We start from the raw sequence: 57,251 nt of genomic DNA, 5'->3' as shown, positions 1-57,251 counted from the left end.
TCGGTCCGGTCGTGATCGGCGCGGTCGCGCAGGCCGCGAACCTGACGATCGGCCTGTCGGTCGTCGCACTATGCGCGGCGCTCGTCGCGCTCGTCGCACCCAGGGTGCTCGCGCACCTGAAAATCTGACGGCGCGGCGGCGCACGCCGGCCCAAAAAGAAAGCGCGCATGCGTGGCCGCATGCGCGCTTTCACCCCTGCTGTTGACCGCTGGTCGCGTTACATCTTCACTTCGTCGAGCAGCGACTTCTTGCCGCTCTTGTAGTTGTACAGCGAAATCACGCCGTGCTGCAGGTCGCCCTTCGAATCGAAGGTCGTCGTGCCGATCACGCCCGTGTATTTCGTCGCCGGCATCGCCGCGAGGATCTTAGCCGGGTCAACCGAGTTCGCGCGCTTCATCGCGTCGGCGATGATGTACACGGCGTCATACGTGAACGGCGCGTAGATCTGGATCGGCTGGCCGAAGCGCTTCTCGTACTTCGCCTTGAACGCGCTGCCGCCGGGCATCTTCTCGAGCGAAGCACCGGCTTCCGAGCACACGACGTTGTCGGTCGCGTCGCCGGCCAGGTCGGCCAGCTTCTCCGTGCACACGCCGTCGCCCGCGAAGATCTTCGCGCGCAGGCCGAGCTGCTTCGCCTGCTTCGCGAACGGGCCGCCGGTAGCGTCCATGCCGCCGTACATGATCGCGTCCGGGTTCTCGCCCTTGATCTTGGTCAGAATCGCGCGGAAGTCGACCGCCTTGTCGTTCGTCGCGTCATGCGACATCACCTTCAGGCCGAGCGCCTTCGCCTTCTTCTCGAACTCGTTCGCGAGACCCTGGCCGTACGCGGTCGAATCGTCGACCACCGCCACGCTCTTGATGCCCTTCGAGTGCGCGTAGTTCGCCAGTGCCGGGCCCTGCTGCGCATCGGTCGCCACCACGCGGTACGTGGTCTTGAAACCTTGCTGCGTGTACACCGGGTTGGTCGCCGACGGCGAAATCTGCACGATGCCCGCATCGCTGTAGATCTTCGAGGCCGGGATCGACGTGCCCGAGTTCAGGTGGCCGACCACCGCGACGACCTTGTCGTCGACGAGCTTCTGCGCAACCTGCGTCGCCTGCCGCGGGTCGGCGGCGTCATCCTGCGGGTCGAGTTGCAGCGTGATCTTCTGGCCGCCGATCGTGAGACCCTTCGCGTTGATCTCCTCGACTGCGAGACGCGCGCCGTTTTCGTTGTCCTTGCCCAGGTGTGCAATGCCGCCCGTCAACGGCGCGACGTGGCCGATCTTGACGACTTGATCGGCGCACGCGTTGCTTGCAGCTGCAGCACACAGCATCGCCGCTGCGGTGATCGGCAACAGCTTTTGCATCTTGATATTCATGTAAGTCTCCAGTTCGGTCCCAAAAAACGCCATCGCCCGGTGCCCCGCTGCCATCCCCGTGTTTGCAATCACTGGACGATTCGCCGGTTGCATCGTTCATGCACTTGGCCTCAAGCACGTGAAAACCGCCGCTTTTAGCGGCCGCCCGCCCGTACTTGCGCGCAAGTGTAGGTGATCAAATTAATTTGTGGGACTTTTTTGGGGTAGTGGTAACACTACCGATATGTGCGCTTTGGAAGGAGGACTCGAATAGCGCTGCAAGCCCCGACGGATAAGGGTTTCCGCTAATTCGCGACATACTTTCGAAAGGTCGTTTCGACCCATTCGCGAGGGCATTTCGATTCGGTATTTTGTGCCCGCGATCGTTGAATGAAACGCGCGTGACACCACGCGCGTTTCGTCGTCCGGTATCGATCGTTCTGGCGGATGAAGCAGCGTTCAGGCGGCCGCCGCACGCCATTCCGCGTCGAGCGCGGCGACCAGTTGCGACGTCGTCAGCGCATCGCCGCGCCGCCGCGCGAGCGGCGCGCCCTGCCCGGCCCACAGCGACAGGTAGTCGCCGTCGTTCGCGCGCGCGGCGGCCTGGCGCAGCGGCTGGGTCAGCGCGTTCTGGATCGGATACGGTGCGGCGTCCGCGACGTGCTCGCCGAGCCGCGCCATCAACGCGTTGCGCAGCCCGCGTGCATGACGGCCGGTGATCGCGCGCGTGACCTGCGTCGACGTATCGGCGCTCGCGAGCAGCCGCGCCTTCCAGTCCGCCGCGATCGCGCTTTCCGCGCAGGTGAGGAACGCGGTGCCGAGTTGCGCGCCCTGCGCGCCGAGCGCGAGCACGGCCGCGATGCCGCGGCCGTCCATGATCCCGCCCGCGGCGAGCACGGGCAGGCCCGTCGCGTCGACGAGCTGCGGCACGAGCGCGAGCGTGCCGATCAGCGCATCGTCGGCGGAACCGATGAAGGTGCCGCGATGGCCGCCCGCCTCGGCGCCTTGCGCGGAAATCGCGTCGGCGCCGGCCGCCTGCCACGCGAGCCCTTCGGCCACGTGCGTCGCGGTGCCGATCACATACGTGCCGGCGGCTTTCAGGCGTGCGACGTCGGCCGCGTCGAGCACGCCGAACGTGAAGCTCGCGACCGGCACGCGCAGCGCAACGAGCGCATCGAGCTGCGCGCGGAAATCCGGCGCGTAGCGCGCAGGCGCCGTGCCCGGCGGCAAGCCGAGCGTTGCGTTCAGCGGATCGATTGCGGCCAGCGCGCGCGCGACGGTCGCCGCGTCGGGCGCGGCTTCATCGGGCAGCACGAACAGGTTGATCGCGAACGGGCGATCGGTCGCCGCGCGGATCGCGGCGACTTCGGCTTCGATACGTTCGGGCGCGAGCGCGCCGGCGCCGAGGCTGCCGAGCGCACCGGCATTCGACGCGGCCGCGACCATCGCGGTCGTGGTCGCGCCGACCATCGGCGCCTGCACGAGCGGCAAGCGCAGGCCGAAGCGTTCGGAAAAGGGCGTGGAAAACGAGCGGGCAGACATGGCGAATCCTTGGATGACGATGCGCGAAAGCGCTTTGTAAAGGCCGACAACATCGACTCTATCGAAGCGGCGCGGCGCCGAAAAATGAATAATCGAGATCGAAACGATCGCTGCGCGAGAAGCGGCCGCGCGCGCTGCAGCACCGGACGATCGGTGGCACACTAGGCCGCCCTCTACTTGTTCCCCGGGGCGCCTCGCGCACCCCGTACGCCAGGAGTTCAAAACGTGACTGCCCAATGGATCGACATCCCGACCGGTAACGACAGCTTCGGCGGCTATCTTGCACTGCCCAAGCGCGGCAAGGGCCCTGCCGTCATCATCATCCAGGAAATCTTCGGCGTGAACGCACACATCCGTTCGGTCGCCGACCAGTACGCGGCCGACGGCTTCGTCGCGCTCGCGCCGGACGTGTTCTGGCGCACGCAGCCGCGCGTCGAGCTGACCTACGACGGCGCGGATCGCGACAAGGGCATCGAGCTGATGAAGAAGACCGACGTGGGTCTCGCGGTCGCGGACATCGGCGCGGCGGCCGACGCGTTGCGCGCGCGCCCCGAAGTGGGCGGCAAGCTCGCCGCGATCGGCTACTGCTTCGGCGGCCAGCTCGCGTACCGCGCGGCGGCGACCGGCAAGCTCGACGCGGCGGTGTCCTATTACGGCGGCGGCATCCACAACGCGCTCGATCTCGCCGGCCAGGTCAAGCAGCCGATCCTGTTCCACTACGCGGAAAACGACCACGGCATTCCGCTCACCGCCGTCGACCAGGTGAAGGCCGCGTTCGCCGGCCACAGCGATGCGTCGTTCCACGTGTACCCGGGCGCCGAGCACGGCTTCAACTGCTCGGACCGCGCATCGTACAACCAGCGCGCGGCGGCGCTCGCGCACGGCCGCACGTTGACCTTCCTCGCCGAGCACCTTTAAAAAAGGCACGACCGCGGGCCCGCCACGCCGGGCCCGCGTTATGCTCGCATCATCGCCACGCGTGACAACGGGGGTGACGCGATGCACTCGGACTATCTCGCGCATGATGCAATCGGCCTCGCCGCGCTCGTGCGCGAGCGCCGCGCAAGCCCGCGCGAACTGCTCGACGCCGCGATCGGCCAGGCCGAAGCGGTCAACGGCGCGATCAACGCGATCGTGCTGCAGGACTACGAAGCCGCGCGCCAGCGTGCGGCGGCAGCGCCCGCGCCGGGCGCCGACGCGCCGTTCGCGGGCGTACCGTATCTCGTCAAGGATCTCGGCGCGGCGGTCGCCGGGCTGCCGCTGTCGATGGGCAGCCGGCACTACCGTTACTTCGTGCCGGCCGACGATTCGCCGGTGATCGCGCGCAGCCGCGCGGCGGGCCTCAACGTATTCGGCAAAACCAACACGTCCGAGATCGGCCAGATGCCGTACACGGAACCGGAACTGTTCGGTGCGTGCCGCAACCCGTGGAACCTCGATCACACGCCCGGCGGTTCGAGCGGCGGCGCGGCGGCGGCCGTTGCGGCCGGCATCGTGCCGCTCGCGCATGCGTCCGACGGCGGCGGCTCGATCCGCATTCCGGCGTCGTGCTGCGGGCTGTTCGGCCTGAAGCCGAGCCGCAACCCGGTGCTCGTCGACCTGCCGTCGAACGGCGAACTCGTCGTCCAGCACGCGGTGTCGCGCAGCGTGCGCGACAGTGCGCTGCTGCTCGACGTGACGACCGGCCAGACACTGCCGCCCGGCGCGCCCGGCACCTTCCTCGGCGCGCTCGATACGCCGCCCGGCCCGCTGCGGATCGGCCTCGTCGTCGATCCGATGCTCGCGCCGGCGCTCGCCGACGACACGCGCGCGGCGCTCGACGATGCGGCCGCGCTGCTCGAATCGCTCGGTCATCACGTCGAGCCGGCGACGCTGCAACTCGACTACGCGCGCGCGGCCGAAACCTTCCTGACGCTGTGGGCGACGATCGCCGAGGAAATGGTGCTCGGCGCGCGCGAACTGACCGGCCGCACGCCGCGGCGCGGCGAATTCGAGGCCGCGACCTGGGCGATGGCAGTGGTCGGCCGCCGCCTCGCGCGCACGCGGCTGCCCGACGTGCTCGAATGGCAGCGCCAGCTCACCGTGCAGGTCGCCGGCCTCGTGTCGCGCTACGACGCGATCCTGTGCGCGTCGCTCGCCGGGCCGCCGGTGAAGATCGGCGAATTGCAGCCGACGCCGTTCGAATCCGCGCAGATGAAGCTTCTCGCCGCGCTGCCGGTGAAACCGCTGCTGAAGGAAATGCTCGCGAAGTCGTCGGAGAAGGCGTTCGCGTGGGCCGGCTGCACCGAGCTGTTCAACCTGACCGGCCAGCCGGCGATGTCGGTGCCGCTGTACTGGAATGCGCGCGGACTGCCGATCGGCGTGCAGTTCGCCGCGCGCCACGCCGACGACGCGTTGCTGCTCCGGCTCGCGCGGCAGCTCGAACAGGCGCGGCCGTGGTTCGACCGCCGCCCGCCGCTGATGCAGGCACAACGCTGACGCGCGCACGTTTGCGCCACGCGTCCCGCGTCGCCCGTCACGATAAAAAAAGCCCCGCCGGCACGAACCGGCGGGGCCGTTGCGCATGCAACCGCGTGACGGCGCTTACACCGCGAGTCGTTCGCAGATCGTCCGCGTCGCGGCCGCTGCGTTCAGCGTGTAGAAGTGCAGCCCCGGCACGCCCGCGTCGATCAGGCGCTGGCACAGGCTCGTGACGACGTCCGCGCCGAACGCACGGATCGACTCGCGATCGTCGCCGAAGCTCTCGAGCCGGCGCGCGACCCAGCGCGGCACTTCGGCGCCGCACATCTCGGAGAAGCGCATCAGCTGCGAGAAGTTCGTGATCGGCATGATGCCCGGCACGATCGGCACGTCCACGCCCAGCTTGCGCGCATCGTCGACGAAGCGGAAATACGCATCCGCGTTGAAGAAATACTGCGTGATCGCGGAATTCGCGCCGGCTTTCACCTTGCGCGCGAAGTTCTCGAGATCGGCCTTCGGCGACCGCGATTGCGGGTGGTACTCCGGGTAGCCCGCGACCTCGATGTGGAACCAGTCGCCATGCTCGGCGCGGATGAAGCTGACGAGCTCGGACGCATAGCGCAGCTCGCCGACCGCGCCCATCCCCGACGGCAGGTCGCCGCGCAGCGCGACGATGTGCCGGATGCCGTGCGAGCGGTACTGGTCGAGAATCGCGCGCAGGCTGTCGCGCGACGAGCCGATGCACGACAGGTGCGGCGCGGCCTCGAGGCCGTCCTTCTGCATGTCGAGCACGGTATCGAGCGTGCCCTGCTGCGTCGATCCGCCGGCGCCGAACGTCACGGAGACGAATTTCGGCTTCAGCGGCAGCAGCTGCGCGCGCGTGGCGCGCAGCTTTTCGACGCCGTCCGCCGTCTTCGGCGGGAAGAATTCAAACGAGAGTTCGATCGGTTTCATGATTCGATGGGGTTGGGCCCATGCCCGCCCCTCAGCCGATGTCGCGCTGGCCGAAGATCAGGGCGGACAGCAGCCACGACACGATGCTGTACAGGATCGAACCGAAGAACGCGGACCAGAACCCCGACACCTCGAAGCCCTTCAGCAGCGACGACGCGAACCAGAAGCACAGCGCGTTCACGACGAGGATGAACACCCCGAGCGTGACGATCGTGACGGGCAGCGTCAGCAGGATCAACACCGGGCGGATCACCGTGTTGATCAGCCCGAGCACGACCGCGATGATCAGCGCGGTGCCGAAGCTCTTGATGTGGATCGACGGCACGAGGTACGTGATGATCAGCAACGCGAGCGCGTTGATGACCCAGGTGAGGATGACGCTCATGGAGTGCTCCGGTTCGGTTGTCGATCGGTACGATCGGTGAGCGCCGCCGCGCCGTGCGCCCCGCGGCGGGTACGCACGGCACGGCGGCGGACGCGCATCAGTAGCGGTAGTGGTTCGGCTTGAACGGGCCGTCCTTCTGCACGCCGATGTACGCAGCCTGCTCGTCCGACAGCACCGACAGGTTCGCGCCGATGCGCGCGAGGTGCAGGCGCGCGACCTTTTCGTCGAGGTGCTTCGGCAGCACGTACACCTTGTTCTCGTATTGATCGCCGCGCGTGAACAGTTCGATCTGCGCGAGCGTCTGGTTCGCGAACGAGTTCGACATCACGAACGACGGGTGGCCCGTCGCGCAGCCGAGGTTCACGAGGCGGCCTTCGGCCAGCAGGATCACGCGCTTGCCGTCCGGGAAGATGATGTGGTCGACCTGCGGCTTGATGTTTTCCCACTGGTACTGGCGCGTCGACGCGACGTCGATTTCCGAGTCGAAGTGGCCGATGTTGCAGACGATCGCGTTGTGACGCATCGCCTTCATGTGATCGTGGTTGATCACGTGGTAGTTACCGGTCGCCGTCACGAAGATGTCGGCCTTGTCGGCCGCGTATTCCATCGTCACGACGCGGTAGCCTTCCATCGCCGCCTGCAGCGCGCAGATCGGATCGATTTCGGTGACCCACACGGTCGCGCCCAGGCCGCGCAGCGATTGCGCGCAACCCTTGCCCACGTCGCCGTATCCCGCGACGACCGCGACCTTGCCCGCGATCATCACGTCGGTCGCGCGCTTGATGCCATCGACGAGCGACTCGCGGCAGCCGTACAGGTTGTCGAACTTCGACTTCGTGACCGAATCGTTCACGTTGAACGCCGGGAACGGCAGGCGGCCGTCCTTTTCCATCTGGTACAGGCGATGCACGCCGGTCGTGGTTTCCTCCGTCACGCCCTTGATGTGCGCGAGGCGCTTCGAGTACCAGTTCGCGTCGACGTCGAGGTGCGCCGCGATCGACTTGTACAGCGCGACTTCTTCCTCGTTGGTCGGCTTCGCGATCACCGAACGGTCCTTCTCGGCCTTCGAGCCGAGAATCAGCAGCAGCGTGGCATCGCCGCCGTCGTCCAGGATCATGTTCGCGAATTCGCCGTTCGGCCATTCGAAGATGCGGTGCGAGAACTCCCAGTATTCGTCGAGCGATTCGCCCTTGAACGCGAACACCGGCGTGCCGGCTTCGACGATCGCGGCAGCAGCGTGGTCCTGTGTCGAGAAGATGTTGCACGATGCCCAGCGCACGTCCGCGCCGAGCGCCTTCAGCGTCTCGATCAGCACGCCCGTCTGGATCGTCATGTGCAGCGAACCGGCAATGCGCGCGCCCTTCAGCGGCTGCTGCGCCTTGTATTCGTCGCGGATCTGCACGAGGCCCGGCATTTCGGTCTCGGCGATGTTCAGTTCCTTGCGGCCCCAGCCGGCCAGCGCCATGTCGGCGACGACGTAATCGTGGGAAGCCTTGGAATCGATAATGGCGTTCATCACGCCCTCCTTTCTAAAAAGTTTCTAGATTGGTGACGTGAGCGCCGTTCAGGAAGCGGGGCCGGCGCGGAAAAATCGCTGCACGGCTGCTTGGTGAAGCCTTCCGAGCCTGGCGGACGCTGGATGGTCCGTCGCAACGCTCCTCGGAAAACGGAGGGGATTGTAGCAAATCGGCGCGCGAAATGCGCAAGCGCCGGGCAACCGCGGCACGGGCGCGCGGCGTCGGCGCGCGCGGCCGCCCCAAAGGGTCAGGATTCGGCGCCGACCCACGCCTGTTCGCGCAGCCGCGCACGCAGGCGCGCGACGGCCTGGCTGTGCAACTGGCACACGCGCGATTCGCTCACCTCGAGCACCGCGCCGATCTCGCGCAGATTCAGACCCCGTTCGTAGTACAGCGACATCAGCAGCTTCTCGCGCTCCGGCAGCCGCTCGATCGCGTCGACCAGCGCCTCGCGCAGGTGCTCGTCGAGCAGCGCCGACAGCGGATCGGCGTGATCGACGCGATAGCGGTCGAGAAACGGCTCGTCGTCGGCCGCGCGGTCGAAATCCTCGTAGTAGATGAGCTGGCTGCCGTGCAGGTCCTGCAGCATCCCCTGGTATTCGTCAAGCGGCATGTTCAGGTGCTGCGCGATCTCGGTCTCGCTCGCCGAGCGGCCGAGGTGCTGCTCGACCTGGTGCACCGCGTGCTCGACCTCGCGCGACGTCTTGCGCAGGCTGCGCGGCAGCCAGTCGTTGCTGCGCAGCTCGTCGAGCATCGCGCCGCGGATGCGCTGCGTCGCGTAGGTTTCGAATTGCGCGCCCTGGTCTTCCTTGTAGCGGCCGGCCGCATCCATCAGGCCGATCATGCCGGCCTGGATCAGGTCGTCGAGATCGACGCTCGCCGGCATCTTCGCGACGAGCTGCAGCCCGAGGCGGCGCACGAGCGGCGCGTATTGCGCGAGCACGTCGGCCTGGGACATCTTTCCTTGAGCGTTGTACATCATGGCTCCCTCCTTCGGGTGGCGCTCACGCGGCGTGTGCCGCGCCCGCCTCGTACGACGGCTTGCCGCCGGCGTGGACCGCGCGGCCCGCGCCCGAACGCGGGCGCATCGGCCAGTACAACAGGTCGGCGGCAATCTGCCGGTAGTCGCGCGCAGCAGCCGACGACGGGAACGCGTCGACCACCGCATGCATCAGTTCGCGGGCGTGCTCGACGAGCGGATCGGCGCTCACGCAGCCGGCGTCGGCGATCGATACGGTCAGGTAGCGGCTCGCGACGCCCGCGAGGTTATCGAAGGCCGTCTTCGCGTCCGCGTGGCTGCCGACCTGATTCGTCAGCACGCGGAACTGCGCGAACGCGTGTGCGAAATGCAGCCGCTTCATGCACGCGTACGCCTCGGTGATCGCCTGCGCGGCGACCCGCGTGACGACCAGCACGTCGTGTGCTTCGCGCGCGAGCGCCGAGAACGACCCGTCGGCGCCGAGCTGCGCGTCGACGAGGATGATGTCGGCCGGGCCGTCGATGAAGTCGCTCAGTTGCGCGTCGCTGTAGCCGGCGCGCGCGAGCCGCGCGGCGCCGCACAGGCCGAAGCCGGCCGCCACCCGCGTGCGTTCGCCGTCGCGCAGCCACGCGCCGGCGAGCGTCGCGCTGGCCGAATGCACGTCGGCGCGCTCGTCGACGACGAGCACGTCCTTGCCGAGCGACGCGAGCGCCGCCGCGAGGTTCACCACGGTGGACGTGCAGCCGACGCCCGCCGGGCCGCCCGTCACCGCGACGATGCGCGACGCGCGCCCGGCCAGCAGGCGCCGCAGCCCTTCTGCCTGATCGATGATCCGTTTATCCAAATCGCACCTCGTGCAGCTCGGCGGTGGAACGTGCGGTCAGTGCGGAAAGCAGCGTCGGCATGTCCTCGTCTTGCGGCACGAAGGGCGAGCCGTCGCGCGGCACACAGAACGCGCTCTTCAGCAGGAATCGTGTCGACGCGACGTACAGGTTCTCCGGCACCTTCTGGCCGGTCGACACGTAGTGGACCGGCAGCTTGTAGCGGATCACCGTGTCGAGCACGCCGCCGAGGTGGGTCGCCTCGTCGAGCTTCGTGAGAATGCAGCCGGCCAGGTCAGGCCCGGCCAGGTCGGGGTGCTCGCCCGCGCTGCGGTACGCCTGCACGACTTCGTTCAGCGTGTCGCCGTGGCTCGTCGCGTTCAGCAGCAGCAGGCGCTGCACCGGCGCGTTCGCGCCGTGCAGCATCGCGATCTGATCGGACACCGCGCGGTCGCGCTGGCTCATGCCGATCGTGTCGATCAGCACGATGTGCTTGTTGCGCAGCTCGGACAGCGCGAGCGCGAGGTCGCCCGCATCCTTCACCGCGTGAACCGGCACGCCGAGAATCTTGCCGAAGATGCGCAGTTGCTCGTGGCCGCCGATCCGGTAGCTGTCGGTGGTCAGCAGCGCGACCTTGCTCGCGCCGAAGCGCATCACGCAGCGCGCGGCCAGCTTCGCGGTGGTGGTCGTCTTGCCGACGCCCGTCGGCCCCATCAGCGCGAACACGCCGCCGCGCTCCATCAGCGCGTCCTCGCTGTCGAGCACCGGCAGGTTCGACGCGAGCACCGACCGCGCCCATTCGGCGGCCTGCTCGAAAGTCTGCGCGCCGTCGCCGGACGGCAGGTTGTCGACCAGCATCCGCACGAGCTGCGCGGAGAAACCGGCCGCGAACAGGTGCTTCGTCAGCGCGCCGTGGACGGCGCTGCGACGCTGGCGGTCGTGCCACATCAGGCTGTCGAACTGCTCCGTCATCATCCCGCGCAGCTCGCCGAGCTCCTGCATCACGGTGTCGTTGACGATCCGCTCGATGCGCGACTTCACCGCATCGGCTACCGCGGCGGCCGTGTCCGCGGACAGGCGCGTGGGCTCCGTCGCCTTGGCGGCGTATGCGCCCATGTCGGAGGCGCGCTTCGTGCCGGCCGGCGATCCGGCGGCCGGCGCTCCGGCGGCCGGCATCCGGCGTTCCGCGTCGCGCACGATGTCGCGCGCCCAGTCGTGCGGCGTCGCGCCGGCCGCGGCTTGCGGCGCGGGCGCGCCCGCCCGCGGCTCGGCCGGCGCCTGCGCGCGGGCCATCAGCGCGTCGCGCTGCTGCGTCAGGCGCTTCGCGTGCTCGACCAGCCACGGCGCGGGTTCGGAAGTGGCGGCCGGCGTACCGGCGGCCGACGTACCGGCGACGGGCGTACCGGCAGCGGGCGCACCGGCCGTCGCTGCCGCGATCGAAGACGCTGCCGCCGGCTCGTCGGCATCGATCGACGAAGCGTGCACGTCGGCCTCTTGCGCGTCGGCGCTCGCGCCGAACACGGACGAGAACACGTCCGGCAGCCCGCCTGCGCCCGCCGCATACGGATTGACGGCCGGGCGCGGCGCCATGCCCGGGCGCGATACGATGCCCGGCACGGCGGCGGCCGGCACGGATTCCGGCTGGCGCGACGTCGCGAGACGCGGACGCGCGGCCGGCGGCGCCACCGCGGCGAGATCCGAATCGGCGAGTGCAACGATTTCGACGCTGCCGTCATCGAGCGTGCGGTTCGACAGCACGACCGCGTCGGCGCCGAGCGCCTCGCGCACGAGACGAAGTGCGTCGCGGCTCGTTGCGCCGGTGAATTTGCGAATGTTCAAGCGGAACCCCCGATGACGTTAACGACTTTGATCGTGCGCGTGTCCGGCACTTCGGCATACGACAGCACTTTCAATTGCGGCAGGCTGCGGCGCAGGAAACGCGCGAGCATCGCGCGCAGCGCGTGCTGCACGAGCAGCACGGGCGGCAGCCCGAGATTCTGTTGACGCAGCATCGCCTGCTGCGTGCCGGTCAGTAGGTTGTGCGCGAGGCCGGGTTCGAGGCCCGGGTTCGCGCCGGTGGCGAGCGCCTGCGACAGCACGCGCTCCAGATTCGCGTCGAGGCCCATCACCTGCATTTCGCCGTTGCCCGGATACCACTGCTGCGTGATCGCGCGGCCGAGCGAGAGCCGCACCGCGGCCGTGATCTCGTACGCGTCGCCGCGGCCCGCATGCTCGGACACGGCCTCGAGGATCGTGCGCATGTCGCGGATCGGTACGCCTTCCTCGAGCAGGTTCTGCAGCACCTTCTGCAGCGTGGTGAGCGAGATCGTCTTCGGCACGAGGTCCTCGACGAGCGACGGCGCGTCCTTGCCGGTGCGCTCGACGAGCGCCTGCACTTCCTGGCGGCCGAGCAGCTCGGCCGCATGCTGGACGACGAGATGGTTCAGGTGCGTCGCGACGACCGTGCTCGCGTCGACCACCGTGTAGCCGTACACCTGCGCCTGCTCGCGCAGCGCGACGTCGATCCACACGGCCGGCAGCCCGAACGCGGGATCCTGCGTGACGGCGCCCGGCAGCGCGGCCGTCACCTGGCCCGGGTTGATCGCGAGCCACTGGCCCGGGAACACTTCGCCGACGCCGATCTCGACGCCCTTCAGCGCGATCCGGTACGCGTTCGGCCGCAGTTCGAGGTTGTCGCGGATATGGATCACCGGCGGCAGGAAGCCGATTTCCTGCGCGAATTTCTTGCGGATGCTCTTGATGCGCTTGAGCAGCTCGCCGTCGCTGTTCTTGTCGACGAGCGGAATCAGCCGGTAGCCGACTTCGAGACCGAGCGGGTCGATCAGCTGCACGTCGTCCCACGTCGCTTCGTGGCTGTCGGCCGGCAGCACGGCGGGCGGCGCGATGTCGGTCACGTCGCCGGCCGCCTTGCGGGCCGCCGCGCGCCTCGTCTGCGTGCGCGCCAGCCAGATCGCGCCGCCGCCGAGCGCGAGGAACGCGAAGTGCGGCATCCCGGGAATGAGCCCCATCAGCGCGATGATCGCGCCGGTGATGTTCAGCACGCGCGGGTTCGTGAACAACTGGCCGGTGATCTGCGTGCCGATGTCCTCGTCGGTCGCGACGCGCGACACGATCACGCCGGCCGCGGTCGAGATCACGAGCGACGGGATCTGCGCGACGAGGCCGTCGCCGATCGTCAGCAGCGTGTAGTTGGTGCCGGCCGCGGCGAACGACATGTCGTGCTGGACCATCCCGACGATCAGCCCGCCGATCACGTTGATCGCCATGATGATCAGGCCGGCGATCGCGTCGCCGCGCACGAACTTCGACGCGCCGTCCATCGACCCGTAGAACTCGGCTTCCTGCGATACCGCGAGGCGCCGCTTACGCGCCTGTTCCTCGTTGATGAGGCCCGCGTTCAGGTCGGCGTCGATCGCCATCTGCTTGCCGGGCATCGCGTCGAGCGTGAAACGTGCGGACACTTCGGCGATCCGCCCCGCGCCCTTCGTGATCACCATGAAGTTGATGATCATCAGGATCACGAACACGACGATGCCGACCGCGAAGTTGCCGCCGACGAGGAAGTGGCCGAACGCCTCGATCACCTGGCCGGCCGCGTCCGGCCCGGTGTGCCCTTCGAGCAGCACGACGCGCGTCGACGCGACGTTCAGCGACAGGCGCAGGAGCGTCGAGAACAGCAGCACGCTCGGGAACGCCGCGAAGTCGAGCGGCTTCATCGTGTACATGCTGACGAGCAGCACCATCACGGACAGCGCGATGTTGAACGTGAACAGCAGATCCAGCAGCATCGGCGGCAGCGGCAGGATCATCATCCCCAGGATCATGCAGATGAGGATCGGGCCCGCGAGCGCGCGCAGGTTCGTGCCCGCGAACGGGTTCGCGCGCTTCGCGAACAGGCCGGTGGTCGGGGTGCTCATGCTGCGCTCCCTTGCTTGCCGAGCGTGTCTTCGGCTTCTTCGCGCTCGTCGTCGGCGGACACCGACGCGCCCTTGTCGAGTTCGGCCGGCACGTCGAGATCGACCGGCACCGCCGGGAACGCGCCGCCTTCCGAACGGAAGCGCTTGAGCTGGTACACCCATGCGAGCACTTCGGCGACCGCCGAGTACAGCGAACCGGGGATCTCGCGCTCGAGTTCGACGTTGTGATACAGCGCACGCGCGAGCGGCGGCGCTTCGAGCAGCGGCACGTTGTGTTCGGCCGCGAGCTCGCGGATGCGCGCGGCGACGAGGTTCACGCCCTTCGCGACGACCTTCGGCGCGCGCATCTCGCCGTCCGTGTATTGCAGCGCGACCGCGAAGTGCGTCGGGTTCGTGACCACCACGTCGGCCTTCGGCACGGCCGCCATCATCCGGCGGCGCGCGATCGCGCGCTGCTGCTGGCGGATTCGCCCCTTCACGTGCGGATCGCCTTCGTTCTCGCGATGCTCGCGCTTCACTTCTTCCTTCGTCATGCGCAACTTCTTGTTGTACTGCCAGAGTTGGTAAGGCACGTCGAGCCCGGCGACCACCAGCATCCCGGCGACCGTCGTGCCGCAGCACACGGCGACCAGATGCAGCGCATCGGGCAGTGCGGCGCCGAGCGGCTGCGTCGCGAGACCGAGCAGTTCGTCCTTGCTGCGCCAGATCGCGATGCCGCCGATCCCGCCGACGACGAGCGTCTTCGCGACCGACATCCCGAGCTGGATCGGGCCCTGGATCGAGAAGATCCGGCCGAGGCCCGAGATCGGGTTCAGGCGGTCGAACTTCAGCTCGAACGTCTTTGGCGAAATCAGCCAGCCGCCTAGCGCCATCGGCGCGAGCAGCGCGGCGACGCCGGTGAGCGCGAGCAGCGGCAGCAGCGCGGCGAAGCCTTCGAGGCTCGCGCTGCCGGCCGCCGACAGCATCCGGTTGGTGTCGAACGCGGTCGCGCGATCGAACGTGAACGCGCCGCGCAGCATCGCCTGCAGGTGCCCGCCCGACGGACCCGCGAGCAGCCATGCGCCGTAGAACCCCGCCGCGAGCAGCGCGAACGAAGCCAGTTCGCGCGAACGCGCGACCTGCCCCTCCTCGCGCGCCTTCTCGCGGCGCCGGGGAGTGGCGGCTTCGGTCTTGTCGAGATCGCTCTCGTCTGCCACGGGGCCTCCGGTCGGGTACGGCGGAATGCCGCTTTCCAGTGACACCGATTATTCATGGAGGCGTCAAACGCCGATCGGTCGAGCAAAGCCGGGAAAGGGGGGTATTTCGGGCAATCGGGCGAGCCGCCGCAAACGCTGTCGGATCGGGGCGGAACGATGCGACGCGGGGCGGAAAACGGTCCGGTCGGTGCGTGGGCGAAGCGGCGGTCGCAACCGGGACGGCCGCGGCGTAATGCGAGGGGGAACGGTGAAACGACGGGGGAAGATCGGGGGAAACGGGGCCAGACGCAAGGGAGTCGGGCGTCAGGACAGGCCGGCGGCCGCCGGCCCGAACGACCTGAGCGGCCTAAGCGGATTCGCCTGCCGCCGCCCGCTGCAGCGCGCCGAGATCGAGCTTCTTCATCGTCATCACCTGCGCCATCACGCGCTCGGCGCGGGCCGGGTCGCCCGTCATCAGTTCGGCCATCTGCACGGGCACGACCTGCCACGACACGCCGAAGCGGTCGCGCAGCCAGCCGCATTGCTGCGCGCGCTCGTCGCCGCCTTCGGACAGGCGCGCCCAGTAATGGTCGATCTCGTCCTGGTCGCGGCAGTTGACGACGAACGACACGGCCGGCGTCATCTGGAACACGGGGCCGCCGTTCAACGCGACGAACGCCTGCCCGTCGAGCTCGAACGCAACGGTCATCACCGCGCCTTCGGCGTTGCCGGACGCGTGCGCGCCGGCCTTGCCGTAGCGCGCGACGTGCACGATACGCGCGTTGTCGAACACCGATACGTAGAAATCGGCCGCCGCCTCGGCGTCGCGGTCGAACCACAGGAACGGCGTGATGCGCTGGATACGCGGGTTCATGGCGTTGTCTCCTCGATGTCGTGCCGGCACCGGTGCCGGTCTTACATCGTAGGCGCTATGCCGGCGTCTGGCAGCGATCCGGTCCGTAGCGCACGCCCGGCGCATCGGAATAAAAAAGGGGGCGATCGCTCGCCCCCTCGTTGCTGCGTCCGGCCGTGCCGCGTCAGAACGCGACGAACGGCTGCGCGCCGCCGCTTGCGGTCTTGTCCATCCCGAAGTAGATCGTCTTGCCGTAGAAGTGCGGCATGCCGATGTCGAGCCAGCTGGACGAGCCGAACGGGCCCGCGATGTCGTTGAACGCGAACGTCGACGGGTTCGCGAACAGCGCATCCGCGTTCGCGACCGTCATCGACACGGTGCCCGACGCGCCGTTCTGGCCGCTCAGCGTGGCCGAGTAGGGCGTCGTGGCCGACGGGCAGTAGAACTGCGTATTCCTCGAACAGACCGTCTGCGAATCGTTGAAGAAATACGCGTTCGAGCCCGTATCGAAGAACGCGGTCACGTTGCGCCCCTGGAACGTCGCGCTGACGTCGCCGGTCGTGGTCGACGTCATCACCGTCTTGCCGCTCAGGCTCGGCAGGCCGAACGTCAGCGTGCCGGTTGCGCTCGCCTGCCCGCTGGACGAGATGTCGGGCATCTGCACGCTCACGCCGTCGTTGTTCGCGAACCGATGCACCGGGTTGGCCACCTGCTGCGCGAGCGGCACGAGCGCGACCGTGCAGCTCGCGTTGTCGCCGTTCGGGCACGCGTAGTAGTTGTTGCTGGTCGACGTCGACGTCGCGCAGGTCGTGCCGCAGTCGTACGGCGCCGGCCCGATGCCGAGGATCCCGTTCGCGCCGAGCGCGCCGGTCGAGTTGGCCGACGCGCCGCCGTTCGTGCACGAGCTCGGCACGTTCGTCGTGCCGAGGTCGCCGATGATCTGCACGGGCAGCGAGCTCGCCTGCTCGGCGCCGATCGACAGGTCGACGGTGCGCACCGACCCCCACGTGTAGCTCGACACGAACTTGCCGCATTCGGCGACCGGCGCGCCGCCGCTCGTCACCTGCGGCAGGCTGTCGTGCACGCCCGCCACCGCGCTGCCGACGAGCCGCAGCCCGTAGGACGCGGTATCGACGAGCACGTTGTTGACGATCTGGCAGTTCGACGTGCCCGGCACGCAGACCTTCACGCTGATGGTCGGGATGTTGATCACGTTCGCGGCGCCCGCGCCGACCGTGATGACGGCCGTGTTGCCGCTGTTGCCGTCGGATCCGCCCGAGCCGTTGCCGCCCGTGTTGCCGTTGTTGGCCGAACCGCCACCGCCGCCGTCGCCGCCGCCGCATGCCGTCACGAGCACGGCCGTTGCGGCCAGGAGGCCCAGCACGCCGAGCCAGCGCTTGAATGTACGAGGAATGCTCAAGATCGCTCTCCCGCTGTCACTGGATATCGGTGCCGGCCACGCCGGCCGGCAGCGCCGACGGCAGCCATGCCTGGCCGGAGAAGGCGCCCATGTGGCCGCCCGTCCGGATCACGAGGCCGCTCGTCTCGACGGCCACCGGTGCGCGCCAGCCGCGCGCCCGGTGCGCCGCCTGGACGCCGGCGGTGTACTGCGGGAAATAGCTGCCGAGCAGCGACGCGAGATCCGGCATCGTCGGCCCGCGCCACGCGAGGCCGAACACGCTGCCGGCGGCCGACGTGTATTCGTGGATGACGGTGCCCGATCCGAGCGTGATCTCGCGGACGGTATAGGCGGCCGTGCTCGTCTGCACGCCGTCCGCCGAGCGCATCGCGCGCTGCAGCGCACGCACGGTGGCGGCCTGATCGTCCGCCGGCGGCGACATCGGCGCGCCGCCCAGTTCCGCGTGTGCGTGGACGGCCCACAGCACACCCATTGCAGCCGTCGCATGCGCGACGGTCCAGCCCAAGCGTTTCAGCTTCACGTTCCCCCCCACGGGACTGGCTTCGTTGCCGACGGCACCGCCATCGGCCCACGCCGCCTGCCAACTTATCAATCTTACGGATGACGCTACATTGCTGCTGACGCGTAGTATGCCTGCGGAGTGTGGTGAAGTGTCAATTCGACGCAGGATCGCGCCGCGCCGCGCAGGGGCGGCGCGCACGGTAGAACGAGGCGGGGACGGGGAATGCGCGCATCGGACGGCCCGCGGAACGGGGCGCGCGGATGCGCCGCGGCAGGATCAGAAGCCGAGGCTCGCGAGCAAGTCGTCGACCTGCCCCTGATCCTGGACGACGTCGGATTTGCCTTCCGGCGCGATCTGCGGGCCGTTCAGCAGCGATTCGGGGCTGCCGGTCGCGCTCATTTGCTCGGCCGCGAGCGCGGCCGCGGTGGCCGCGAACTGCTCGCGCCGCTCCGGCGCGATGTTCTCGACGAGCACGGTGAGCAGCTGCTGCTCGATCAGGTAGACCATGTCCATGATCTTCTTGATCACCTGCCCGGTCAGATCCTGGAAATCCTGCGCGAGCATGATCTCGAGGAGTTGCGCGCGGGTCGCCGACGTCGACTCGGGCAACGTGCGCAGGAACGCGCGCGTATCGTCCATCAGCTCGCGCACTTCCGCGTGCTCGATCGGTGCGGCGTACCACTGCGCCCAGCGTGCGTCAAGCGCCTCGGCCTCGTTCTGGATGCGCTCCTGCATCGGCTTCGCGACCTCGATCGCATTCAGCACGCGCACCGCGGCCTGCTCGGTCATCGTCGCGACGTAGCGCAGCCGATCGCGCGCATCGGGCACAGCCTCCGCCGCACGCTCGACGTGCTTGTCGAGCCCGAGCTCGCGCATCGAATCGCGCAGCGTGCGCGTGACGTGGCCGATGCGCGCGAGAATGCGGTCGCTCGGGAAGTCGGCGCCTTCTGGATGGCTGTCGGCGCTGAACCCCGCGCCGGCGAGCGCCGCATGGATCGGCTCGTTCACGTCAGCTCCCGGCTTTCGCCATCTTGTCGATGATCTTGTTCAGCTTCTCGTCGAGCGTCGCGGCCGTGAACGGTTTCACGACGTAGCCGCTCGCGCCGGCCTGCGCGGCCGCGATGATGTTCTCCTTCTTCGACTCGGCCGTGACCATCAGCACCGGCAGGTGCGTGAGCGTCGCGTCGGCGCGGATTTCCTTCAGCATCGCGAGGCCGTCGAGGTTCGGCATGTTCCAGTCGGAGATCACGAAGTCGAAGCCGCCGCCGCGCAGCCGCGCGAGGCCGGCTGCGCCGTCCTCGGCTTCGTCGACGTTCGTGTAGCCCAGTTCCTTGAGCAGGTTGCGGACGATCCGGCGCATCGTCGGGAAATCGTCCACCACCAGGATTTTCATGCTCTTGTCCATCGTCGTTCCTTTCCAGATTCGTTTCCGTCGAGACGCGTATCGTGGCACGCGCCCCGTGACATTCCCTTCACACGCGCTGCACGCGGTCGCCCATCGTCGCCAGGCGCGCCATCACGCGGCGGCTCATGTCGGCGAGCGGCGCGATCTCGTCCGCGCCGCCGAGCGCGATCGCCTCGCGCGGCATCCCGAACACGATGCAGCTCGCTTCGTCCTGCGCGAACGTGTGAGCGCCCGCGCGTTTCATTTCCAGCAGACCGGCCGCGCCGTCACGGCCCATCCCGGTGAGGATCACGCCGATCGCGTTCTTGCCCGCGTGCGTCGCCGCCGAGCGGAACAGCACGTCGACCGACGGGCGGTGCCGGTTCACCGGCGGCTCGTCCGACAGTTGCGCAATATAGTTCGCGCCGCTTCTCGCGAGCAACAGGTGCGCGTGGCCCGGCGCGATGTACGCATGGCCCGGCAGCACGCGCTCGCCGTGCTCGGCTTCCTTCACCGCGATCCGGCACAGGCCGTTCAGCCGCTGCGCGAACGACTTCGTGAAGCCCGGCGGCATGTGCTGCGCGATCAGCACGGCCGGCGCATCGGGCGGCAGCGGCGTCAGCACTTCGCGAATCGCCTCGGTGCCTCCCGTCGACGCGCCGATGATAATCAGCTTCTCGGTACTGACGAGCGGGTTGTTGATCATCGGCGCAGCCGCGGCGCTGTCCGCCGTGCGGGCGGCGGCCTGCGGCTGCGGCGCCTGGCGCACGCGCGCGCGCGACGCCGCGCGGATTTTGTCGGCGAGCTTTTCCGCGTAGTCGAGCATCCCGTCGCGAATCCCGACGCGCGGCTTCGTGACGAAATCCACCGCGCCGAGTTCGAGCGCGCGCAGCGTGATTTCCGAACCGCGCTCGGTCAGCGACGACACCATCACGACCGGCATCGGCCGCAGGCGCATCAGCTTCTCGAGGAAGTCGAGCCCGTCCATGCGCGGCATTTCGACGTCGAGCGTGAGCACGTCGGGGTTGTGCTGCTTGATGAGCTCGCGCGCGACGAGCGGGTCGGGCGCGGTCGCGCACACCGTCATGTCGGGCTGGCTGTTGATGATCTCGGTCATCAGGCTGCGGATCAGCGCCGAATCGTCGACGCACAACACTTTGATCTTCTGCACTGCGGTCATGCCTCCTGCTTTCTTGATAGGGTCGCCGCGTACGGGGCGCCCGGGCTCCCGGCATGCGGGTTCGCCGTCCGGGCGCCGCCGCCACTGCCGGCCGGTGCGGCACCGCGCGCGCCGAACAGCTCGATGCGCGGGCGCGCCGGTTGCGGCGCCGCCGGCCGCTTCGCGGCGGCGAACAGCTCGACGTGCGCGCGCGTGCGCGCGGCGCGGGCGCGATCGGCCTCGCGCGCGAGCGCGGCTTCGCGCTCGGTCACGCCCGGCACCTGCAGCCGTAGCTTCTTCACCATCGCGCGCCCGCTGTGCGGCATGAACGCGACCTTGCGCGGATGCACGCCCTGCAGGTCTTCCGCGGTGATGCGGATGCGCTCGAGCGCGAGATAGCGGCGCACGAAATCCGCGTTGCGATCGCCGATGTTGATCGTCGTCATCCCGGCCAGCACGGCCGCGCCGCCGAACACCTTCGCCTCGATGCGCTCGCGGCGCCCGCCGGCCTTGATCAGCTCGTTGATCAGCACTTCCATCGCATACGCGCCGTAGCGCATCGATTCCGACGCGGCCGCGCCCGGATCGGCGCCGTCGTCCGGCAGCATGAAGTGGTTCATCCCGCCGATGCCCGCGTACGGGTCGTGCAGGCACGCGGCGACGCACGAGCCGAGCACGGTCATCAGCACCATGTCCTCGGACGTCGTGTAGAACTCGTTCGGCAACAGCTTCACGCCGGGGCGCTCGAAGTGGTTGTCGAAGTAGCGATTGGTCGCGATCGGCAGTGCGCTCATCCGCGCTCTCCATAGGCGAGCGCACCGCCCGCGGCCCGCGCGCGCGACGGCATCGCGCTCGCCTGCGCGCCGCGCGGCCGTGCGTTCTGCGCGGCGTCGCGCGTCAGTTCGTACACCGTCTGCCCGCGCAGCCGGAACGCCTGCGTCACATACGTGAAGTTCTCCGAATGGCCGGCGAACAGCAGCCCGCCCGGCTTCACGAGCGGCTCGAAGCGCGACAGCACCTGCCCCTGCGTCGGCTTGTCGAAATAGATCATCACGTTGCGGCAGAAGATCGCGTCGAACGGCTTCGCGATCCCGTAATCCGCATCGGTCAGGTTCAACTGTTCGAAGCGGATCATCGCGCGCAGTTCGGGGCGCACCTTCACGCGGCCGGCCTGCGCGCCCGTGCCCTTCAGGAAGAAACGCTTCAGCCGCTCCGGCGACAGGTGCTTGACCTGGTCGTACGTGTAGATGCCGGCTTCGGCCTTCGCGAGCACCTGCGTGTCGAGATCGGTCGCGAGGATCGACGCGCTGCGCGCAGCCGTTTCGCCGAGCGCCTCGATCAGCGTGATCGCGATCGAGTACGGCTCCTCGCCGGTCGACGCCGCCGAGCACCAGACCGATACCGGCGCCGGCCGCGATTTCACGAACTCGGACAGGATCGGGAAATGGTGCGACTCGCGGAAAAACGCGGTCAGGTTGGTCGTCAGCGCGTTGGTGAACGCTTCCCACTCGAGCGGATCGTCTTCCTGCTCGAGCAGGTCGAGGTAGTCGCGAAACGTGTCGAGGCCGCGCGCGCGCAGCCGTCGCGCGAGACGGCTGTAGGCCATGTCGCGCTTGTGCTCGGACAGCGAGATGCCCGCGCGTTGGTGGATCAGCGCGCGGATGCGGGCGAAATCCGCGCCGGTGAACGCGAAGTCGCGCCCCGGCTCGCCCGCGCGAGGCGAGGCATCCGGTGCATCGGGTCGAAACGGCGCGCGCGCGTGCGACATGGTTTAGAAGGTCTCCCAGTCGTCGTCGGACGCGCCGGCGGCCGCCAGCGACGGCTTCTCGCCGTTCAGCGCCGGGCGCACGAGCGCGGGTTTCGCGGCCGGCTTGTCCGCCGGTGCGGCCGTCTTCGCGAGACGCGGGCCGTAACCGCCCGCCGCGGCGCCGCCACGTGAAGCCGCTGCGTCCTTCTGCGTACGCGCGGCGGCATCGGCCTCGCGCTTCGGTTCGGGGGCGGCGCCCGCGGCTGCCGCGCGCGACGCCGGCGCGGCGCGGCGTGCCGCCGCTTGGGCCGCAGCCTGCGGCGCCGGCAGCGCGGCGACCGGCGCACGGTCGCGCGATTCCGACGGCAGCGCGGCCGGTTCGTGCGCGATCGGCCGCGCGACGCCGCGCGCCGGCGCGAGCGCGATACCGCCCGCGACACGCCAGCCCGACACGATCGCCTTCATCTGGCGCGTCTGCTCCTCGAGCGATGCGGCCGCGGCGGCCGCCTGCTCGACGAGCGCTGCATTCTGCTGCGTGACCGCATCCATCTGGCCGACCGCGCGATTGACCTGCTCGATGCCGGTCGACTGCTCGTCGGACGCGGCGCTGATCTCGCCCATGATGTCGGTCACGCGGCGCACGGCCTGCACGATCTCGTCCATCGTCGAGCCGGCGCGCGCGACGAGCGCCGAGCCGCTGTCGACCTTCTCGGCCGAATCGCCGATCAACTGCTTGATTTCCTTCGCGGCGCTCGCGCTGCGCTGCGCGAGCGAGCGCACCTCGCCCGCGACCACCGCGAAGCCGCGGCCCTGCTCGCCGGCCCGCGCCGCTTCGACGGCCGCGTTCAGCGCGAGGATGTTGGTCTGGAACGCGATGCCTTCGATCGTGCCGATGATGTCGACGACCTTGCCCGAACTCGCCGCGATGTCCTGCATCGTCGACACGACCTGGCCGACCACTTCGCCGCCCTGCGTCGCGATGTCCGATGCATTCACCGCGAGCTGGCTCGCCTGCCGCGCGTTTTCCGCGTTCTGCCGCACGGTGCCCGTCAGTTGCTCCATGCTCGACGCGGTTTCCTGCAGCGATGCGGCCTGCTCCTCGGTGCGCTGCGACAGGTCGGTGTTGCCGGTCGCGATCTCGCGCGCGCCGACGTCGATCGACTCGGCGCCGCGATGCACCGCCTGCACCATCGTCGTGACGGCGTCCTGCATCCGCTTGATGCCGCCGAACAGGCGGCCGATCTCGTTGGTGCTGAACACGCTCACCGGCTGCGTGAGATCGCCGCCGGCGATGCGCTCGAAGTGCGCGATCGCGTCTTCCAGCGGCTTGACGATCAGCCCGCGCAGCGCGAAGCGGATCGCGATCACGACGACGAACGCGATCGCGATGCCGGCCGCGATCAGCGCGATCATCATCGAGATCTGCGACTGCGTCTCGGTCTGACGTTCTTCCGCGCGCTTCTGCAGCGCCGCGATCACGGCCGCCGCCGTCTGGTCGAACGCGACGAACATCGGGCTGATCTTCGTGTCGGCGATCGCGTGGTACGCCGCCATGTCGCCGGCGCGCGCCGCGGCGAATTCGGGCTCGACGCCTTCCTTCACGATCGTCGTATACCGTGCGGTGAGCTCGTCGACGAGCGCCTGCTCGATACCGGGTTTCGGCGTCGACTGGAACGCCTGCCAGTTCTGGTTCGACTTTGCATACAGCGCCTGCGCGCGCTCGAGCACCTTCGCGGCCTCGGCCGCATTGCCGGCTTCGGTCAGCGTACGGAAGCGGTCGAGCGCCACGCGCGAGCGCAGCAGGTGCGCGGCCGTGTCGTCGAGCGTGTGGATCGCCGGCAGGTCGACGTGTGCGATCTCGTCGAGCGAGCGGCTCGCGTGATTCAGCGCGTAGAGGCCGAGCCCGCCGACCGCGGCGGTCAGGCACACGAGGATGAGTCCGACCGCCGTGAGCGTCGTGCGGATCGACCAGTTATGCAACATTGCAGATTCTCCCGAAATTGCTGCGCGCGCGGCGCGCTTACCCGCCGAGCGTCTCGATCAGCGCCATTTCACGGCTCGACATCAGCTTCTCGATGTCCATCAGGATCAGCATCCGGCCGTCGACCGTGCCGAGGCCCGTCAGGTACTCGGTCGTCAGCGTCGCGCCGAATTCCGGCGCCGGCATGATCTGGTCGGTCTGCAGCGTCAGCACGTCCGACACGCCGTCGACCACCATCCCGACCACGCGGTTCGACACGTTCAGGATGATCACGACGGTCTGGTGGTCGTACTCGACGCGGCCGAGATGGAACTTGATCCGCATGTCGACGATCGGCACGATGATCCCGCGCAGGTTGATCACGCCCTTGATGAACTCGGGCGCGTTCGCGATGCGCGTGACGCTGTCGTAGCCGCGGATTTCCTGCACTTTCAGGATGTCGATCCCGTATTCCTCGTCACCGAGCGTGAACACGAGGAATTCCTGGCCCGTCGCGTCGCCGTGTTCCGCGTCGCGGCGGCTCGTTACCGCGTTCGCCGCGGCCGGATTGATCATTTGGACTTCAGCAGACACGTTTGCCCCCAATCGGTTGATGGCGAGAGTCAGAACATCGCGAGCTCGGCGCCGGCACGGGCGCCGTGCGTCGCACGGGTTTCGCGGTTCAGCGCCGCGACGTCGACGATCAGTGCGACGCTGCCGTCGCCGAGAATGGTCGCCGCCGAGATGCCGTGCACCTTGCGGTAGTTGGTTTCGAGGTTCTTCACGACCACCTGCTGCTGGCCGACCAGCTCGTCGATCAGCATCGCGAAGCGGCGCCCCTCGGTTTCCATGATCGTGACGATCCCCTGCGTCGGGTCGGTGCGCGCGTCGTCGACCGAGAACACCTCGTGCAGCGCGACCAGCGGCAGGTATTCGCCGCGCACGCGCACCACGCGCTCGCCGTTGCCGACCGTGTAGATGTCGTCGTTCGACGGCTGCAGCGACTCCATCACGAAGTTCAGCGGCAGGATGAAGATCTCGCTGCCGACCTTCACCGACATCCCGTCGAGGATCGCCAGCGTGAGCGGCAGCACGATCCGCGTGGTCGTGCCGCGGCCGGCCTGAGACGAGATCTCGACGTGGCCGCCCATCGACTGGATGTTGCGCTTCACCACGTCCATCCCGACGCCACGGCCCGACACGTCGGTCACAGTCTCGGCGGTCGAGAAGCCCGGCGCGAAGATCAGTTGCCACACTTCGTCGTCGCTGATGTTTTCGGAGATCTGCATGCCTTGCTTCGCGGCCTTCGCGAGGATCCGCTCGCGGTTCAGGCCCGCGCCGTCGTCGCTCACCTCGATCACGATGTTGCCGCCGTGATGCGCGGCCGACAGCACGAGCTGGCCGACCGCGTCCTTGCCGGCGGCGACGCGCCTGTCGACGGTTTCGATGCCGTGGTCGAGGCTGTTGCGCACCAGATGCGTGAGCGGATCGATGATCCGTTCGATCAGGCTCTTGTCGAGCTCGGTCGCCTGGCCGAACGTGACCAGCTCGACCTGCTTGCCGAGCTTGCCGGCGAGGTCGCGCACGAGCCGCGGGAAGCGGCTGAACACGTAGTCCATCGGCATCATGCGGATCGACATCACCGCTTCCTGCAGGTCGCGCGCGTTGCGCTCGAGCTGCGCCATCCCGTTGAACAGGCGGTCATGCAGCGCCGGATCGAACGCACTCGCCGTCTCGGCCAGCATCGCCTGCGTGATCACCAGTTCACCGACGAGGTTGATCAGTTGATCGACCTTCTCGACGCCGACGCGGATCGAGCTGCCTTCGGCGCCGCCCGCGGCCGCGGCGGCCGGGCGGGCGCGCTTGTCGTCGTGATGCGCGGCGGCCGGCGCCGCGTGTTCGGCCGGTTGCGGTTGAGCGTGCTGTTGCGGCTGCGGCTGCGCTGCAGCCGCAGGCGGCTCGGCCGGCGCCGGTGCCGGAGCGGCCGGCTGCGGCGCGGCGGCCTGCGGCGCGAACACCTCGACGCGCGCGGGCTGCGCGGCGGCGGCCGCTTCGGCAGCCACGGCGGTGTCCTGCGCGACGGCCGGTGCCGCCTGCGCGGCCGGCGCCGTGCCGTGCGCGACGCGGATCTGGCTTTCGTCGATCACGAAGCAGCACACCGCGACGATATCGTCGGACGGCACGTCCGATTCGACCCACAGCGACAGGTCGGCGCCCGCTTCCTCGCGCCCGACGATCCGGCCGAGGTTGCCGAGTTCCTCGGTGAGCAGCGCCTGGTCCTTCGCATCGACGCCGACCAGCGTGATCTTCAGGTGCGGGCCGCCGGCGCCGGCGTCGGCCGCCGGATGCGCGGCCGCGACGGCCTGCTCGACCACATGGTCGGGCGCACGGTCGCCGCCGGCGGCGGGCGCGGCGGGCGGCGCCACGGCTGCGGCAACCGGGGCAACCGGGGCAACCGGGGCGGCCGGCGCGGGCTCGGCTGCGGCAGCGGATGCACCCGCCCCGCTTTCGGCCTTCAGCCGCTCGAGCTTTGCGCAGATCGCCGCGGCGGCCGCCGCGTCCGGTTCGGCGCTCGCGCGGTAGTCGACGAGCTGGTCGGACAGCACGTCCTTGGTCTCGAGGAACGCGTCGACCATGTCCTTGGTCAGCGTCAGCTCATGGTTGCGTGCGCGGTCGAGCAGCGATTCGAGGATGTGCGTCGTATCGGTCAGCGCGGAAAAGCCGAACGTCGCCGCGCCGCCCTTGATCGAATGCGCGGCGCGGAAGATCGCCGCTAGATCCTCGGGATCGGGCGAATCGACGTCGAGATTCAACAGCAGCTGCTCCATCTGCGCGAGCAGCTCGTCCGCTTCGTCGAAAAAGGTCTGGTAGAACTGAGTGATGTCGAGAGTCATGCCCGGTCACCGGTTGAATTCGTCGCGTTCATGTCAGGAGGCAGCCGGCTCGGACAGCGTGGCGACCAGGTCGACCAGCACGCCCGGGTCGATCGGCTTTTCGATCCAGCCGGTCGCACCCGCGTCGCGTGCGGCGTCCTTGAACGCGTCGCTGCCCTCGGTCGTCAGCACGAGGATCGGCGTGTCCGCGTACGCGCTCAGCTTGCGCAGCGCGGCGATCACCTCGAGCCCGCTCTTGCGCGGCATGTTCTGGTCGGTCAGAACCAGGTCGTACGGCGCCGTCGCCGCCATGTCGAAGCCGGCTTCGCCGTCCGGCGCCACCGTCACGTCGTAGCCGGCCTGCGCAAGCGTGGCCTGCAGCAGCGCACGCATGGTCGCGGAGTCGTCGATGGCGAGAATGGTTCGGATCATGTCTGTCTCGGAAACGTCAGGGTTTCGGCGCCACGGCAACGGCGCTCGCCACGACCGGACGCACCGCCGGCGCCGGGCCGCCGAGCTGCTGCGCGAGCAGCTTCGAACCGGCCGCGTCGGCGGACAGCGTCGTCGTCGTCGCGTCGTCGCGCATCAGCGCTTCTTCGGATTTGCGATTCAGCACGATCACGCTGATCCGGCGGTTTTCCGGATCGAGCGGATCGGCCTTGTTCAGGTTCTGCGTCGATGCGAGGCCCAGCACGCGCAGCACTTTCGCCTCGTCCATGCCGCCGGAGATCAGCTCGCGGCGCGACGCGTTCGCGCGATCGGCCGACAGCTCCCAGTTGCTGTAGCCGCCCTCGCCGCCCGCGTACGGCACGGCGTCGGTGTGCCCCTGGACGATGATCCGGTTCGGCACGTCGTTCAGCGTCTTGCCGATCTCGCGCAGGATGTCGCGCATGTACGGCTCGACGTGGTCGCTCGACATCGCGAACATCGGCCGCTTCTGCGTATCGACGATCTCGATGCGCAGCCCCATCAGCGTCGAATCGATGCGGATCTGCTGCTTGAACTGGCGCAGCGTCGGATTGGCCTCGATCGCGGCCATCAGCTTGATCTGCAGGTCGTGCAGGCGCGCCTGCTCGAGCCGTTCGAGCGCGCCCTGCGCCTGCGCTTGCGCATGCTCGTCGACCGGCTTCGCGACGCGCTCGGCGAGCGACGTCGTGCCGTCGGTGCGGCGCAGCGTGCCGGCGTCGACGCTCGACAGGTCGCGGCCGCCGCCGTTGATGATGCTCGCGTCCTGCGAGCTGCGATCGCCGCTGCCGAGAATCGCGGCCTTCAGCGGCATGTTGAAGTATTCGGCGATCCCCTTCAGTTGCACCGGCGTGACCGAACTCAGCAGCCACATCAGCAGGAAGAACGCCATCATCGCGGTCATGAAGTCCGCGTACGCGAGCTTCCATGCGCCGCCGTGGTGGCCCTTCTTCGCCGGGGCCACCCGCTTGACGACGATCGCGCGATCCTTGCTCTTGCTCATCGGTCGCTCCGCGTCACTTCGCCTTCACGCGGCGCACATGTTCTTCGAGCTCGGAGAACGACGGGCGCTCGGTGGAGAACAGCACCTTGCGGCCGAACTCGACCGCGATCGCCGGCGCATAGCCGTTCAGCGTCGCGAGGATCGTCACCTTGATGCACTGGAACATCTTGGTCGACTCGGCGACGCGCTGCTCCGCGAGGCTCGCGAGCGGCCCGATCAGCCCGTACGACAGCAGGATCCCGAGGAACGTGCCGACCAGCGCCTGCGCGATCATCGCGCCCAGCACCGCGGGCGGCTTGTCGGCCGACGCCATCGTGTGCACGACGCCCATCACGGCCGCGACGATGCCGAACGCCGGCATCGCGTCGCCGACGCGCATCAGCGCGTGCGCCGGGCCTTCGCCTTCCGCGTGGTGCGTCTCGATCTCCTCGTCCATCAGGCTTTCGATCTCGAACGCGTTCATGTTGCCGCCCACCATCAGGCGCAGGTAGTCGGTCAGGAATTCGACGATGTGGCGATCGGCGAGGATCTTCGGGTATTGCGTGAAGATCGGGCTCTTTTGCGGATCGTCGATGTCGGCCTCGAGCGTCAGCGTGCCTTCCTTGCGTGCCTTCGCGAGCAGCACGTAAAGAAGCGCCATCAGCTCCATATAGACGTCCTTCGTGTATTTCGAGCCCTTGAAAAGCGTCGGCAGCACGCGCAGCGTGGCCTTGATGGTCTTGCCGCCGTTGCCGAGAATGAACGCGCCGACGCCGGCGCCCACGATCATCAGGATCTCGACCGGCTGGATCAAGGCGCCCAGATGCCCGCCTGCCAGCGCATAACCGCCGAAGACGGACAACAGCGTCACGATTGTTCCCACGATAATCAGCACTGCCTGTCCCTCACGAAAGACCGGCGGGGAGACCGCCGTTAAACAGGTTTACGGCAGTCGGCAGGAAAACTTTCGCGGCCGCCCGGCGGCGGCCCGACGGTGTTTACCAGAGCAATGCGCGGACGATTCGCGCGGCCCGCGGGCGTCGCCCGTGCGCCGCGCGCGCCCCGTCCTGCCTTGCCCGGCCTGGCGCTCAGGCCGCGGCGGCGGCCAGTTCGGCGCGCGCGGCGGCGGCCTTGCGGGTCTTGCCGGCCCGCGACGGCGGCTGGCACAGCCCGCACACGAAACCTTGATGCGGATCATGCGCGTGCGCGACGAAGTGGCCGCCGCAGCGCGTGCACGGCGTCATCTGCAGCATCCCCGAATCGAAGAAGCGCACCAGCGTCCATGCCCGCGTGAGGCTCAGCGCGGCCTCGTCGCCGGACAGGTTCACGTGCTCCAGATAGAGCCGGTACGCCTTCACGATCGACTGGATCGGCTCGCAGCGGCCGTGGTCCTGCATGAACCGGTAGATGTTGTAGAACAGCGACGAGTGGATGTTCGGCTGCCACGTCATGAACCAGTCGGTCGAGAACGGCAGCATCCCCTTCGGCGGCGACACGCCCTTCAGTTCCTTGTACAGCTTGATCAGACGGTCCCGCGACAGGCTCGTCTCCGCCTCCAGCAGCTGCAGCCGGGCGCCCAGTTCGATCAGTTCGATGGCGAGGGTGATTTCCTTCACCTCGATCACGACGCTTTTGCTTGCCATGGTGATAACCGTCCGCTTGACGTTGTTCGAATGAATGGCCGATACGCTGCCGGCCGGCGCGGCACGCCGGGACAGACGCAAGGCGGGATGGATCAGCGGACGCCTTCGACCTGCTGCCCGGCCATCAGGATGGCCGAGTGGGCGTGCGTGACGACGTCGCTGCGGCCCTTGTCGGCGAGCGACGACAGCAGCGCGTGATCATCGAAGCGGAAGCGGCACAGCATCTGGTTCGACGCAGCCAGCTTCACGGTCTGGGCGAGCGTGAGGTTGGCGAGCACGTCGGCGAGTTCCTGGGAAATGCCCATGCGGAACATGCCCATCGCCTTGTCTTCCCGCAGCAGGCGCTGCGCGAGGAGGAGGTACGACAGGTTGACCTCTTTGATCTCACTGAGCATTTCGCTGGTGGCGCTCATGATTCCCCCGTTAAAAAACTTTGCTTTGGCCGTTCATGTTATGAAAACGTTTGCTCGATCAGTGCGCACCGGGCGCTCAGTCGGCTCGTTTATAGTCTTACAGGGCGAATTTTGGCCAAACGGGATTTATGTCGGTATCAGCGAAGTGGCGTATGCCATGCAGGATTTGTCTGTAAACCGTGTAGGAATTTTTCCGACAAGGCGAATTGAAAGGGACAGTCGGAAAACGGGTTGCAACGCGGATTCGGTTGCGAGGGGTCTAGTGTCCGCCGCGCGCGTGGCGCAAGGCTTGCCGGCAGGGCTGCCGACAATCGTATCGGTAAAAATTATAGTGGTTTTTCACGATAGCGCAACAATAGTTATGGCTGTGGCAATTCACGATTCCGCGCCCTTTTTCTCGGGGTTTTCGCGTATTTCATCGTGTAACAAGCCTTAAGTGTTTGAAAAAACACTCGAACCCCTCAGGGCGATATCGATAATGGACTCGAATGGGCGGCGGCGCGAGCCGTGCCGGCCCGCCCCGCAGCTTGCCGACCGGCGCCCCGCGCACTCCGCCCAAGGCCCGGCCACGTACCGCCAACCGCGTGCGTCGGCAAGTTCCGCAACCTTGTACGGATCCGCACCGGCGCCGTCGCGCCGTCGGATCGACACAGGAGAACACCCATGCGAATTGCCCAGATCGCGCCGCTTTACGAAGCCGTCCCGCCGAAACTCTACGGCGGCACCGAGCGTGTCGTGTCCTACCTCACCGAGGCGCTCGTCGAGCTCGGCCACGACGTGACGCTGTTCGCCAGCGGCGACTCCGTCACGTCGGCCCGCCTCGAGGCGGCGTGGCCGCGCGCGCTGCGGCTCGACCCGTCGGTCCGCGATTCGATGGCGCCCCATATGCGGCTCCTCGAGCAGGTCGCCCGGGTCGCGCACGAATTCGACGTGCTGCACTTCCACCTCGACTACCTGCCGTTCCCGCTGATGTCGCGCCTCGACACGCCGTACGTGACGACGCTGCACGGCCGCCTCGACCTGCCGGAGCTGCAGCCGGTGTTCGACGCGTTCCCGGATTCGCCGGTCGTGTCGATCTCGAACAACCAGCGCAAGCCGCTGCCGCAGGCCGCGTGGGCCGGCACCGTGTACCACGGGCTGCCCGACACGCTGCTCACCCCGCAGGACGTGAAGCCCGAATATCTCGCGTTCCTCGGCCGGATCTGCCCCGAAAAGCGTGTCGACACCGCGATCCGGATCGCCGCGCAAAGCGGGCTGCCGCTGAAGATTGCCGCGAAGGTCGACAAGGCCGACGCGGACTACTTCAAGGAAGTGATCGAGCCGCTGCTCGACCAGGCGCATGTCGAATTCATCGGCGAGATCAACGAAGCGCAAAAGCCGGCGTTCCTGTCCGGCGCGAAGGCGCTGCTGTTCCCGATCGACTGGCCGGAACCGTTCGGCCTGGTGATGATCGAGGCGATGGCCTGCGGCACGCCGGTCGTCGCGTTCAACCGCGGCTCGGTGCCGGAAGTGATCGAGGACGGCGTGACCGGCTTCATCGTCGAAGACGTGCAGGGCGCGGTCGGCGCGCTGCACCGGATCGACAGCCTGTCGCGCAGCGCGATCCGCGCGCGTTTCGACACGCGTTTCAGCTCGAAGGCAATGGCGCAGCGTTACGTCGAAACTTACGAATCGCTTTGCGCGGCAACCAAGCAACCGGCATTGCGCCGGGTCGCGGGCGCCTGACACGGAAATCCGCGCGGAAAATATTCCGGAAAATCCGCACCGAAATCGGCGCGCAAAACAAAAGAGCCGCATCGTCGATGCGGCTCTTTCTATTTGGCGGGCGCTCACTCGATCAGGAAACGATCGCGGTTTTTGCCGGCGATCCAATTCGGCGGCTTGCCGCGCCCGCTCCAGGTTGCACCCGACTTCGGATCGCGGTATTTCGGCGGCAGCGGCGCCTTCTTCGGCGGTCGCCCGCGCCGCGCCCGCTCCGCGAAGCCCAGGTCCTGGGCCGTCAGGCCATACTCGGCAATCATTCGCTGGACATCGGCAATCACCGCTGCCACTTCCTGGCGGCGCACGTCGTCCGCCTGGGCTTGCAGATCGGCGATCTGCGCCTTGAGTTTCGCGTATTGAGACATTTTTCGACTCCCCTTTTCGATGATGCGGCCCCGGCGAATCCGGCCGGGACACCAACATCCGTTACGTCGTCCGCACTGCCGCCCTGCCCTTCGAAATAAATGCTGCCATCTTTAACCGAATCGCCTATATCGAGAATGCGGACTTATTCTAATAAAAGGCATTCGTCAGCCATTCAAATTTAACAATCGTTTACCCTCTTGGACCCGATTCATTTCCTATAATCCAGACCAATTCCAGACGACGAAATAAATTCGTTGCGTCGTCCGGGGTCTTCAACCCACTTGAACGAGGTCCTTAGATGAATCTTTCTCAGCGTCTCGCTGCAGAGGTATTCGGCACGTTCTGGCTGGTGCTCGGCGGGTGCGGAAGCGCCGTGCTGGCCGCCGCCTTTCCGGGCCTCGGCATCGGTTTTGCCGGCGTCGCACTCGCCTTCGGCCTGACCGTACTGACGATGGCATTCGCAATCGGCCACATCTCGGGTTGCCACCTGAATCCGGCGGTGAGCGTCGGCCTGACGGTCGCCGGCCGCTTCCCGGCACGCGATCTCGCGCCGTACATCGTCGCGCAGGTCGTCGGCGCCACGCTCGGCGCGTTCGTGCTGTACCTGATCGCAACCGGCAAGCCGGGTTTCGATGTCGTCGGCAGCGGCTTTGCGACGAACGGCTTCGGCGATCGCTCGCCCGGCCACTACTCGCTCGCCGCATCGTTCATCTGCGAAGTCGTGATGACGGGCTTCTTCCTGTTCGTGATCCTCGGCGCGACCGACAAGCGCGCGCCGGCCGGCTTCGCGCCGATCGCGATCGGACTGTGCCTGACGCTGATTCACCTGATCTCGATCCCGGTCACCAACACGTCGGTGAACCCGGCGCGCTCGACCGGCCCGGCGCTGTTCGTGGGCGGCGACGCGATCGGCCAGCTCTGGCTGTTCTGGGTCGCGCCGCTGATCGGCGCGGTACTCGCGGGGATCATCTACCCGCTGGTCGCCGGGCGTGACGACGCCGTCGACCTGCTGCCCGCATCAGCTCGCACAAGCGAATAAAACACTACGGGGTCAAGCGAGCAGAGCAGCGAGCCTCACGCTGTCGAAGAACATCGAGGCAGGCAATTTCGACGGGCGCCCCTGGCGCCCGTTTTTCATTTCCGCGCGGAAAACGCGCCCGGCGCGGGCGCTCAGGACGCGACGACGTCGCCTTCGAGCGAGAACAGCGTGCGCAGGTGGCGCGCGACGCCCGCGTCGAAGTTGTTGCCGATCCGCGGGATGTGCGGCAGTCGCGCCACCAGGTCGGGGTTCGCGTTGTTCATCATGAATGCGTGACCGGCGGTTTCGAGCAGATCGATGTCGTTCATGTTGTCGCCGAACGCGATGCAGTGGCCGGCGTCGATGCCGAGCCGCGCGAGCACCGTGCGCAGCGCGCGCCCCTTCGACACGTTCGCGGTCATCACTTCGAGGCAGTCGGGCAACGAGTACGTGACGTACAGCGTATCGCCGAACTGCACGCGCATCTGCTCGGCGACGACCGCCAGATCGGCCGGTTCGCCGATATACAGCACCTTCGCGATAGCCGCGCCGTCGTGCGCGGCCATGTCGATCACTTCGTACCGGAAGCCAGAATCCTGGTGGAATTCGAGCAGGTGCGGCGCTTCGCGGTCGATCAGCCAGCCGTCGTTGGTGAACAGGTTGACGATCACGCGGCCGTGCGCGCCGACGACTTCCGGCTGCACGAGGCTGCGCACGACCGCTGCGTCGATGTCCTGCGCGTGGATCGTCGTGTCGTCCGGCGCATGCACGCGCGCGCCGTTCGACGTGATCAGGTACGGCCGGATGCCGAGGACATCGCGAATGCCGGCGACGTCCGCGTAATGGCGCCCCGTGGCGATCACGAACTGCACGCCGTCGCGGTCGAGTCGGCGGACGGTGTCGATCGTGTACGGGTCGAGCTGGTGGTCGCTGTTCAGCAGCGTACCGTCGAGATCGGTGGCGATGACTTTGTACATGGGACGGGGGAGTGGCGCTCGCGGCACGGAGGAAGCGTCATTTTAACGTCGTGCCCGACAGCGCGCCGGACGGTTGCCGGCTCCGCGCCGCCCGAGGCGCTGCTGCGGCGCGGCATCTGCCGCACGCGCCGCTCACCTTGGCCGCCCTCCGCGGCCCTAGCCGACCTAGCCGACCTAGCCGACCTAGCTCACCTAGCTCACCTAGCTCACCTAGCCCACCTAGCCGCCCTCCGCGGCCCGCAACGCCTGCAGCGCGAGCCGCAGCGCACCATGCGCAGAATCGTCGAGCGGCGCGCGCAGCCGCGCGGCATGCCGCACCGGCACGGCCGGCGCGAGCGCGTCCGCCAGCCCGCCGCACAGTGCGACCGGCAGCGCCTGCTGCGGATCGAGCGCGTCGATCATCTTGCCGATCTCGTCGCCGGCTTGCGCGATCAGCGCGCTCGCGACCGGGTGCGCGCGGTGCGCGAACACGATCGGCGCGAGACGCGCGTAGACCGTCTGGTTCGCGTCGCACGACCACTGGACGAGCGCGTCGCGATTCTGCGCGCCCGTTTCCGCAAGGAGTGCGGTGGCGAACGCGTCGCGCGGCACGCGACCGTCGAGTGCCTGTTGCGCATAGGCGAGCGCGCGCAGGCCGAGCCACGCGCCGCTCGCCTCGTCCCCGGACGGAAAACCGAAACCGCCCGCGATCCGGCACGCGCCGGCCGCATCGAGCGCCGCGGCGATGCTGCCGGTGCCGAGCGCGACGATGAGCCCCGGCGCGCCGCCGTGCGCGCCGACGACGGTCGTGTACGCATCGCTCTCGATCGCGAGCGCGCCGAGCGGTGCCCGTGCGCGGAACGCGGCGAGCCACGCCGCGTTGTTGACGCCGGCGAGCCCGCAGCCGAGCGCGCACTGCGACCACTCGAACGCGAGACCGGCCTGCGTGAACGCGTCCGCGCAGGCCGCGCCGATCGACGCCCATGCGCGCTCGATACCGAGGCCGAGCCCCGACGGACCACCACGCCCCTGCGCCAGCTCGCGCCCGTGCCGGTCTGCCAGCACCGCGCGCGTGCCCGTGCCGCCGCCGTCGATGCCGATCGCAAAAAGTAATGCCGCCATGCCTTCATCCCGCTGATTCGAACAGGCGCCAAGCTTAACCGGATCGGCGCCGCGCGCCCATCTGCCGTTCGGCCGGCTATCCCGCCCAAAGGGCTTCCGCTATGCTGGCGCGATCGAATCGACACTGAAGACGAGGCAGACGATGTCGCAGCGGTGCAACTGGGTGAAGACAGAAGCGGACGCTCACTATCACGACACCGAGTGGGGCGTGCCGTCGCACGACGATCGCCACTTGTTCGAAATGCTGATCCTGGAAGGCGCGCAGGCCGGGCTGTCGTGGTCGACGATCCTGAACAAGCGCGCAGGCTATCGCGAAGCATTCGCCGATTTCGACGTCGACGCCGTCGCGCGCTTCACGCCCAAGCGCATCGAGAAATTGCTGGAGAACCCGGGCATCGTTCGCAACCGCGCGAAGGTCGAATCGGCGGTGACCAACGCGCGCGCGGTGCAGCGCATCCGGGAAGAGCACGGGTCGCTCGCCGCGTTCCTGTGGTCGTTCGTCGGCGACACGCCGGTTCAGAATGCGTGGCAGTCGTACCGCGACGCGCCCGCGTCCACCGAACAGTCCGACGCGCTCAGCAAGGCGCTGAAGGCGTACGGCTGCAAGTTCGTCGGCTCGACGATCTGCTATGCGCTGATGCAGGCGACCGGCATGGTCAACGATCACGAAGCCGGCTGCCCTTGCCACGCACGATGCGCGGCGCTCGGCGGCAAGCAGCCGGCACGCCGGCGCAAGGCGGGTTGACCGCGCCGATGCAAACTCGGTCGGACGCCGCGCCGCCACCCTGCGGCGGTGGCACCGTCCGCCTGCCGCAGGTTACTTGCCGCTCGGCCTTTATCGCGCCGCGCGCGACGACGCCGATACGACCGCCCGCGCGCTTCGCGTAGCTCGCACGCGTGCGCTGCGCTTCTTCACCCAGATGCAGACGCCCGTCACGCTCAGCATCGCGATCACGATGCCGAGCATGCTCACGGCGACACGTCCGGCGACACCGGCGATCCGCCCCGAGTGCAGCGGAAACTGTGCTTGCATGAACAGGTCGCCGGCCGAACCGCGGCCCGGCACCTGCGCCGCGACGGGCTTGCCGGTCACCGCATTCCAGTACAGCCACGCGTTGCCGAGCCCGACGTCGCCATGGTCGTTGCCGGGCGTGAAGAACCCGACCGCATAGGCGTTCATCGCCGGCGCGAACAGCAGCGCGCCAGGCGGCGCGGCGATCCCCGCGTCGCGGCCGGCCGAGCGCGCGATCTCGACGATCCGCTCGCGCGGCAGCACCGGGCTGCCCGGCGGGGCCGGCGGGAAATGTTCGGGATTCGTGTACGGCGTTTCGGCGAGCGGCGACACCAGCGAGACCAGCGGGCGCACGACGGGCACGGCAAGGTTCATCGAAATCGACGTGACCGCGACGACGAGCAGCAGCCCCCACACCCACACGCCGCCCGAGCGGTGCAGGTCGAACACGAGCGGATAGCCGCCGCGCCGCACGCGGAACGCGAACGACTTGCGCCAGCTTTTCAGGTTCGGAAACGCGAGCACGAGCGCGATCAGGCTGTCGATCGCCCACACGATGCCGACGACGCCCATCACCCAGAACCCGAAATTGATTCCGCCGTACACGGGCAGGAACAGCGAGTAGTGCAGCCGGTAGATGAACGGCATCAGGTCGAGCCGCGCGAGCGACGGCGCGCCCCATTCGCGGCGGCCCTGCACCGTGCCGGTCGCGGGATCGACGGCGATCTGGCTGAAACCGAGTGCGTACGGCTGGCCGGTCGCCGGATCGGTACGCGGCATCACGCCCGCCTGCAGCGTGTGCCCCGGTTCGATCGCGAGCGGCAGGTAGGTCACCTGCACGCGCGGATCGGCGGCCTCGATGCGCGCCGCGAGCTCGAGCGGCGCAAGCGGCGCCGCGCCGCTGCGCGCGGTATAGAAATCCGGGTTCAGCGCCGCATCGAGTTCATGGTCCCACGCGATCAGCGCGCCGGTGAGCCCCGCGACGAACAGGAACAGCGCGATGGCGAGCCCGAACCAGCGGTGCAGGCGCACGAGAAACGGTCGCAGGAACGCGTTCATCGCGTGCGCGGCGCAAGAAAAGCGGGCCGGCACGAGCGGCGGCCCCGATTCGACGGGATGCAGTTCATTTCATGGCGAGCGCCGCGCAACGGTCATCCGGTCGGGCCCGGCGAGGCCGGATGCCCTTGTACGCGGCATGGAATTGTTGCGCGGTTGGCGGGTTTTGATACGATGCGCGACATTTTAACGCAATGCGAATGATTCTTACTCGCATTTTTACTCGCTCGCCATGACCGTCTGCCTCGCCCGCCCGCCTGTCCGTCCACGCCGCGTGGCCGCCGCCCTCGCCTGCCTTGCCGCGTCGCTCGCGCACGCGGACGATTCGCCCGGCGACGCCGCGGTACTGCCCGCCCTCAACATCACGGCCGCGCATGATTCGCCGCAACACTTGACCGACACGATCTCGACGGGTGCGCTCGGCACCCGCCGCCAGCTCGACACGCCGTTCTCGACGACCATCGTCACGTCGGAAGAGCTCGAGGCCCGCCAGCCGTACAAGCTCGGCGACGTGTTCGCGAACGACGCTTCGGTGTCGGACAACAGCGGCGCCTACAGCGCCTGGGCCAGCTACATGACGGTGCGCGGCATGCAGCTCGACTGGCAGAACGGCTACAAGATCGACGGACTGCCGTTCGTCACGTACGGCATCACGATGCCGTACGAGCAGCTCGATCGCGTCGAACTGCTGAAGGGGCTCGGCGGCTTCCTGTATGGCTTCGTGACGCCGGGCGGCGTCGTCAACTACGTAACGAAGCAGCCGGGCGCCGAACCGGTGCGCAGCGTCGACATCGGTTACCGGAGCACCAACGTGTGGACCGAGCATGTCGATCTCGGCCAGCGCTTCGGGCCCGACCACATGTTCGGCGCGCGGCTGAATGCGACCCACGAGGAAGGCAAGACCTACAACGACGGCAACATCCGCCGCGACAGCGTGTCGCTCGCGCTGCAGGCGAACCTGACGCGCGACCTGTCCGTGTCGTTCGGCGCGCTGTACCAGGACCGCCGCACGACGGGCCAGACGCCGTCGATCTTCACCGGCAGCTATCCGGGCGGCGCGCTGCCCGCGACGATCAGCGGCGGATCGACGAACCTGGGCGGCAAGGACCAGTACCTGAACACGAACCTGCAGCTCTATACGACCGGGCTGCAATACCAGCTCGCGCCCGACTGGCAGCTCGACGTCACGTACAGCTACAGCAAGGCGACGCGCCGGCGTAACGAAAGCACGCTCTACCTGCAGGACGCGGCCGGCAACTACACCGACAGCCGCTACGTCGGCATGGAGGATCACCGCTTCAGCCAGTGGCGCGCGATGGTCGAGGGCAAGGTACGCACGGGCCCGTTCAGCCACCAGATCGTGCTCGGCGCGTCGTGGCAGAAGCAGGCGAACGACTATTCGGCGAACAGCGTGTTCGTGCCGCTCGGCGCCGGCAACCTCTATGCGCCGAATCCGTACCGCTACGAGAGTCCGCACGGTTTCATCCAGTACCGCACGAGCGAGATCGTGCAGAAATCGCTGTTCGCGAGCGACACCGTGCAGTTGACCGAGCGCTGGTCGGTGCTGGCCGGCGTGCGCTACATGAACTACGCGCAGCGCGCGTTCCAGGCGAGCGGCGCCGAGGCCCCCGGCTATCGCCAGAACGGCGTAGCGACGCCGACCTTCGCGGTGATGTTCAAGCTCGCGCCGACGACCACCGCGTACGCGAGCTACGCCGAGTCGCTCGAGCCCGGCAGCCGCGTGAACGACGTCTACGCGAACGCGGGCCAGGTGCTCAAGCCGTTGCGCAGCAAGCAGTACGAGCTGGGGATCAAGAGCGAGCACGCGCGCTGGAGCGCGACGGCCGCGCTGTTCCGCATCGAGCGCAGCGCCGAATACGCGAACGCCGCGAACGTCTACGTGCAGGACGGCGAATCGATCATTCAGGGGATCGAGGTCGGCGCGCGCGCGAAATTCGGCGCGCACTGGAACGCGGGCGTCGACGCGATGCTGCTCGACGCGTGGTACGCGAACGGGATCGGCAACAATGGCAACCGCGTGGCCGGCGCGCCGCGCTTCGTGCTCGCCGGCGACCTCGGCTATGCGGTGCCGGGCGTGCCGGGGCTGACGCTCGGCGTCGACGCGAAATTCACCGGCGCGACGCCGCTGCGCGCGGCCGGCGGTCTCGACGCACCGGGCTTTCTCGTCGTCAACGCGGGCGCGCGTTACCTGACGCGGGTCGGACGGCACGACGTGACGCTGCGCGCATCGATCGACAACGTGTTGAACCGCCGTTACTGGGAATACCAGTACGCGGACTACGTGAAGCCGGGCGACCCGCGCACGGTGAGCCTGAGCGCGAAGATCGATTTCTGAACGCCGCGGCCGGCGGCCGCAACCCGCTGGCCGCAGGGTCTCGCCAGCCGACGGGAACACCCACGCCGCAATGGCCTCGGGATTTTCCCGGCCCGCCAAAGCAAAACGGCGGAGCGGCCTCTTTCGAGGCACACTCCGCCGTTTTGCGGCGAACCGGCAGACGCTCTTAGTGGAGCTTCTTCGGCAGCATCTGGCTGCGCAGACGCTTGTGCAGGCGCTTGACGGCTGCTGCCTTCTTGCGCTTGCGGACTGCGGTCGGCTTTTCGTAAGACTGGCGCTCACGCAGTTCAGCGATCAGGCCATTTTTTTCGATAGCGCGACGAAAGCGGCGAATCGCCACTTCGAACGGCTCGTTTTCTTTCAGAAGAATCGTCGTCATGTCGTTCCTAAATTGCTTAAACGGTCAAAAACGTAGCGGCCAAGCGCCACGCACCGGCCATCCGAGCGTCCCCACAACAGGCGAAACGAGCGGAAATACGGCCTCGGAGGCCGGAAAAGAGAGGCGGAAAGCACCGCGAGTACGCTTCACAACCGCGTGCAGCGCCGCGTTTGACTGCCAGCAGACATGCCGAAACCGGCAAAGGCGTGACAGAAAATCTCAATTCAGCCCGCCATGATAGCAGGGAATCACAGACAAAACCACCCTTTTGTCGGTCGTGTGTGCACAGCGTCGCGACTGCGTCTCCGCGCCGGTTTCTGCCCCGTTTAACTCGGCGCCGCGCTGCGCCGGTCCGAATTGACAAAGAAGGATAAAAAATCGGGCCGAATCTGCAAGCGCCCCTCAAGTTTTGTTTTGGTACGCCGAAATCCTGCTCTGAGGCGGCCAGCAATGAACGAGTGCTTCCGCCGACGCCAAAACGGCTTTCCAGGGCTTTCGGCTTACACAGGAGATTTTTCCATGCTCGGAATTAACAGCAACATCAACTCGCTGGTTGCACAGCAGAACCTCAACGGCTCGCAAAACGCCCTGTCCCAGGCCATCACGCGCCTGTCGTCGGGCAAGCGCATCAACAGCGCAGCGGACGACGCAGCAGGCCTCGCGATCTCGACCCGGATGCAGACCCAGATCAACGGTCTGAACCAGGGCGTGTCGAACGCCAACGACGGCGTGTCGATGATTCAAACGGCATCGAGCGCACTGTCGTCGCTGACGAACAGCCTGCAGCGTATCCGCCAGCTGGCCGTCCAGGCGTCGACGGGCACGATGTCCACGACCGACCAGGCAGCACTGCAGCAGGAAGTCGCGCAGCAGATCCAGGAAGTGAACCGTATCGCGTCGCAAACGACGTACAACGGCACGAACATCCTGAACGGTAACGCAGGCATCGTGTCGTTCCAGGTTGGCGCGAACGTCGGCCAGACGATCTCGCTGGACCTGAGCCAGAGCATGTCGGCCGCCCAGATCGGCGGCGGCCTGGTGCAGAAGGGTCAGACGGTCGGCACGGTTACGGGTCTGAGCCTCGACGCCAACGGCGCGTACACGTCGGCGGCGGCGTCCGTAACGGTTACCGCAATCAACGTGCTGTCGGACGGTAAGGGTGGCTACACGTTCACCGACCAGAACGGCGGCGCTATCTCGCAAACCTATGCTCAGTCCGTGTTCGGTACAAACGCAACGGGCGGCACGGGCGCGGCAGTCGGCGCTCTGACGCTCCAAACGAGCGCAACCAGCGCTGGCGGCAGCAGCATGTCGGCAGCGGCGCTCACCGCGGCCACGAACGCCGTTGCACAGATCAACGCCGTCAACAAACCGGCTACCGTGTCGGGCCTCGACATCAGCACCGTCAGCGGGGCGAACGTCGCGATGGTGTCGATCGACAACGCGCTGCAGACGGTGAACAACGTGCAGGCGGCACTCGGCGCGGCACAAAACCGTTTCACGGCAATCGCCACGGCGCAGCAGGCAGAATCGACCGACCTGTCCTCGGCACAGTCGCAGATCACCGACGCGAACTTCGCGCAGGAAACCGCGAACATGTCGAAGAACCAGGTGCTGCAGCAAGCAGGCATCTCGGTGCTCGCACAGGCGAACTCGCTGCCGCAGCAGGTCCTGAAGCTCCTGCAGTAATCGCGTAGCAACCCACGGCCGGGCCCCGCGTAACGCGCGGCCCGGCCGCAGTCACTTGGCGCGCGGGGCCTCGCTCCGCCGCCAGGTCTTCATCCAGAATTTCCCGGATCACCCGCCGCACGGAGCAACACGATGTCGACGATCAATTCCGCCGTCACTGCCGCCAACAACTCGGCCAACAGCCAGCTGCAACAGGCTGCCCAATCGATCATCAGCGGTTCGACCGGCAACTCGTCGATGGACGTCAACTCGCTCGTGACGGCACTCGTCAATGCGAAAACCGCCGGTCAGGCCGCCGCGCTCAACGCGCAGCAAAGCAGCGACAACACCCAGATTTCCGCGTATGGCGCGCTGTCGGCCGCGCTGAGCGCACTGCAGGCCAGCCTCACGACGCTGTCGAACGGCTCGCTGCAGAACACCTTCACCGCGACCGCGAGCGGCACCGGCCTCACCGCGACCGCGGGCGCCGGCGCGGTGGCCGGCAGCTACTCGGTCGGCGTCACGCAGATCGCGACGTCGCAGTCGCTGTCGTCGGCCGCGTTCGGCGCGTCGACCGCGCTCGGCACCGGCACGATGACGCTGTCGCTCGGCAGCCAGTCGTTCACCGTCGACGTGAACAACACCAACAACACGCTGTCCGGCATCGCCGCCGCGATCAACTCCGCAACCGGCAACCCTGGCATCGTCGCGTCGGTCGTCAACGGCAGCGACGGCGCGCACCTCGTGCTCAGCTCGACGCCGACCGGCGCGGCGAGCACGATCGGCGTCGCGCTCAGCAACGTCGCCGGCGACAACGGCCTGTCCAGCCTCGGCGTCACGTCGACGGCCAGCACGACGGGCGGCCAGTCGACGATCACGTCCGCGAACGGCAGCGCCGCGTGGAAGCAGAGCACGGCCGCGCAGGACGCCGCGTTCACGATCAACGGGATCGCCGGCACGAGCGCGAGCAACACCGTGACGAGCGCGATCACCGGCGTCACGCTGAACCTGACCAGCGCCGCCGTCAGCACCACGCAGCCGCAAACGTTGACGGTCGCGACCGACACGAAATCCCAGGCCGCCGCGATCAACAACTTCGCGACGCTCTACAACACGCTCGTCACGACGATGGGCTCGCTGTCGAGCTTCACGTCCGGCGCGTCGTCGCAAGGCCCGCTGCTCGGCGACTCGACGCTCAACACGATCAAGAACGCGCTCGCGTCGATCGTCGCGAGCGGCGTGAACACCAACGGCTCGACGGTCAACCTCGCGTCGATCGGCGTCACGCTGCAGGCCGACGGCACGCTGAAGGTCGACAGTACCGCGCTCAACGGCGCGCTGCAGAACAATCCGACGGGCGTCGCGTCCCTGTTCAACTCGACGAACGGGATCGGCGAGCAGTTGACGACGAATATCACGAACTACACGAAGACGAACGGATTGATCGCCGCGCGCACGACCGCGCTCAGCAACGATCTGAAGAACGTCGCCCAGCAGCAGACGACGCTGACGAACTACGCAGCACAGCTGACCACCCAGTACCAGGCGCAGTTCACCGCGCTCAACACGCTGATGGCGACGATGAACACCAACTCGCAATACCTGACCCAGCTGTTCGGCGGCGCGAACAGCGGCGGCGCGCTGGCGAACAACAAGAGCTGACCGCTAGCCGGACAGGAGAGCCCCGATGGAACAGACCGAACTGATCGCCCGGATCGACGCGCTGACCGACTCGATCGAACACGCGGCCACGATGGCCGACTGGGCCGAGGCCGTGCGCCTCGCCGATGCGCGCTGGCAGCTCGTCGCGCTGCTCTCGACCGACCAGCCGCCCGTCGGCATCGCCGCGATCCGCCGCATGCAGGTCAGCAACGACCGCATCTTCGCCGACGCGCAACGCGCGCAGCAGGAGCTGACCGACGAATACCAGGCGGCGATGAGCCGTGTGCAGGCCGTCGGCCAGTACCAGAGCATCGCGAGCCGTTAAGACGCGCCGCGCGGCGTGCTCGACATGCGCGCCGCCCACCCGACAACAAGAACTACGCGCTGATGTGAGGGCGTGCTCGTTCGCCTCCCCGCCCGCCTCGTGCGGGCGTTTTTTTGGGTAATGCCGGCAGCACCGTCCGGCTTGAGCCGACCGGTCAATCGGCCAAACTGACCGGGCTTTTCCCGTCACCTCGCGGCATCGGCGCAACGGCGCGCTACCGATAATGATATCGACCGACTTTCCGCAGATTTCATCATGTTCTCGACCGAACCGCCCGCCTCCGCCGCGCTCACGCCTGAACAGCAGCTTGCGCAGGACATTGCGCTCGTCATGGAGAACGCGCTCGAGCGCCAGCGCAGCGGCGCGTTCGACGACGCCCGGGCGCTGTACGAGGCCATCCTCGACGCGGTGCCCGCGCATGGCGATGCACATTACAACCTCGCGGTGTTGATGGTCGACACGGGTCAACCGGCCGACGCGGTGCCGCATTTCGAAGCCGCAATCGGCGCGAACCCGGACAACGGCTACTACTGGGTCAGCTACATTCATGCGCTGCATCGCACCGGGCAAACGGCCGCCGCATGGATCGCGGTCGAAATCGCGCAGCAGCGCGGCGTACGAGGCCCGGCGCTCGACGGGCTGATCGCGCAACTGGCGTCGCCCGACTTCGTGCTCGCGACGGCAGCGGTCGCAGCCCCGACCGACATCGACACGGCGATCGTCCTGGAAATCGCGGCCGGCGCGACAGCCGAACAGCGCGACGCCGGCAAGCCGGCCCGTCGCCCCAATCAGACGCTGCTGCAAAAGCATGCGGCGCTGTTCGAGAGGAACAAGCACGCGGAAGCCACCGCGCTTGCGCGGCAATTGGTCGCCGACTACCCGAAAGACGGCGCCTGCTGGCGCGCGCTGTCCGCATCGCTTCACCGGGAAGGCCGCTTCGCGGAGATGATCGATGCGGGCTTTCGCACGATCGAATTGCTGCCGGATGAAGTCCTCGTGCGCATTCTGCTCGCCGATACGCTGCGGATGATGAACCGTCTCGCGGAAGCCAACGAGCAATGCGAGCGCCTGCTCGAGCTCCAGCCCGATCACGCGGAGGCCATGCGGATTCGCGGTCTCGTGCTGTTCGCGCTGCGCCGCATGGATGAAGCGATCGCGGCCTGCCGACGGGCGGTCGAGCTTGCACCGGGCGCCGCTGCACCATGCGGCACGCTCGGCTTCGTGCTGCTCGAAATGGGCGCAACGCAGGAAGCGATCGGCTGGCTGAAGCGCTCCATCGAAATCAATCCGGCCGACAGCGTCACCCATAGCAGCATGCTGTTCTGTATCGCGCACAGCAGCGACTTCGATCCGCAAACGCTCGTGGCGGAACACCGCAAGTTCGGCGAGCGCTACGACAATCAAAAGCGCAAGCGCGCGGCCGTGTTCTCGAACTCGCGCGACCCCGCGCGCAAGCTGCAGGTCGGCTTCGTGTCGGGCGACCTGTTCAGCCACGCGGTCGCCTCCTACGCGGTGCCGGTGATCGAGCATCTCGCGGCCGATCCCGGCATTGCGATGCACTTCTATCACAATCACTTCGAGGAAGATCACACGTCCGAGCGTTTCAAGGCCCACGCCACGACCTGGCGCAACGTCGCCGGCATGAGCGACACGGCCTTCCTCGAACGCGTGCGCAACGACCACATCGACATCGTGATCGACCTGTCGGGTCATACCGGCCGCAACCGGCTCGTTGCGCTGGCGCAGCGCGCGGCGCCGGTTCAAGCGTCGTGGATCGGTTATCCGGCCACGACCGGCCTGAGCAAGATGGACTACTACCTCACGGACCGCTTCGTCGCGCCGCACGGCGCATTCGACGACCAGTTCGTCGAACAGATCGTGCGACTGCCCGCGATCGCGCCGTTCATGCCGCCGCCGAACTGCCCGCCCGTGAACGTGCTGCCGGCGCTGCACAACGGCTATACGACTTACGCGAGCTTCAACCGCCTGAACAAGCTGAGCCCGCACGTGATCGAGGTTTGGGCGCGCGTACTGCACGCGGACCCGACCGCGCGCATGGCGCTCGGCGCGATCGGCAGCGACGGAGACCAGCAGACACTGACCGCATGGTTCGCGGCTGCCGGTATCGACGCCAACCGCCTGACGTTTCACCGGCGCTCGAACATCCCCGTCTACATGCAGCAGCACCACGGTGTCGACCTCTGCCTCGACGCGTTCCCGTACACCGGTTCGACGACGACGCTGAATGCACTATGGATGGGCGTGCCGACCGTGACGATCCCCGGCGCGACGATGGCCGGGCGCGGTAGCGCGGGCTGGCTGCAGCATGTCGGACTCGATGCGTACATCGCGACGGACGAGGACGATTTCGTCGCGAAAGCGCTGGCGCTCAGCCGCGACACCGCCGCGCTGCAGGCGCTTCGCGCCGGCCTGCGCGCGCGCTGCGGAGCGTCCGCCGCGTTCCGCCCGGCCGTCGTCGCGGCCGGGCTGTCGTCGGCGCTGCGCACGATGTGGACCCGCTGGTGCGCGGGAGAGCCCGTCACCGCATTCGACACGCCGCTGTTCGACGACGTGACGACCGCACAGGCCGCGGCCGACGCCTGAGCGCCGCGCGTTATCGAGAGAGACCACCATGACCGCCAGCCTGCCCGCATCGTCCGTTGCGCAACTGCCGCACGAACGCATCTACGTCACGCAGCCGCACCTGCCGCCGCTCGCGGAATTCCTGCCGTATCTCGAGAAGATCTGGGAGAGCCGCACGCTGACGAATGGCGGCCCGTTCCACCAGCAGTTCGAGCGCGCGCTGTGCGACTATCTCGGCGTGCCGTACCTGTCGCTGTTCGCGAACGGCACCCTCGCGCTCGTCACCGCGCTGCAGGCGCTGCGCATTACCGGCGAGGTGATCACGACGCCGTACTCGTTCGTCGCGACCGCCCATTCGCTGCTGTGGAACGGCATCAAACCGGTATTCGTCGACGTCGCGCCCGGCACGCTCAATCTCGACCCCGCACGCATCGAGGCGGCGATCACGCCGCAAACCACCGCGATCATGCCCGTGCATTGCTACGGCAATCCGTGCGACGTCGACGCGATCCAGAAGATCGCCGACAACTACAACCTGCGCGTGATCTACGACGCGGCGCACGCGTTCGGCGTGCAGAACGCCGACGGCAGCGTGCTCGCGCACGGCGACCTGTCGGTGCTGAGCTTTCACGCGACGAAGGTGTTCAACACGTTCGAGGGCGGCGCGATCATCTGCCCCGACGCGAAGACCAAGCAGCGGATCGACCACCTGAAGAACTTCGGTTTCGTCGACGAGGTCACCGTCGTCGCACCTGGCATCAACGGCAAGATGAGCGAAATCAACGCCGCGTTCGGGATGCTGCAGTTGCAGCATATCGACGGCGCACTCGCACGCCGCCGCGAGATCGATGCGTTGTACCGCACGCTGCTGGCCGACGTGCGCGGCATCCGCTGCGTGCCGCGCGGCGGCCAGACCGTCGCGAACCACGCGTATTTCGCGATCCTCGTCGACGAAGACTATCCGCTCGACCGCGATGCGCTGTACCAGAAGCTGCGCGACTACGACGTGTACGCGCGCCGCTACTTCCATCCGCTGATTTCGGAATTTCCGATGTACCGCGGGCTGCCGTCCGCCAGCCGCGACAACCTGCCAGTCGCAACGGAGGCCGCGCGCAAGGTGTTGTGCCTGCCGATCTACCCGGCGCTCACTGACGACATGGTCCGCCGCATCGTCGAGCTGATCGCCTTCTGACCCGCCGCATCTACAGGTAACGCTCGTCGGCCGCGCGCGCGCGGATCCGGCGCGCCGGGTTGCCGTACGCCACCGTGTACGGCTCGACGTCGTGCAGGACGACCGCGCCCGCGCCGACGACGCTGTGCTCGCCGACCGCAATCCGGTGCCGCAGCATCGCGCCGAGGCCGATCGCCGCGCCGCGGCCGATCCGGCAGTTGCCGCCCGTGACGACGCCCGGTGCGAGGCTCGAGAAATCCGCCATCACGCCATCGTGGTCGAGCGACGCGTTCGTGTTGACGATGCAGCCTTCGCCGATCGAACAGCTCGGGTTGATCACCGCGCCGGCCATCACGACCGTGCCCGCGCCAATCGTCGACGCCTTGCCGACGCACGCGGCCGGATGCACCGCCGACACGCGCGGCAGGCCCGGCACGAGCGCCGCGAGCCCGGCCGTCACGGCCTCGCGTGCATGATTGTCGCCAATGGCGACCAGCAGCCCGACGATCCCGTGCCGGTCGACCAGTTGCGGCAAATCACGCTCGGCGCCCAGCACCGCGTAGCCGAGCGTCTGCTCGCCGGGCGTCCGGAACGAATCGATCAGCCCGGCGATCCGGTACCGGCCGGCCTGTTCGACGATGTCGATCACGACCTTGGCGTGACCGGAGGAGCCGACGATGATGATGTTTTCCACGAGGGCCTCGATTGATCTGATAAGCAGCGGCAGCACGGTCGCGTTTCGCGCAGTATGCCGTGTCGTCGCGCCCGTGCCGCGCGCGCCGTCACGTCAGACGCTACGCGCCGTTTCGTCCGCCGTCACGCGTGCGACTGCAAAATGCGCAGCAAACGCCCCCCTCAGCCGCTCGGCCAGCCGAATCCAGCTTTCTTCGCGCCCGCGCCGGAACAGCCGCACCGTGCCCGGATACCACGGCGAATCCTCACGGTCGTGCATCCACCGCCAGTCCACGTCCTGATTCGGCAGCAGCACCCAGCAACGCTTGCCGAGCGATGCGGCCAGATGCGCGGTCGACGTGTCGACGCACACCACGAGATCGAGTTGCGCGACGATCGCGGCCGTATCGGCGAAATCGTCGATCTCCGAGCCCAGGTGCAGCAACGGCAAGCCGCCCGGCGGATGCCGCGCCTCGTCCTCGCCCTGCCCTTTCTGCAGGCTCACGAAATTCACGCCCGGCACGCTCCACAGCGGCGTCAGCAACGCCAGCGACGGCAGCGAGCGGTGCGCATCGTTGTGATGCTTCGGATTGCCTTTCCACACGAGGCCGATACGCGGGCCGGCCGGCAGCACATCGAGTCGCGCCCCCCAGCGGGCGACGCGCGCCGGATCGGGGACGAACCGCACCGGCGGCGGAATCGTGTCGAGTGTCGTGCCGGCATGCATCGGCGCGCTCAACAGGCTCGTCCAGTAATCGAATTGCGCGACCTGCGCGGTGGCCGTCTCGTGATCGAGCACCGCGTCGACGCCGTCGACCGTCTCCATCAGCCGATGCAGCGCCGGCTGGCACGCGAACACCACGCGCGCCGCCTGCCGCGCGCGAAATTCCGCGAAATAGCGGCTGAACTGCAGCATGTCGCCGAGGCCGTCCTCCTGCCAGACCAGCAACGTCTTGCCGGCCAGCGGCTCGCCTTGCCATTGCGCGCACCGCAGCACCTCGCGGGTCCGGCGATGCACGAACGTCGACTGCTCGTAGCGGGATTCGTAGCGGCGCCACCCTTCCTCGAACCGTCCGCGGCTGAGCAGCAGCGTCGCCAGCCCGAAGCGCGCGTCGTCGTAGTCGGCGCGCAGCTCGAGCGCGCGGCGGTATTCGCGCTCGGCTTCGTCGAGGCGGCCCGCATGCGCGAACGTCGTGCCGAGGTTGTAGTGCGCTTCGGCCATCTGCGGCGCGAGCGCCAGCGCGTCGGCGAACGCGATGGCCGCGTCGTCGTGGCGGCCCTGCGCACGCAGGACGCAGCCGAGATTGTTGTGCGCCTGCGGCAGGTCGGGCCGGCAGCGGATGGCGTCGCGATAGGCCGCTTCCGCTTCGGGCAGGCGGTCGAGGTTCTGCAGCGCGATGCCGAGGTTGTAATGCGCTTCCGGATGATCCGGACACAGCTCAATGGTCTGCCGGCTGGCCGCCTCCGCTTCCGGCAGCCGCTGCATGTCGACGAGGATCGCGCCGAGATTCGCGTGCGCGAGCACATGATCGGCGCGAACGGCGATCGCGAGCCGGTACGCGAGCTCCGCCTCCGCCGGCCGGGCGAGGACGCGAAGCAGGTTGCCGAGATCGGTCAGCACGTCGGGTGACCGCGGCTCGATCGACAGTGCCTGCCCGAATGCCTGTTCGGCCTCGTCGAGCCGGCCGAGCGCTTCGAGCACCTTGCCGAGCCGGTGATGGTGCGACGCGCGTAGCGGCGTGACGGACGCCAATTGCCGGCGGCCGACCGCCTCCGCCTCGAGCAGCCGCCCCTGCGACACAAGTAGCGCGCCAAGGCCTTCGTACGGCGGATCGAACGCCGGCATGGCATCGATCGCGCGCCGCCACCACGTCTCGGCGTCGGCCAACCGGTTCAGGCCCAGCGCGCACACGGCCGCGACGTGCAGCGCCGCGACGTCCGCCGCGGGCGCATCGAGCAGCGGCGCGACGCGCGATAGCGCGTCGGCAAACCGTCCGTTCTGGCACAAGGTCGCGGCGTATTGAACGCACGCGGATTCGTCGGAAGCAAGCGTCGTCATGAAAGGCTGGGCAAGGCGGCGGACATTCATCGCATCCGGCCGTCGAGGCGGCGGCCCGGCACGCGCGTCGCATGTCGCGACCGGACAACCGTTTCGGCACGGGAAGCGTCGATCGACAGGTTACCGAAGCGCGCATGCATGCGATGCGGTGATGTGAGCCCATTCCGCGCGGCTGTTCGGGCGATGGACCGGCCGCCCGGCGCGTGCCCGGCCTCCGATGCGTCGTCTCGCCGTACCGAAGTTGTATGTCCCGCTCGGCGAATCAGGGAAGCACATCGATTCAGACATCGCGTCTCTCGTACAAAAGGGACTGAGGCCCAAGATCCAGCGCGCCCCGGACATTGTCCGCGTAATCGGAAACGAAAGTGTGCACCCCGTTAAACTTGACGTTCGGGACGACGATGATCACGGATCCGCGTGAAGTCGACGCGCTCTATGAACGACTGCCGGAGAGCAAACGAGAGGCTATCGAACGACGAGACACGGCAAAACCCGCAAAGTGACCAGCCGGAAAACCAGCATTGGGTTGTGGCGCGAGCAACGCTATCGAGACCGCATAACCAAGGCGCATAAAAGTACGTCAAGGAATCGGCCCGCCAATCTCCGCGCAGCCCGCGCCAGACGGCGCCCGAGTGCCGGGCGCATGAGTGCATAAAAAATCGCTCGTTTTTGCGGGCAGACGAGGCGGGTCACAATTGCGCATATGGATTCCGCGCCGACGTCGCCAAGGGCTCGGCTGCGTCCCGCAGGCCACATGCATAGTCCACATCTCGGCGTCTGCACCTCGTCGCAACAAGCCAAGCCTCGATTCAAAAACCCCCGGCCACAGGGGGACCGTGACCGGGGCAAGGAACCGTCCGTACTCAGGCACGAGGAGGACGTATGAAGAGTCTAGGAGGCCAATTTTCTTTCCCAAATAATGGAAAACTAGCATTTAAAACGCCCATTATTCGTCGACAGGAAGCAGTGGCAAGCCTGTGGCGTGACGATTCAAACGCGGGGAACTGCAACATGCCGGTCCAGAACGACATCGCCGCCTCAAGCGGCCGAGTCTGCATAACAGTGTCGCCCAACGCGGCACGCCGCTACAGGTGTTGAAGGAACTGGGCGGCTGGGAAACGCTGGAAATGGTGCAGCGGTACGCGCACCTGTCAGCCGATCACTTGGCGCATTGGGTCAGGCCACTGACGGCCGAGCCGGCGCCGATGCTAGCTGCAATTTAGCTGCAATGAGTCTGTCCGACGAAGGGAGGAAACCGCTGAAAGCCTGACTAGGCTTGGCGCGCCCGGCTGGGATCGAACCAGCAACCCCTGCCTTCGGAGGGCAGTACTCTATCCATTGAGCTACGGGCGCGTGAGACAGTGAAGCGACCCCATATACGGGCCGCCCACGATTGGCAAGACGGCAAGGATACCCGGTTTCCCATGACGCGTCCACCTCGCCCGCCGAATCGCCGCCGGGCGAGCCTGCGTGCGGGTAAACACGCGCCATCGCATCGCTCGCCGTGATGTAAACGTTCCGTCTATAATCGTCCGTGCTTCATTGGACTGCCATTTTGCCGTTGCACCGCGCTCACAATTCCTATTCACGGAGACGAGGCAAGCATGAGCGAAGCACCCCACGAATCTCCCGTCAAAACCCCTGGGCAGCTGATTGCCGTCATCATCGCGTCGTTCGCGATTCCGATCGTCCTGATCGTCCTGTTCGCCAATTACGCGAACCATGCGTTCCGTTCCGGCGCCGGCACGGACGCGCTATCCGACGAGCAGGTCGCCGCACGTATCGCCCCGATCGCGAAGGTCGACGTGAAGGACGCCAACGCGCCCCGCACGTACAAGACGGGCGAGGAAGTCTACAAGGCCGTCTGCGTGACCTGCCACGGCACCGGCGCCGCCGGCGCGCCGAAGTTCGGCAACAAGGACGACTGGGCGCCGCGCATCTCGCAAGGCTTCGACACGCTGCTGAAGACGGCCCTCGCGGGCAAGGGCGCGATGCCGGCGCGCGGCGGCACGAGCCCCGACGACGTCAGCGACTATGAGATTGCGCGCGCGATCGTCTACATGGCGAACAACGACGGCGCGAACTTCCCCGAACCGGCCGCACCGGCCGCCAATGCGGCGCAGCCCGCCAGCGGCGCACCCGCGTCGGGCGCCGACGCGTCGAACGCGCAGGCCGCCGCCGCCATGGCGGCGATCGCCGCGATCCCGAAGGCCGGCGAAAAGCCCGCGGCCGCCCCGGCCGGCGCCGATGCGGCAACGGCCGGCAAGGCGCTGTACGCGTCGACCTGCCAAGCCTGCCACGCGGCCGGCGTGCTCGGCGCACCGAAATTCGGCAGCAAGGAAGACTGGGCGCCGCGCCTGAAGGATTCGATGGATACGGTCTACAACTACGCGCTGCACGGCAAGGGTGCGATGCCGCCGAAGGGCGGATCGAACGCGTCGGATGCCGACGTGAAGGCGGCCGTCGATTACATGGTCAACGCGGCGAAGTAACGCTCCCGCTCGGCCATCCGTAAAAAACCCCCGCGACGCACGCGCTTCGCGGGGGTTTCGTTTTCTTGCGGCCGGTTCGTCGCGCCTGCGTACGCGCGGCGCCGCCGCGTCACTTCTGCAGCAACGCTTTCAGGCTCGCGAGCCGGTCCTTCGGCGACATCGGCGCCTCTTCCGGCGTCGGCGGCGGCGCTTCGTCGAGCCCCATCTCGGGAATGAACCGTGACGGTTCGCACACGACCGTCTCGCGCGCCCGCTTGCGCTTCTTGCACCAGTTCAGGTGCAGGCTGCGCTGCGCGCGGGTGATCGCGACGTACATCAGCCGGCGCTCCTCCTCGATCCGTTCGTTGTCGATCGGGCCGTCGTCCTCGCTGCCGCCGCGGTGCGGCATGATGCCTTCCTCGACGCCGACCAGGAACACGTGCGGATACTCGAGCCCCTTCGACGCGTGGACGGTCGACAGCCGCACGGCGTCCGGATCCTCGTCCTTGCCTTCGAGCATCGACATCAGCGCGACGGTCTGAATCAGGCCGAGCAGGTTCTTGCCGGTATCGGCGAGCCCGTCCGCGTTGTGGAAGCCGTCGGCCTCGCCGTCGACGGCTTCCGTCTCGGGCTTCGTGCCCTTGCGCTTCAGCCATTCGAGGAATTCGAGCACGTTCTGCCACTTCGACTGCGCCTGCCGCTCGTCGAACGCGTCGTACAGGTACGCCTCGTAGTGGATCGCTTCCATCATGTCGTCGAGCACGACGGTCGCGGGCTCCTTGTCCGCGCGCTCGGTCAGGCGCTGGATGAAGTCGCAGAACATGCGCAGCGGCTCGATCTGGCGCGCCGACAGCCGCGCCTCGATCCCGCCCATGTACACGGCCTCGAACAGCGACACCTTCGCCTGCCCCGCGAACGACCCGAGCGCCTCGAGCGTCGTGTTGCCGATGCCGCGGCGCGGCGTCGTGACCGCGCGGATGAACGCGGGATCGTCGTCGGCGTTCGCGATCAGCCGCAGGTACGCGCACAGATCCTTGATCTCGGCTTTGTCGAAGAACGACTGGCCGCCCGACAGCACGTACGGGATCCGCTCGCGCCGCAGCACCTGCTCGAAAATCCGCGCCTGGAAGTTGCCGCGGTAGAGGATCGCGTAGTCGCGGAACTGCGCGCGCCGCTCGAACTTGTGCGCGGACAGCCGGAACACGACCGATTCGGCCTCGTGTTCCTCGTCGTTGCACGCCGTGACGGTGATCGAATCGCCCATCCCGTGCTCGGACCACAGCTTCTTCTCGAACAGCTTCGGGTTGTTCGCGATCACGTTGTTCGCGGCGGTCAGGATCCGCACCGTCGATCGGTAGTTCTGCTCCAGCTTGATCACGTGCAGCTTCGGGAAATCCTTGCCGAGCTGCGCGAGGTTCTCCAGCGTCGCGCCGCGCCAGCCGTAGATCGCCTGGTCGTCGTCGCCGACCGCCGTGAACGCGGCGCGCGGGCCCGCGAGCTGCTTCAGCAGCTCGTACTGGCATGCATTGGTGTCCTGGTACTCGTCGATCAGCAGGTAGCGCAGCTTGTTCTGCCAGCGGTCGCGCACCTGCTCGTTCTTCGCGAACAGCTCGGCAGGCAGGCGGATCAGGTCGTCGAAATCGACCGCCTGGTACGCATGCAGCGTCGCCACGTAGTTGCGGTAGACCAGCGCGGCCTGGTGCTCGTCCTCGTTGGCCGCGATCGCCATCGCCTCGTCGGGCATGATCAGGCCGTTCTTCCACAGCGAGATGATGCTCTGGATCTTGCGGATCAGCCCCTTGTCGGTCGTGCCGAGCTGCTCCTGGATCATCCCGAAGCAGTCGTCCGAATCCATGATCGAGAATTGCGGCTTCAGGCCGACGTGCTCGGCCTCCTGGCGCAGGATCTGTACACCGAGCGAGTGGAACGTGCAGACGGTGAGCTGGTTGACGGGCACCTTGCGGCCTTCCTTGCCGGGCGTGGTGAGCGTCTTGCCTTCCAGCAGCTTGGACACGCGCTCGCGCATTTCGGCGGCGGCCTTGTTCGTGAACGTGACGGCGGCGATATGGCGCGGCTCGAAGCCTTTCGCTTCGATCAGGTGCGCGATCTTCTGCGTGATCACGCGGGTCTTGCCGCTGCCCGCGCCGGCGAGCACGAGGCAGGGACCGTCGAGGTAGCGCACCGCTTCATTCTGAGCGGGATTGAGGCCTGCGGACATGATGGCGGATGGTGTTGCTGGTTGACGGCGGAGCGCCGGGAGGATGCCGTGCGCGGCAGGCTGGCGAAGCAAGCGGACACGCGGGCAGGACGCGCATGTTAACACGTCGGCGGCGTGTATTTCGGGTGCGCCGCAGGGCAGGGGCCGGCAGGCTTGCCGGGCGGGCACCCACTGTCCGTTCGCCGTGGTCGCGCCTGTCCGTTCGGCCAATCCGGCCCCGTCCGCGCTGCGATCGGACACAATACGCACTCCCCGGCGCCACCCGCCGGCCCGCTTCAATTCACCTGAGCGTCACCGGATCGATCTCATGGAATACCTGCTCGCCGCCGCCAGCGTCGGCCCGCTGCTGTCCGTGCGAGGGCGTTACATGCGCCGGCGCCGCGTCGCGCCGCGGCAGCCCGAGGCGGCCAGCCCGCGCGACGGCGTAGCCGGCGACGGCCCGCGCCGAGGCAGGCTGGCCGCCCCGGCTCGCCGCGCACCGCGCGCCGGGTGATCACGCCGTACGGCGCCCAACCCGCGCAAAATGCCGGCACTTCTTGTGCAAACGCCGCATCGCTTCGCGCGTTTCGCCCGGCGCGTCTGTGCAAGCGGCGGCGCCATGCCAAAATAGCCGGTCGTCTTCGTGCCGTTTCGGCGCGCCATCCTTTAATTTCCTTCGCAGCCAGGAATTGCCATGTCGTCATTGCTCAGGATTGGTTTGATGGGTTTCGGTTTCGCCGGCGCGACGTTCCACGCGCCCGTGATCGCCACGAGCGGCCGCACTGAAGTCGCCGCGATCGCGACGAGTCAGTCCGATCGCGCGCACGCCGCCTACCCGGGGGCGCGCATCGTCCCCGACCTCGACACGCTGCTCGGCCTCGACGACATCGAATGCGTGGTGATCGCCACGCCGAACGACACGCATTTCACGCTCGCGCGCCAGGTGCTCGAAGCCGGCCGCCACGTGGTCGTCGACAAGCCGGTCACGCTCACCGCCGACGAGGCGCTCGCGCTCGCGCGGCTCGCGAACGCACGCAGCCGGCTGTTCGCGCCGTTCCACAACCGCCGCTGGGATGGCGATTTCCTCACCGTGCGCCGGATCGTCGATTCGGGCGAGCTCGGCCGCATCACCTGCTTCGCGTCGCACTTCGACCGCTTCCGGCCGACGCCGCGCACGCGCTGGCGCGAGGAGCCGGCCCGCGGCGGCGGCCTGCTGCTCGACCTCGGCCCGCACCTGATCGATCAGGCGCTCGCGCTGTTCGGCACGCCGGACACCGTGAGCGCCACCGTCAAGACGCGCCGCGACAACGGCACGGCGCCCGATTTCGTGCACCTGCTGCTCGGCTATCCGGACAAGGACGTCGCGCTGCATGCGAGCGCGCTGTCGGCGATCGAGCCCGCGCGCTTCACGCTGCACGGCACACGCGGCAGCTACCAGAAGTTCGGGCTCGACACGCAGGAAGACCAGCTCAAGGCGGGCCTCACCGCCGACGACGTCGAATTCGGCGGCGGCAATCCGCCCGGCCTGCTGCGCGTGCTCGACGGCGACGTCGAGGTCGAACGTCCGGTGCCGACGCTCGACGGCCAGTACGCGGAGTTCTACCGCGCGCTCGCCGCATCGATTCGCGACGGCGCGCCGTTCCCCGTCACCGCGCAGGACGCGGTCGACGTGATGACGATCATCGAGCTCGCCGCGCAGAGCGAGCACGACGGCCGCCGGCTGCCGTTCGTGCGCCGTATCGTCTGATCGTTGCCGGCCGGGTCGGCGCCGCCGCGGCCGGCATCCCGCGCCACGCGCCACGCACCGTAGCGTCTGCCGCCCACGGCCCCGTCGGCTCGGTGGCTCGATGGCTCGGTGGCTCGGTGGCTCGGTGGCTCGGTGGCTCGGTGGCTCGGTGGCTCGGTG

The 57,251-nt window shown here is 67.8% G+C and carries 50 protein-coding genes, 1 tRNA gene, 1 pseudogene and 1 riboswitch (1 of these 53 running past the window's edge); of the genes and pseudogenes, 17 read left to right on the top strand and 35 right to left on the bottom strand.

The window, feature by feature from the left end; all coding sequences use genetic code 11:
* Positions 1-128, top strand: the end of a protein-coding gene (locus WS89_RS07860) for an MFS transporter (RefSeq protein WP_059790411.1). The gene continues 1,090 nt to the left of window position 1, outside the view; only the last 128 of its 1,218 coding nucleotides appear in the window; its start codon lies beyond the left edge, outside the window; its stop codon occupies positions 126-128.
* A gap of 89 nt (positions 129-217) precedes the next feature.
* Here WS89_RS07860 and WS89_RS07855 read toward each other — a convergent pair whose 3' ends face one another.
* Together WS89_RS07855 and WS89_RS07850 are read right to left on the bottom strand one after the other, a co-directional pair.
* Complete coding sequence (locus WS89_RS07855; protein ID WP_059503402.1) at positions 218-1,360, bottom strand: branched-chain amino acid ABC transporter substrate-binding protein; 1,143 nt, start codon at positions 1,358-1,360, stop codon at positions 218-220.
* Between the two features lie 438 nt (positions 1,361-1,798).
* Positions 1,799-2,881: an NAD(P)H-dependent flavin oxidoreductase gene (locus tag WS89_RS07850; protein ID WP_059790370.1), complete on the bottom strand. Its 1,083-nt coding sequence runs from the start codon at positions 2,879-2,881 to the stop codon at positions 1,799-1,801.
* A gap of 225 nt (positions 2,882-3,106) precedes the next feature.
* On the opposite strand from WS89_RS07850, the gene WS89_RS07845 reads away from it, so the two are divergent.
* Positions 3,107-3,799 (top strand): dienelactone hydrolase family protein, encoded by a 693-nt coding sequence (locus WS89_RS07845; protein WP_059790367.1) that lies wholly within the window; start codon positions 3,107-3,109, stop codon positions 3,797-3,799.
* 81 nt (positions 3,800-3,880) lie between these two features.
* On the top strand, positions 3,881-5,359 hold the full coding sequence (locus WS89_RS07840; RefSeq protein ID WP_059790365.1) for an amidase: 1,479 nt from the start codon (positions 3,881-3,883) through the stop codon (positions 5,357-5,359).
* A gap of 105 nt (positions 5,360-5,464) precedes the next feature.
* On the opposite strand, the gene metF is transcribed toward WS89_RS07840, so the two are convergent.
* From metF to flhD, 24 genes are all read right to left on the bottom strand, one after another.
* Complete coding sequence (metF, locus tag WS89_RS07835) at positions 5,465-6,295, bottom strand: methylenetetrahydrofolate reductase [NAD(P)H] (RefSeq protein ID WP_059790362.1); 831 nt, start codon at positions 6,293-6,295, stop codon at positions 5,465-5,467.
* Positions 6,296-6,326: 31 nt separating this feature from the next.
* Positions 6,327-6,680 carry a phage holin family protein gene (locus WS89_RS07830; RefSeq protein ID WP_006477367.1) on the bottom strand — a complete coding sequence of 118 codons (354 nt, stop codon included), beginning with the start codon at positions 6,678-6,680 and terminating at the stop codon, positions 6,327-6,329.
* A gap of 97 nt (positions 6,681-6,777) precedes the next feature.
* Positions 6,778-8,196, bottom strand: a complete 1,419-nt coding sequence (ahcY, locus tag WS89_RS07825; RefSeq protein ID WP_059790360.1) for an adenosylhomocysteinase — start codon at positions 8,194-8,196, stop codon at positions 6,778-6,780.
* Positions 8,197-8,228: 32 nt separating this feature from the next.
* Positions 8,229-8,347: riboswitch (S-adenosyl-L-homocysteine riboswitch) on the bottom strand.
* A 97-nt stretch (positions 8,348-8,444) separates the two neighbouring features.
* A complete protein-coding gene (locus WS89_RS07820; protein WP_059503301.1) occupies positions 8,445-9,179 on the bottom strand; it encodes an RNA polymerase sigma factor FliA in 735 nt (244 codons plus the stop codon).
* Positions 9,180-9,201: 22 nt separating this feature from the next.
* Positions 9,202-10,020 (bottom strand): nucleotide-binding protein, encoded by an 819-nt coding sequence (locus tag WS89_RS07815; RefSeq protein ID WP_059790358.1) that lies wholly within the window; start codon positions 10,018-10,020, stop codon positions 9,202-9,204.
* Positions 10,013-11,836: a flagellar biosynthesis protein FlhF gene (flhF, locus tag WS89_RS07810; protein WP_059790355.1), complete on the bottom strand. Its 1,824-nt coding sequence runs from the start codon at positions 11,834-11,836 to the stop codon at positions 10,013-10,015. The genes WS89_RS07815 and flhF overlap by 8 nt, the downstream gene beginning before the upstream one ends.
* The gene (flhA, locus tag WS89_RS07805; protein ID WP_059790353.1) at positions 11,833-13,935 is read right to left on the bottom strand and encodes a flagellar biosynthesis protein FlhA; all 2,103 of its coding nucleotides are present in this window, start codon (positions 13,933-13,935) and stop codon (positions 11,833-11,835) included. Before flhA ends, flhF begins: the two co-directional genes overlap by 4 nt.
* Positions 13,932-15,131, bottom strand: coding sequence for a flagellar biosynthesis protein FlhB (flhB, locus tag WS89_RS07800; RefSeq protein WP_059503295.1), 1,200 nt, complete (start codon positions 15,129-15,131; stop codon positions 13,932-13,934). Before flhB ends, flhA begins: the two co-directional genes overlap by 4 nt.
* A gap of 346 nt (positions 15,132-15,477) precedes the next feature.
* A complete protein-coding gene (locus tag WS89_RS07795) occupies positions 15,478-15,984 on the bottom strand; it encodes a VOC family protein (RefSeq protein ID WP_059503293.1) in 507 nt (168 codons plus the stop codon).
* 163 nt (positions 15,985-16,147) lie between these two features.
* Positions 16,148-17,383, bottom strand: coding sequence for a DUF3443 family protein (locus tag WS89_RS07790; protein WP_059503291.1), 1,236 nt, complete (start codon positions 17,381-17,383; stop codon positions 16,148-16,150).
* Between the two features lie 16 nt (positions 17,384-17,399).
* Complete coding sequence (locus WS89_RS07785) at positions 17,400-17,903, bottom strand: DUF2844 domain-containing protein (protein ID WP_059503289.1); 504 nt, start codon at positions 17,901-17,903, stop codon at positions 17,400-17,402.
* Positions 17,904-18,161: 258 nt separating this feature from the next.
* Positions 18,162-18,893: a protein phosphatase CheZ gene (gene cheZ / locus WS89_RS07780; RefSeq protein ID WP_059503287.1), complete on the bottom strand. Its 732-nt coding sequence runs from the start codon at positions 18,891-18,893 to the stop codon at positions 18,162-18,164.
* 1 nt (position 18,894) lies between these two features.
* Positions 18,895-19,290 carry a chemotaxis response regulator CheY gene (cheY, locus tag WS89_RS07775; protein ID WP_006754880.1) on the bottom strand — a complete coding sequence of 132 codons (396 nt, stop codon included), beginning with the start codon at positions 19,288-19,290 and terminating at the stop codon, positions 18,895-18,897.
* Positions 19,291-19,357: 67 nt separating this feature from the next.
* Entirely contained in the window at positions 19,358-20,449 is a 1,092-nt protein-coding gene (locus tag WS89_RS07770) for a protein-glutamate methylesterase/protein-glutamine glutaminase (protein ID WP_059503284.1), read from the bottom strand.
* Positions 20,446-21,222, bottom strand: coding sequence for a chemoreceptor glutamine deamidase CheD (cheD, locus tag WS89_RS07765; protein ID WP_059790351.1), 777 nt, complete (start codon positions 21,220-21,222; stop codon positions 20,446-20,448). The genes WS89_RS07770 and cheD overlap by 4 nt, the downstream gene beginning before the upstream one ends.
* Entirely contained in the window at positions 21,219-22,196 is a 978-nt protein-coding gene (locus tag WS89_RS07760; RefSeq protein ID WP_059790349.1) for a CheR family methyltransferase, read from the bottom strand. Before WS89_RS07760 ends, cheD begins: the two co-directional genes overlap by 4 nt.
* 3 nt (positions 22,197-22,199) lie before the next feature.
* Entirely contained in the window at positions 22,200-24,158 is a 1,959-nt protein-coding gene (locus WS89_RS07755; RefSeq protein WP_059790347.1) for a methyl-accepting chemotaxis protein, read from the bottom strand.
* Between the two features lie 37 nt (positions 24,159-24,195).
* Positions 24,196-24,711 carry a chemotaxis protein CheW gene (gene cheW, locus WS89_RS07750; protein WP_059503277.1) on the bottom strand — a complete coding sequence of 172 codons (516 nt, stop codon included), beginning with the start codon at positions 24,709-24,711 and terminating at the stop codon, positions 24,196-24,198.
* 47 nt (positions 24,712-24,758) lie between these two features.
* The gene (gene cheA, locus WS89_RS07745; RefSeq protein WP_059790345.1) at positions 24,759-27,029 is read right to left on the bottom strand and encodes a chemotaxis protein CheA; all 2,271 of its coding nucleotides are present in this window, start codon (positions 27,027-27,029) and stop codon (positions 24,759-24,761) included.
* 33 nt (positions 27,030-27,062) lie between these two features.
* Complete coding sequence (locus WS89_RS07740; protein WP_034209581.1) at positions 27,063-27,440, bottom strand: response regulator; 378 nt, start codon at positions 27,438-27,440, stop codon at positions 27,063-27,065.
* A 16-nt stretch (positions 27,441-27,456) separates the two neighbouring features.
* Entirely contained in the window at positions 27,457-28,476 is a 1,020-nt protein-coding gene (gene motB / locus WS89_RS07735; RefSeq protein ID WP_059503271.1) for a flagellar motor protein MotB, read from the bottom strand.
* Between the two features lie 13 nt (positions 28,477-28,489).
* Positions 28,490-29,350 carry a flagellar motor stator protein MotA gene (motA, locus tag WS89_RS07730; protein ID WP_059790343.1) on the bottom strand — a complete coding sequence of 287 codons (861 nt, stop codon included), beginning with the start codon at positions 29,348-29,350 and terminating at the stop codon, positions 28,490-28,492.
* A gap of 193 nt (positions 29,351-29,543) precedes the next feature.
* A complete protein-coding gene (gene flhC, locus WS89_RS07725) occupies positions 29,544-30,098 on the bottom strand; it encodes a flagellar transcriptional regulator FlhC (protein ID WP_034209584.1) in 555 nt (184 codons plus the stop codon).
* 92 nt (positions 30,099-30,190) lie between these two features.
* Complete coding sequence (gene flhD / locus WS89_RS07720; RefSeq protein WP_034209585.1) at positions 30,191-30,511, bottom strand: flagellar transcriptional regulator FlhD; 321 nt, start codon at positions 30,509-30,511, stop codon at positions 30,191-30,193.
* Between the two features lie 663 nt (positions 30,512-31,174).
* Between flhD and WS89_RS07715 the strand changes: the two genes are divergently transcribed.
* Positions 31,175-32,236: a glycosyltransferase family 4 protein gene (locus tag WS89_RS07715; protein WP_059790341.1), complete on the top strand. Its 1,062-nt coding sequence runs from the start codon at positions 31,175-31,177 to the stop codon at positions 32,234-32,236.
* A gap of 104 nt (positions 32,237-32,340) precedes the next feature.
* Here WS89_RS07715 and WS89_RS07710 read toward each other — a convergent pair whose 3' ends face one another.
* Entirely contained in the window at positions 32,341-32,637 is a 297-nt protein-coding gene (locus WS89_RS07710; RefSeq protein ID WP_034183894.1) for an H-NS histone family protein, read from the bottom strand.
* A 299-nt stretch (positions 32,638-32,936) separates the two neighbouring features.
* On the opposite strand from WS89_RS07710, the gene aqpZ reads away from it, so the two are divergent.
* The gene (aqpZ, locus tag WS89_RS07705) at positions 32,937-33,677 is read left to right on the top strand and encodes an aquaporin Z (RefSeq protein WP_059503265.1); all 741 of its coding nucleotides are present in this window, start codon (positions 32,937-32,939) and stop codon (positions 33,675-33,677) included.
* A 131-nt stretch (positions 33,678-33,808) separates the two neighbouring features.
* Here aqpZ and WS89_RS07700 read toward each other — a convergent pair whose 3' ends face one another.
* Both WS89_RS07700 and WS89_RS07695 read right to left on the bottom strand, forming a co-directional pair.
* Positions 33,809-34,633, bottom strand: coding sequence for a Cof-type HAD-IIB family hydrolase (locus WS89_RS07700; protein ID WP_059790339.1), 825 nt, complete (start codon positions 34,631-34,633; stop codon positions 33,809-33,811).
* Positions 34,634-34,852: 219 nt separating this feature from the next.
* On the bottom strand, positions 34,853-35,734 hold the full coding sequence (locus tag WS89_RS07695; RefSeq protein ID WP_059503261.1) for a BadF/BadG/BcrA/BcrD ATPase family protein: 882 nt from the start codon (positions 35,732-35,734) through the stop codon (positions 34,853-34,855).
* Between the two features lie 142 nt (positions 35,735-35,876).
* Here WS89_RS07695 and WS89_RS07690 point away from each other — a divergent pair, with 142 nt between their 5' ends.
* A complete protein-coding gene (locus WS89_RS07690; protein WP_059790337.1) occupies positions 35,877-36,479 on the top strand; it encodes a DNA-3-methyladenine glycosylase I in 603 nt (200 codons plus the stop codon).
* Positions 36,480-36,569: 90 nt separating this feature from the next.
* On the opposite strand, the gene WS89_RS07685 is transcribed toward WS89_RS07690, so the two are convergent.
* Positions 36,570-37,805 carry a PepSY-associated TM helix domain-containing protein gene (locus WS89_RS07685; RefSeq protein ID WP_059790335.1) on the bottom strand — a complete coding sequence of 412 codons (1,236 nt, stop codon included), beginning with the start codon at positions 37,803-37,805 and terminating at the stop codon, positions 36,570-36,572.
* A 229-nt stretch (positions 37,806-38,034) separates the two neighbouring features.
* Between WS89_RS07685 and WS89_RS07680 the strand changes: the two genes are divergently transcribed.
* A complete protein-coding gene (locus WS89_RS07680) occupies positions 38,035-40,158 on the top strand; it encodes a TonB-dependent siderophore receptor (protein WP_059503255.1) in 2,124 nt (707 codons plus the stop codon).
* Positions 40,159-40,324: 166 nt separating this feature from the next.
* Here WS89_RS07680 and rpsU read toward each other — a convergent pair whose 3' ends face one another.
* Positions 40,325-40,537, bottom strand: coding sequence for a 30S ribosomal protein S21 (gene rpsU, locus WS89_RS07675; RefSeq protein WP_006401410.1), 213 nt, complete (start codon positions 40,535-40,537; stop codon positions 40,325-40,327).
* Positions 40,538-41,056: 519 nt separating this feature from the next.
* Here rpsU and WS89_RS07670 point away from each other — a divergent pair.
* The 5 genes from WS89_RS07670 (at position 41,057) to vioA (ending at position 47,967) form a co-directional block, all read left to right on the top strand.
* A complete protein-coding gene (locus WS89_RS07670) occupies positions 41,057-42,226 on the top strand; it encodes a flagellin (protein ID WP_059790334.1) in 1,170 nt (389 codons plus the stop codon).
* A 132-nt stretch (positions 42,227-42,358) separates the two neighbouring features.
* Positions 42,359-43,867: a flagellar filament capping protein FliD gene (gene fliD, locus WS89_RS07665; protein WP_059790332.1), complete on the top strand. Its 1,509-nt coding sequence runs from the start codon at positions 42,359-42,361 to the stop codon at positions 43,865-43,867.
* Between the two features lie 25 nt (positions 43,868-43,892).
* Entirely contained in the window at positions 43,893-44,192 is a 300-nt protein-coding gene (locus WS89_RS07660) for a flagellar protein FliT (RefSeq protein WP_034209594.1), read from the top strand.
* A 255-nt stretch (positions 44,193-44,447) separates the two neighbouring features.
* Positions 44,448-46,796: a tetratricopeptide repeat protein gene (locus tag WS89_RS07655; RefSeq protein ID WP_059790330.1), complete on the top strand. Its 2,349-nt coding sequence runs from the start codon at positions 44,448-44,450 to the stop codon at positions 46,794-46,796.
* Between the two features lie 28 nt (positions 46,797-46,824).
* Positions 46,825-47,967: a dTDP-4-amino-4,6-dideoxy-D-glucose aminotransferase VioA gene (vioA, locus tag WS89_RS07650; RefSeq protein WP_059790328.1), complete on the top strand. Its 1,143-nt coding sequence runs from the start codon at positions 46,825-46,827 to the stop codon at positions 47,965-47,967.
* 10 nt (positions 47,968-47,977) lie between these two features.
* On the opposite strand, the gene WS89_RS07645 is transcribed toward vioA, so the two are convergent.
* Together WS89_RS07645 and WS89_RS07640 are read right to left on the bottom strand one after the other, a co-directional pair.
* Entirely contained in the window at positions 47,978-48,640 is a 663-nt protein-coding gene (locus WS89_RS07645; RefSeq protein ID WP_059790326.1) for an acetyltransferase, read from the bottom strand.
* A gap of 93 nt (positions 48,641-48,733) precedes the next feature.
* Complete coding sequence (locus tag WS89_RS07640; RefSeq protein ID WP_059790324.1) at positions 48,734-50,677, bottom strand: tetratricopeptide repeat protein; 1,944 nt, start codon at positions 50,675-50,677, stop codon at positions 48,734-48,736.
* Positions 50,678-50,894: 217 nt separating this feature from the next.
* Between WS89_RS07640 and WS89_RS34905 the strand changes: the two genes are divergently transcribed.
* Positions 50,895-51,098: a DUF4145 domain-containing protein gene (locus WS89_RS34905; RefSeq protein ID WP_082741820.1), complete on the top strand. Its 204-nt coding sequence runs from the start codon at positions 50,895-50,897 to the stop codon at positions 51,096-51,098.
* A 649-nt stretch (positions 51,099-51,747) separates the two neighbouring features.
* Positions 51,748-51,900, top strand: a pseudogene (locus WS89_RS33670) (tyrosine-type recombinase/integrase); the annotation flags it as partial.
* Between the two features lie 54 nt (positions 51,901-51,954).
* Here the strand turns inward: WS89_RS33670 and WS89_RS07635 are convergent.
* Positions 51,955-52,030, bottom strand: a tRNA-Arg gene (locus WS89_RS07635).
* Between the two features lie 251 nt (positions 52,031-52,281).
* On the opposite strand from WS89_RS07635, the gene WS89_RS07630 reads away from it, so the two are divergent.
* Entirely contained in the window at positions 52,282-53,169 is an 888-nt protein-coding gene (locus tag WS89_RS07630; RefSeq protein ID WP_059790322.1) for a c-type cytochrome, read from the top strand.
* A gap of 109 nt (positions 53,170-53,278) precedes the next feature.
* Here WS89_RS07630 and WS89_RS07625 read toward each other — a convergent pair whose 3' ends face one another.
* The gene (locus WS89_RS07625; RefSeq protein ID WP_059503235.1) at positions 53,279-55,366 is read right to left on the bottom strand and encodes a UvrD-helicase domain-containing protein; all 2,088 of its coding nucleotides are present in this window, start codon (positions 55,364-55,366) and stop codon (positions 53,279-53,281) included.
* 307 nt (positions 55,367-55,673) lie between these two features.
* On the opposite strand from WS89_RS07625, the gene WS89_RS07620 reads away from it, so the two are divergent.
* Positions 55,674-55,859: a hypothetical protein gene (locus WS89_RS07620; protein ID WP_059790321.1), complete on the top strand. Its 186-nt coding sequence runs from the start codon at positions 55,674-55,676 to the stop codon at positions 55,857-55,859.
* Positions 55,860-56,039: 180 nt separating this feature from the next.
* Entirely contained in the window at positions 56,040-57,092 is a 1,053-nt protein-coding gene (locus WS89_RS07615; protein ID WP_059503233.1) for an oxidoreductase, read from the top strand.
* Positions 57,093-57,251: the final 159 nt, after the last annotated feature.

The organism is Burkholderia sp. MSMB1072 (assembly GCF_001524725.1).
Classification (GTDB): domain Bacteria; phylum Pseudomonadota; class Gammaproteobacteria; order Burkholderiales; family Burkholderiaceae; genus Burkholderia.
Note: the sequence above shows the minus strand (reverse complement) of the source record. Positions and strands in the feature narration are given on the sequence as shown.

What these genes read in the sequence shown, in the direction of transcription:
- WS89_RS07755 (WP_059790347.1), bottom strand. Translation starts at nt 24,158, where the DNA reads ATGTTGCATAACTGGTCGATCCGCACGACGCTCACGGCGGTCGGACTC.
- WS89_RS07795 (WP_059503293.1), bottom strand. Translation starts at nt 15,984, where the DNA reads ATGAACCCGCGTATCCAGCGCATCACGCCGTTCCTGTGGTTCGACCGC.
- WS89_RS07700 (WP_059790339.1), bottom strand. Translation starts at nt 34,633, where the DNA reads ATGTACAAAGTCATCGCCACCGATCTCGACGGTACGCTGCTGAACAGC.
- WS89_RS07710 (WP_034183894.1), bottom strand. Translation starts at nt 32,637, where the DNA reads ATGTCTCAATACGCGAAACTCAAGGCGCAGATCGCCGATCTGCAAGCC.
- WS89_RS07830 (WP_006477367.1), bottom strand. Translation starts at nt 6,680, where the DNA reads ATGAGCGTCATCCTCACCTGGGTCATCAACGCGCTCGCGTTGCTGATC.
- WS89_RS07840 (WP_059790365.1), top strand. Translation starts at nt 3,881, where the DNA reads ATGCACTCGGACTATCTCGCGCATGATGCAATCGGCCTCGCCGCGCTC.
- flhD (WP_034209585.1), bottom strand. Translation starts at nt 30,511, where the DNA reads ATGAGCGCCACCAGCGAAATGCTCAGTGAGATCAAAGAGGTCAACCTG.
- vioA (WP_059790328.1), top strand. Translation starts at nt 46,825, where the DNA reads ATGACCGCCAGCCTGCCCGCATCGTCCGTTGCGCAACTGCCGCACGAA.
- WS89_RS07630 (WP_059790322.1), top strand. Translation starts at nt 52,282, where the DNA reads ATGAGCGAAGCACCCCACGAATCTCCCGTCAAAACCCCTGGGCAGCTG.
- WS89_RS07685 (WP_059790335.1), bottom strand. Translation starts at nt 37,805, where the DNA reads ATGAACGCGTTCCTGCGACCGTTTCTCGTGCGCCTGCACCGCTGGTTC.
- cheA (WP_059790345.1), bottom strand. Translation starts at nt 27,029, where the DNA reads ATGACTCTCGACATCACTCAGTTCTACCAGACCTTTTTCGACGAAGCG.
- WS89_RS07695 (WP_059503261.1), bottom strand. Translation starts at nt 35,734, where the DNA reads ATGGCGGCATTACTTTTTGCGATCGGCATCGACGGCGGCGGCACGGGC.
- motB (WP_059503271.1), bottom strand. Translation starts at nt 28,476, where the DNA reads ATGAGCAAGAGCAAGGATCGCGCGATCGTCGTCAAGCGGGTGGCCCCG.
- ahcY (WP_059790360.1), bottom strand. Translation starts at nt 8,196, where the DNA reads ATGAACGCCATTATCGATTCCAAGGCTTCCCACGATTACGTCGTCGCC.
- WS89_RS34905 (WP_082741820.1), top strand. Translation starts at nt 50,895, where the DNA reads ATGCGTCGTCTCGCCGTACCGAAGTTGTATGTCCCGCTCGGCGAATCA.
- WS89_RS07670 (WP_059790334.1), top strand. Translation starts at nt 41,057, where the DNA reads ATGCTCGGAATTAACAGCAACATCAACTCGCTGGTTGCACAGCAGAAC.
- WS89_RS07715 (WP_059790341.1), top strand. Translation starts at nt 31,175, where the DNA reads ATGCGAATTGCCCAGATCGCGCCGCTTTACGAAGCCGTCCCGCCGAAA.
- cheD (WP_059790351.1), bottom strand. Translation starts at nt 21,222, where the DNA reads ATGAGCGCACTGCCGATCGCGACCAATCGCTACTTCGACAACCACTTC.
- WS89_RS07850 (WP_059790370.1), bottom strand. Translation starts at nt 2,881, where the DNA reads ATGTCTGCCCGCTCGTTTTCCACGCCCTTTTCCGAACGCTTCGGCCTG.
- WS89_RS07620 (WP_059790321.1), top strand. Translation starts at nt 55,674, where the DNA reads ATGGAATACCTGCTCGCCGCCGCCAGCGTCGGCCCGCTGCTGTCCGTG.
- WS89_RS07855 (WP_059503402.1), bottom strand. Translation starts at nt 1,360, where the DNA reads ATGAATATCAAGATGCAAAAGCTGTTGCCGATCACCGCAGCGGCGATG.
- WS89_RS07820 (WP_059503301.1), bottom strand. Translation starts at nt 9,179, where the DNA reads ATGATGTACAACGCTCAAGGAAAGATGTCCCAGGCCGACGTGCTCGCG.
- WS89_RS07690 (WP_059790337.1), top strand. Translation starts at nt 35,877, where the DNA reads ATGTCGCAGCGGTGCAACTGGGTGAAGACAGAAGCGGACGCTCACTAT.
- WS89_RS07760 (WP_059790349.1), bottom strand. Translation starts at nt 22,196, where the DNA reads ATGTCGCACGCGCGCGCGCCGTTTCGACCCGATGCACCGGATGCCTCG.
- WS89_RS07625 (WP_059503235.1), bottom strand. Translation starts at nt 55,366, where the DNA reads ATGTCCGCAGGCCTCAATCCCGCTCAGAATGAAGCGGTGCGCTACCTC.
- WS89_RS07615 (WP_059503233.1), top strand. Translation starts at nt 56,040, where the DNA reads ATGTCGTCATTGCTCAGGATTGGTTTGATGGGTTTCGGTTTCGCCGGC.
- aqpZ (WP_059503265.1), top strand. Translation starts at nt 32,937, where the DNA reads ATGAATCTTTCTCAGCGTCTCGCTGCAGAGGTATTCGGCACGTTCTGG.
- WS89_RS07740 (WP_034209581.1), bottom strand. Translation starts at nt 27,440, where the DNA reads ATGATCCGAACCATTCTCGCCATCGACGACTCCGCGACCATGCGTGCG.
- rpsU (WP_006401410.1), bottom strand. Translation starts at nt 40,537, where the DNA reads ATGACGACGATTCTTCTGAAAGAAAACGAGCCGTTCGAAGTGGCGATT.
- fliD (WP_059790332.1), top strand. Translation starts at nt 42,359, where the DNA reads ATGTCGACGATCAATTCCGCCGTCACTGCCGCCAACAACTCGGCCAAC.
- WS89_RS07770 (WP_059503284.1), bottom strand. Translation starts at nt 20,449, where the DNA reads ATGACCGCAGTGCAGAAGATCAAAGTGTTGTGCGTCGACGATTCGGCG.
- WS89_RS07660 (WP_034209594.1), top strand. Translation starts at nt 43,893, where the DNA reads ATGGAACAGACCGAACTGATCGCCCGGATCGACGCGCTGACCGACTCG.
- WS89_RS07655 (WP_059790330.1), top strand. Translation starts at nt 44,448, where the DNA reads ATGTTCTCGACCGAACCGCCCGCCTCCGCCGCGCTCACGCCTGAACAG.
- WS89_RS07640 (WP_059790324.1), bottom strand. Translation starts at nt 50,677, where the DNA reads ATGACGACGCTTGCTTCCGACGAATCCGCGTGCGTTCAATACGCCGCG.
- metF (WP_059790362.1), bottom strand. Translation starts at nt 6,295, where the DNA reads ATGAAACCGATCGAACTCTCGTTTGAATTCTTCCCGCCGAAGACGGCG.
- cheY (WP_006754880.1), bottom strand. Translation starts at nt 19,290, where the DNA reads ATGGACAAGAGCATGAAAATCCTGGTGGTGGACGATTTCCCGACGATG.
- flhC (WP_034209584.1), bottom strand. Translation starts at nt 30,098, where the DNA reads ATGGCAAGCAAAAGCGTCGTGATCGAGGTGAAGGAAATCACCCTCGCC.
- flhA (WP_059790353.1), bottom strand. Translation starts at nt 13,935, where the DNA reads ATGAGCACCCCGACCACCGGCCTGTTCGCGAAGCGCGCGAACCCGTTC.
- cheW (WP_059503277.1), bottom strand. Translation starts at nt 24,711, where the DNA reads ATGATCAATCCGGCCGCGGCGAACGCGGTAACGAGCCGCCGCGACGCG.
- WS89_RS07680 (WP_059503255.1), top strand. Translation starts at nt 38,035, where the DNA reads ATGACCGTCTGCCTCGCCCGCCCGCCTGTCCGTCCACGCCGCGTGGCC.